The 56,901-nt window shown below is 64.8% G+C and carries 53 protein-coding genes, 1 pseudogene and 1 riboswitch (2 of these 55 cut by a window edge); of the genes and pseudogenes, 27 read left to right on the forward strand and 27 right to left on the reverse strand.

Annotation, left to right across the window (positions count from 1 at the left end; all coding sequences use genetic code 11):
* From HUW10_RS07625 to HUW10_RS07640, 4 genes are all read right to left on the reverse strand, one after another.
* Positions 1-496, reverse strand: partial view of an acetate uptake transporter gene (locus HUW10_RS07625; protein ID WP_174502944.1) — the 5' portion only. The gene continues 56 nt to the left of window position 1, outside the view; 496 of the gene's 552 nt are visible here — the first part of the coding sequence; the start codon lies at positions 494-496; the stop codon falls past the left edge of the window.
* A 143-nt stretch (positions 497-639) separates the two neighbouring features.
* Positions 640-1,263 carry an ankyrin repeat domain-containing protein gene (locus tag HUW10_RS07630; protein WP_174502945.1) on the reverse strand — a complete coding sequence of 208 codons (624 nt, stop codon included), beginning with the start codon at positions 1,261-1,263 and terminating at the stop codon, positions 640-642.
* A 216-nt stretch (positions 1,264-1,479) separates the two neighbouring features.
* Positions 1,480-1,959 (reverse strand): TspO/MBR family protein, encoded by a 480-nt coding sequence (locus HUW10_RS07635; RefSeq protein ID WP_236656285.1) that lies wholly within the window; start codon positions 1,957-1,959, stop codon positions 1,480-1,482.
* 120 nt (positions 1,960-2,079) lie between these two features.
* Positions 2,080-2,457 (reverse strand): winged helix-turn-helix domain-containing protein, encoded by a 378-nt coding sequence (locus HUW10_RS07640; protein ID WP_174502947.1) that lies wholly within the window; start codon positions 2,455-2,457, stop codon positions 2,080-2,082.
* A 114-nt stretch (positions 2,458-2,571) separates the two neighbouring features.
* On the opposite strand from HUW10_RS07640, the gene HUW10_RS07645 reads away from it, so the two are divergent.
* From HUW10_RS07645 to HUW10_RS07655, 3 genes are read left to right on the forward strand one after another with little or no spacing between them, the layout of a single operon-like run.
* On the forward strand, positions 2,572-3,486 hold the full coding sequence (locus HUW10_RS07645; RefSeq protein ID WP_174502948.1) for an extracellular solute-binding protein: 915 nt from the start codon (positions 2,572-2,574) through the stop codon (positions 3,484-3,486).
* A 35-nt stretch (positions 3,487-3,521) separates the two neighbouring features.
* On the forward strand, positions 3,522-4,235 hold the full coding sequence (locus HUW10_RS07650) for an ABC transporter permease subunit (RefSeq protein ID WP_174502949.1): 714 nt from the start codon (positions 3,522-3,524) through the stop codon (positions 4,233-4,235).
* 11 nt (positions 4,236-4,246) lie between these two features.
* Positions 4,247-4,804 (forward strand): YbhB/YbcL family Raf kinase inhibitor-like protein, encoded by a 558-nt coding sequence (locus HUW10_RS07655; RefSeq protein ID WP_174502950.1) that lies wholly within the window; start codon positions 4,247-4,249, stop codon positions 4,802-4,804.
* Between the two features lie 19 nt (positions 4,805-4,823).
* Here the strand turns inward: HUW10_RS07655 and HUW10_RS07660 are convergent, their stop codons facing one another.
* From HUW10_RS07660 to HUW10_RS07680, 5 genes are all read right to left on the reverse strand, one after another.
* A complete protein-coding gene (locus HUW10_RS07660; RefSeq protein WP_174502951.1) occupies positions 4,824-6,614 on the reverse strand; it encodes an acyl-CoA dehydrogenase C-terminal domain-containing protein in 1,791 nt (596 codons plus the stop codon).
* A 22-nt stretch (positions 6,615-6,636) separates the two neighbouring features.
* Positions 6,637-8,997: a 3-hydroxyacyl-CoA dehydrogenase/enoyl-CoA hydratase family protein gene (locus HUW10_RS07665; protein ID WP_174502952.1), complete on the reverse strand. Its 2,361-nt coding sequence runs from the start codon at positions 8,995-8,997 to the stop codon at positions 6,637-6,639.
* Positions 8,997-10,133: a thiolase family protein gene (locus HUW10_RS07670; protein WP_174502953.1), complete on the reverse strand. Its 1,137-nt coding sequence runs from the start codon at positions 10,131-10,133 to the stop codon at positions 8,997-8,999. The genes HUW10_RS07665 and HUW10_RS07670 overlap by 1 nt, the downstream gene beginning before the upstream one ends.
* Positions 10,134-10,157: 24 nt before the next feature.
* Positions 10,158-10,592 carry a MerR family DNA-binding transcriptional regulator gene (locus HUW10_RS07675; RefSeq protein ID WP_174502954.1) on the reverse strand — a complete coding sequence of 145 codons (435 nt, stop codon included), beginning with the start codon at positions 10,590-10,592 and terminating at the stop codon, positions 10,158-10,160.
* 554 nt (positions 10,593-11,146) lie between these two features.
* Entirely contained in the window at positions 11,147-11,350 is a 204-nt protein-coding gene (locus tag HUW10_RS07680; protein ID WP_007421600.1) for a cold-shock protein, read from the reverse strand.
* Positions 11,351-11,663: 313 nt separating this feature from the next.
* Here HUW10_RS07680 and fghA point away from each other — a divergent pair, with 313 nt between their 5' ends.
* The gene (fghA, locus tag HUW10_RS07685) at positions 11,664-12,515 is read left to right on the forward strand and encodes an S-formylglutathione hydrolase (RefSeq protein WP_174502955.1); all 852 of its coding nucleotides are present in this window, start codon (positions 11,664-11,666) and stop codon (positions 12,513-12,515) included.
* 25 nt (positions 12,516-12,540) lie between these two features.
* Here fghA and dnaA read toward each other — a convergent pair whose 3' ends face one another.
* From dnaA to HUW10_RS07705, 4 genes are all read right to left on the reverse strand, one after another.
* On the reverse strand, positions 12,541-13,986 hold the full coding sequence (gene dnaA / locus HUW10_RS07690; RefSeq protein WP_174502956.1) for a chromosomal replication initiator protein DnaA: 1,446 nt from the start codon (positions 13,984-13,986) through the stop codon (positions 12,541-12,543).
* A gap of 573 nt (positions 13,987-14,559) precedes the next feature.
* Positions 14,560-14,832, reverse strand: coding sequence for a 30S ribosomal protein S20 (gene rpsT / locus HUW10_RS07695; protein WP_174502957.1), 273 nt, complete (start codon positions 14,830-14,832; stop codon positions 14,560-14,562).
* Between the two features lie 237 nt (positions 14,833-15,069).
* Complete coding sequence (metZ, locus tag HUW10_RS07700) at positions 15,070-16,254, reverse strand: O-succinylhomoserine sulfhydrylase (protein WP_174502958.1); 1,185 nt, start codon at positions 16,252-16,254, stop codon at positions 15,070-15,072.
* A 93-nt stretch (positions 16,255-16,347) separates the two neighbouring features.
* The gene (locus tag HUW10_RS07705; protein WP_174502959.1) at positions 16,348-17,013 is read right to left on the reverse strand and encodes a DsbA family protein; all 666 of its coding nucleotides are present in this window, start codon (positions 17,011-17,013) and stop codon (positions 16,348-16,350) included.
* Between the two features lie 101 nt (positions 17,014-17,114).
* Here HUW10_RS07705 and HUW10_RS07710 point away from each other — a divergent pair, with 101 nt between their 5' ends.
* The 8 genes from HUW10_RS07710 (at position 17,115) to HUW10_RS07745 (ending at position 26,851) form a co-directional block, all read left to right on the forward strand.
* Positions 17,115-17,717 carry a TetR/AcrR family transcriptional regulator gene (locus HUW10_RS07710; protein ID WP_174502960.1) on the forward strand — a complete coding sequence of 201 codons (603 nt, stop codon included), beginning with the start codon at positions 17,115-17,117 and terminating at the stop codon, positions 17,715-17,717.
* A gap of 88 nt (positions 17,718-17,805) precedes the next feature.
* Positions 17,806-18,504: a glutathione S-transferase family protein gene (locus HUW10_RS07715; protein ID WP_174502961.1), complete on the forward strand. Its 699-nt coding sequence runs from the start codon at positions 17,806-17,808 to the stop codon at positions 18,502-18,504.
* Between the two features lie 14 nt (positions 18,505-18,518).
* Positions 18,519-19,202, forward strand: coding sequence for a haloacid dehalogenase type II (locus tag HUW10_RS07720; RefSeq protein ID WP_174502962.1), 684 nt, complete (start codon positions 18,519-18,521; stop codon positions 19,200-19,202).
* A gap of 33 nt (positions 19,203-19,235) precedes the next feature.
* A riboswitch (cobalamin riboswitch) is annotated at positions 19,236-19,445 on the forward strand.
* A gap of 105 nt (positions 19,446-19,550) precedes the next feature.
* Entirely contained in the window at positions 19,551-21,548 is a 1,998-nt protein-coding gene (locus HUW10_RS07725) for a TonB-dependent siderophore receptor (protein WP_174502963.1), read from the forward strand.
* Positions 21,549-21,956: 408 nt separating this feature from the next.
* A complete protein-coding gene (locus tag HUW10_RS07730; RefSeq protein WP_174502964.1) occupies positions 21,957-23,192 on the forward strand; it encodes a branched-chain amino acid ABC transporter substrate-binding protein in 1,236 nt (411 codons plus the stop codon).
* 10 nt (positions 23,193-23,202) lie between these two features.
* On the forward strand, positions 23,203-24,132 hold the full coding sequence (locus HUW10_RS07735) for a branched-chain amino acid ABC transporter permease (RefSeq protein ID WP_174502965.1): 930 nt from the start codon (positions 23,203-23,205) through the stop codon (positions 24,130-24,132).
* Positions 24,133-24,138: 6 nt separating this feature from the next.
* Positions 24,139-26,121, forward strand: a complete 1,983-nt coding sequence (locus HUW10_RS07740; protein ID WP_174502966.1) for an ABC transporter permease subunit — start codon at positions 24,139-24,141, stop codon at positions 26,119-26,121.
* Positions 26,114-26,851, forward strand: a complete 738-nt coding sequence (locus tag HUW10_RS07745) for an ABC transporter ATP-binding protein (RefSeq protein ID WP_174502967.1) — start codon at positions 26,114-26,116, stop codon at positions 26,849-26,851. Before HUW10_RS07740 ends, HUW10_RS07745 begins: the two co-directional genes overlap by 8 nt.
* Positions 26,852-26,963: 112 nt before the next feature.
* Here HUW10_RS07745 and HUW10_RS07750 read toward each other — a convergent pair whose 3' ends face one another.
* From HUW10_RS07750 to HUW10_RS07770, 5 genes are all read right to left on the reverse strand, one after another.
* Complete coding sequence (locus HUW10_RS07750; protein WP_174502968.1) at positions 26,964-28,253, reverse strand: Nramp family divalent metal transporter; 1,290 nt, start codon at positions 28,251-28,253, stop codon at positions 26,964-26,966.
* A gap of 198 nt (positions 28,254-28,451) precedes the next feature.
* On the reverse strand, positions 28,452-29,252 hold the full coding sequence (locus HUW10_RS07755) for a CarD family transcriptional regulator (protein ID WP_174502969.1): 801 nt from the start codon (positions 29,250-29,252) through the stop codon (positions 28,452-28,454).
* A gap of 121 nt (positions 29,253-29,373) precedes the next feature.
* On the reverse strand, positions 29,374-29,706 hold the full coding sequence (fdxA, locus tag HUW10_RS07760; protein WP_174502970.1) for a ferredoxin FdxA: 333 nt from the start codon (positions 29,704-29,706) through the stop codon (positions 29,374-29,376).
* A gap of 78 nt (positions 29,707-29,784) precedes the next feature.
* Positions 29,785-30,081, reverse strand: coding sequence for an RNA-binding S4 domain-containing protein (locus HUW10_RS07765; protein WP_174502971.1), 297 nt, complete (start codon positions 30,079-30,081; stop codon positions 29,785-29,787).
* Positions 30,068-32,581, reverse strand: coding sequence for a helicase-related protein (locus tag HUW10_RS07770; protein ID WP_174502972.1), 2,514 nt, complete (start codon positions 32,579-32,581; stop codon positions 30,068-30,070). The genes HUW10_RS07765 and HUW10_RS07770 overlap by 14 nt, the downstream gene beginning before the upstream one ends.
* A gap of 137 nt (positions 32,582-32,718) precedes the next feature.
* On the opposite strand from HUW10_RS07770, the gene htpG reads away from it, so the two are divergent.
* Entirely contained in the window at positions 32,719-34,539 is a 1,821-nt protein-coding gene (gene htpG / locus HUW10_RS07775) for a molecular chaperone HtpG (protein ID WP_174502973.1), read from the forward strand.
* 39 nt (positions 34,540-34,578) lie between these two features.
* Here htpG and HUW10_RS07780 read toward each other — a convergent pair whose 3' ends face one another.
* Positions 34,579-35,610: a dipeptidase gene (locus tag HUW10_RS07780; protein ID WP_174502974.1), complete on the reverse strand. Its 1,032-nt coding sequence runs from the start codon at positions 35,608-35,610 to the stop codon at positions 34,579-34,581.
* Positions 35,611-35,658: 48 nt separating this feature from the next.
* Positions 35,659-36,156 carry a zinc-ribbon domain-containing protein gene (locus HUW10_RS07785; RefSeq protein ID WP_236656286.1) on the reverse strand — a complete coding sequence of 166 codons (498 nt, stop codon included), beginning with the start codon at positions 36,154-36,156 and terminating at the stop codon, positions 35,659-35,661.
* Between the two features lie 85 nt (positions 36,157-36,241).
* Here HUW10_RS07785 and ftsE point away from each other — a divergent pair, with 85 nt between their 5' ends.
* From ftsE to HUW10_RS07815, 6 genes are all read left to right on the forward strand, one after another.
* Positions 36,242-36,913, forward strand: coding sequence for a cell division ATP-binding protein FtsE (gene ftsE, locus HUW10_RS07790; protein WP_174502975.1), 672 nt, complete (start codon positions 36,242-36,244; stop codon positions 36,911-36,913).
* Positions 36,906-37,832, forward strand: coding sequence for an ABC transporter permease (locus HUW10_RS07795; RefSeq protein WP_174502976.1), 927 nt, complete (start codon positions 36,906-36,908; stop codon positions 37,830-37,832). Before ftsE ends, HUW10_RS07795 begins: the two co-directional genes overlap by 8 nt.
* Positions 37,829-38,485, forward strand: a complete 657-nt coding sequence (locus HUW10_RS07800) for a YdcF family protein (RefSeq protein WP_174502977.1) — start codon at positions 37,829-37,831, stop codon at positions 38,483-38,485. The genes HUW10_RS07795 and HUW10_RS07800 overlap by 4 nt, the downstream gene beginning before the upstream one ends.
* Positions 38,485-39,183, forward strand: coding sequence for a 1-acyl-sn-glycerol-3-phosphate acyltransferase (locus HUW10_RS07805; protein WP_174502978.1), 699 nt, complete (start codon positions 38,485-38,487; stop codon positions 39,181-39,183). Before HUW10_RS07800 ends, HUW10_RS07805 begins: the two co-directional genes overlap by 1 nt.
* A 216-nt stretch (positions 39,184-39,399) precedes the next feature.
* Complete coding sequence (locus tag HUW10_RS07810; protein ID WP_174502979.1) at positions 39,400-39,993, forward strand: DedA family protein; 594 nt, start codon at positions 39,400-39,402, stop codon at positions 39,991-39,993.
* Entirely contained in the window at positions 39,990-41,099 is a 1,110-nt protein-coding gene (locus HUW10_RS07815) for a D-alanine--D-alanine ligase (RefSeq protein WP_174502980.1), read from the forward strand. The genes HUW10_RS07810 and HUW10_RS07815 overlap by 4 nt, the downstream gene beginning before the upstream one ends.
* 42 nt (positions 41,100-41,141) lie before the next feature.
* Here HUW10_RS07815 and HUW10_RS07820 read toward each other — a convergent pair.
* Together HUW10_RS07820 and HUW10_RS07825 are read right to left on the reverse strand one after the other, a co-directional pair.
* Positions 41,142-41,896 (reverse strand): annotated as a pseudogene (locus HUW10_RS07820) (IS5 family transposase).
* A 210-nt stretch (positions 41,897-42,106) separates the two neighbouring features.
* Positions 42,107-43,621 carry a class I SAM-dependent methyltransferase gene (locus tag HUW10_RS07825; RefSeq protein ID WP_236656287.1) on the reverse strand — a complete coding sequence of 505 codons (1,515 nt, stop codon included), beginning with the start codon at positions 43,619-43,621 and terminating at the stop codon, positions 42,107-42,109.
* Positions 43,622-44,045: 424 nt separating this feature from the next.
* Here HUW10_RS07825 and HUW10_RS07830 point away from each other — a divergent pair, with 424 nt between their 5' ends.
* Positions 44,046-44,984: a LysR family transcriptional regulator gene (locus HUW10_RS07830; RefSeq protein ID WP_174502982.1), complete on the forward strand. Its 939-nt coding sequence runs from the start codon at positions 44,046-44,048 to the stop codon at positions 44,982-44,984.
* A gap of 35 nt (positions 44,985-45,019) precedes the next feature.
* Here the strand turns inward: HUW10_RS07830 and HUW10_RS07835 are convergent, their stop codons facing one another.
* Both HUW10_RS07835 and HUW10_RS07840 read right to left on the reverse strand, forming a co-directional pair.
* Positions 45,020-45,217 carry a hypothetical protein gene (locus HUW10_RS07835; protein WP_236656288.1) on the reverse strand — a complete coding sequence of 66 codons (198 nt, stop codon included), beginning with the start codon at positions 45,215-45,217 and terminating at the stop codon, positions 45,020-45,022.
* A 190-nt stretch (positions 45,218-45,407) separates the two neighbouring features.
* Positions 45,408-45,995: a regulatory protein RecX gene (locus HUW10_RS07840; protein ID WP_174502983.1), complete on the reverse strand. Its 588-nt coding sequence runs from the start codon at positions 45,993-45,995 to the stop codon at positions 45,408-45,410.
* A 96-nt stretch (positions 45,996-46,091) separates the two neighbouring features.
* Between HUW10_RS07840 and HUW10_RS07845 the strand changes: the two genes are divergently transcribed.
* The gene (locus tag HUW10_RS07845; RefSeq protein WP_174502984.1) at positions 46,092-47,075 is read left to right on the forward strand and encodes a malate dehydrogenase; all 984 of its coding nucleotides are present in this window, start codon (positions 46,092-46,094) and stop codon (positions 47,073-47,075) included.
* Positions 47,076-47,221: 146 nt separating this feature from the next.
* Here HUW10_RS07845 and HUW10_RS07850 read toward each other — a convergent pair whose 3' ends face one another.
* The 3 genes from HUW10_RS07850 to HUW10_RS07860 are packed head-to-tail and all read right to left on the reverse strand — an operon-like array spanning position 47,222 to position 50,047.
* Positions 47,222-47,983 (reverse strand): NAD kinase, encoded by a 762-nt coding sequence (locus HUW10_RS07850; RefSeq protein WP_174502985.1) that lies wholly within the window; start codon positions 47,981-47,983, stop codon positions 47,222-47,224.
* Positions 47,980-48,831, reverse strand: a complete 852-nt coding sequence (locus HUW10_RS07855; RefSeq protein WP_174502986.1) for a carbon-nitrogen hydrolase family protein — start codon at positions 48,829-48,831, stop codon at positions 47,980-47,982. Before HUW10_RS07855 ends, HUW10_RS07850 begins: the two co-directional genes overlap by 4 nt.
* Before the next feature lie 40 nt (positions 48,832-48,871).
* Positions 48,872-50,047, reverse strand: coding sequence for an aminotransferase (locus HUW10_RS07860; protein WP_174502987.1), 1,176 nt, complete (start codon positions 50,045-50,047; stop codon positions 48,872-48,874).
* A gap of 289 nt (positions 50,048-50,336) precedes the next feature.
* Between HUW10_RS07860 and HUW10_RS07865 the strand changes: the two genes are divergently transcribed.
* From HUW10_RS07865 to HUW10_RS07890, 6 genes are all read left to right on the forward strand, one after another.
* Positions 50,337-50,675 (forward strand): P-II family nitrogen regulator, encoded by a 339-nt coding sequence (locus tag HUW10_RS07865; RefSeq protein WP_012040513.1) that lies wholly within the window; start codon positions 50,337-50,339, stop codon positions 50,673-50,675.
* An 86-nt stretch (positions 50,676-50,761) separates the two neighbouring features.
* Entirely contained in the window at positions 50,762-52,195 is a 1,434-nt protein-coding gene (gene glnA, locus HUW10_RS07870; RefSeq protein WP_174502988.1) for a type I glutamate--ammonia ligase, read from the forward strand.
* Positions 52,196-52,578: 383 nt separating this feature from the next.
* Positions 52,579-53,757, forward strand: coding sequence for an acetate/propionate family kinase (locus HUW10_RS07875; protein WP_174502989.1), 1,179 nt, complete (start codon positions 52,579-52,581; stop codon positions 53,755-53,757).
* A gap of 142 nt (positions 53,758-53,899) precedes the next feature.
* A complete protein-coding gene (locus HUW10_RS07880; RefSeq protein WP_174502990.1) occupies positions 53,900-55,876 on the forward strand; it encodes a phospholipase C in 1,977 nt (658 codons plus the stop codon).
* Between the two features lie 146 nt (positions 55,877-56,022).
* Positions 56,023-56,412: a DUF302 domain-containing protein gene (locus tag HUW10_RS07885; RefSeq protein ID WP_174502991.1), complete on the forward strand. Its 390-nt coding sequence runs from the start codon at positions 56,023-56,025 to the stop codon at positions 56,410-56,412.
* A gap of 18 nt (positions 56,413-56,430) precedes the next feature.
* Positions 56,431-56,901: the 5' portion of a sulfite exporter TauE/SafE family protein gene (locus HUW10_RS07890; RefSeq protein ID WP_174502992.1), read on the forward strand. The gene runs 285 nt beyond the window's last position; only the first 471 of its 756 coding nucleotides appear in the window; its start codon is at positions 56,431-56,433; its stop codon lies beyond the right edge, outside the window.

The raw sequence follows: 56,901 nt of genomic DNA on the forward strand, positions 1-56,901 counted from the left end.
CAGCGGCGCCCAGATAGAACGCGAGCACCGCCGTGATGAGGCCGAGATATCCACCGAACTGGCCAAGCGCGGGAGCCCCGAGAAGGTCATTGAGGCCAAGCAGCACGAAGGTTGCAACCAGGAAGCCGAAGATCAGCTGCAGCGCCTTGTTCAGGGCAAAGGTGCCGATGAACATGACAAAGCTGAAGGCACCCCAGACCAGCAGATACCAGCCGACCATGGGACCCGGCACACCTTTGGCGAAGAATTCGACGAACAGGCCAAAGGACCACCAGAAGGCGCCGTACGAGGTGAACGCCACAAATCCAAAAGTGTTGCCAACTTTCATCTCGCCCAACCCGGCAACGAGCTGTGCCGTGCCGCCGAAAGCGAATGCCATGGCGAGAACCATGCCAAGACCAGCCCCGGGCAGCAGTCCGGCGTTGATCATCGACAGCAGCCATGTGGTGAGCGCGAAACCGAACAGTCCCAGTGGTGCCGGGTTGAAGGTGTTCATGTCATCTCCCTTAGAATTTTTCAGCTGATCATTGGTTGACGGAGGCATCCGCCATCGAGCGTCGCTCCATATTCCAATTACCAGCTTTTCACGTTCAGGCAAACGAACCGCACCCGGATCAAACTCCGGTGCACCGGGACGGATCAGTCACCATGCCCGAAGCCGAGGAAGCCGGCATTCGGATCGGGCCGGCCGGCATCATGCGCGACCTGCCCGGCTGGATATGCCGGACGGCCCGCAGCCTTGACCATCATTGAGGATTTCGGGATTCCATGAACCTTGGAACGGGTCGGCGCCTTGGTCGCAGGCTGCGCAAAAGACGGCCCTGTCGCGATCGTCGAGGCGGGCACCTCTTCTGCCCGCGCCGACAGCAGCATGAAGGTTATGCGGTTTCGGTTCAGCTCAACCGAAAGTTCGATCGGCGTCTCACCCAGCGCATTGCGGGCCGCAAGATTGGCGCCGCGACTCACCGCAGCACGCGCTTGGGCGTAGTCGCCGTGATTGATCGCCTTGAACAGCAGCGTGGTCGGATCGCCGCCCGCATCGGTGACCGGGCCGGCCGAAATATTGCCGGCCGAAGAGGCGCCTGGCAGTCCGGGCGGGGCTTCGGTTGGCGCTTCATGGCGTGGCTGGGGAATGCCGCCGATTGGCCCCAGGCCATTGCCCGGACCGGCACCGGCCATTTGGGCATTCGCAGGAACGATGCTGATGATGCTGCCAAGCAGGGTCGCAAGTCCGAGACAACGCAGCTTTGATCGAAAGGTCATGGCAGGCAAGGTTCCCTGGCGGACAGTCCGCCTGTCTGGTTGAGGGCACGGACGATACAGTTGACACTCCGATCGCCCCTGTATCGGCTCAGATGTTCCGCGTCCGCCGTCTCTGGCTGGAATACCGACGCGGATAAATGGACTTCGTCATTGGCGTGACCCGCAATCTGTCCAGGCCCGACATCAAGCGACGCAACTCGTCCAGATAATACCCGATCAGCGATTCAGAAACCAGAAGCCCGCGTTGAGATAGGTCGCGAACAGGCACCACGCGAGATAAGGCACCATCATCGCCGCGGCGAGACGGCTGATGGGCCGGAAGGCGGCAATCGTCGCAACGACCAGTGCATCGAGCGCGCATATGACGACCAGGGCGACATCCGGCCGGTGAAGGCCGAAAAAGACCGGCGACCAGAGAGCATTGGCGGCGAGTTGCCATCCCCAGAGGCTGAGCGCGCGGCGCTGCCGTGTCGGGATGTCCGGGCTGCGCCAGACAACCCACGCCGCGATCGCCATGTCGAGGTAAAGCACCGTCCAGGCAGGGCCGAATACCCAATCCGGCGGCGTGCCCGGCGGATGCGGCAACACGCCATACCAGCTTTGGATGTTCGGAACGGTCACCGATCCGCCGACAGCGCCCGCCAGGAGCGCCAGCGCAAGAAAGCCCAGCAGCGCCCGGATCTGGGCGCTGGACATGCGGTGCCGTTCGGGGCGCTCTGGCAAACGGAAGACACATACTCCTTCAGACATCAAATTAGGCAAAACAGGTGCTGGTGAAAAGGGACGGATTCCGGATTTCCGGACCGGCCACCATGCTCAAACGTCGGGTGCCTTGGCGCCTCGTGCATCGGCCAGGACATCCAACGCCGATGCGCCACCACGCCGCGACATTGCCTCCAGTTGTCGATAGGCTGCAAGCACCGCCACGCCAAGGTCGGTCAATTGCGCGCCGCCACCCGCGACCCCGCCCTTCGCCGCATGGATCAGCGGGGCGCGGAACGTGGCGTTCATCGATTCGGCGAGTTGCCAGGCCCGCTTGTAGCTCATGCCCATACGCCGGCCGGCTGCCGCGATCGAGCCCGTCTCCTGGATGAACGCGAGCAAGTCGGCACGGCCAGGCCCAAGCAAAAGATCCCTACCCTGCACAACGCGAATGCGTAAGCTGAGCGGGGGAATTCCGGTTTCGGTCTCCATCCCTCCGGTTCAAACACAAAACATCATCGATTTCGATATGACGAATTGACGATATCGCCAATTGAACATATCGATTGCCCGAAGGTGGCACGGTCCGCACAAGGAGACTCCCCAATGATATTGTCCAGAAGAGCGTTCGCGAGGCTCGCAGGCGCTGTCGCACTCGCCCCCATGACGGCGGAGGCTGCCGGCAAGTCCGCCACGATCGCGTATGCGGGCTCGATGGGCCTTTTGATGGACCGCGGCCTGGGCCCCGCATTCCAGACCCAGTCCGGTGACCAGTTCCGCGGCATCGGACGGGGCGCGTTCGGCCTCGCGCATCTCATCGCGGCGAAAACGCTCCAGGTGGACGCGTTCATCTCGATCACGCGCGGCCCGATCGAGATCTTGCAGACAGCGGGGCTGGTCAGCCACGCCGTTCCGGTGGCGAGCACCGCGATGGTGTTGGCATGGTCGCCCCATTCGCGCTTCCACAAGGATTTCGAGGCCGCGGATGCCGGCGCGCACTGGTTCGACATCCTCGAAAAACCCGGTCTGCGCTTCGGCCGCACCGACCCGCGCACCGATCCGCAAGGCCGCAACGTGCTGTTCACGTTCGATCTTGCCCAGCGTTACTACCAGAAGCCGGACCTGATCCGGCGCGTGCTCGGCACGCCGGTGAACCCTGCGCAGATCTTCCCCGAACCCTCCTTGCTCTCGCGGATCGACAGCGGCGCGGTCGACGCCACGATCGGCTATGAAAGTGCAGTGAAGTCGCTCAAGCTGCCGTTTCTTGCCCTGCCCCGACAGATCAATCTCAGCGATCCATCGATGGTGGCAGAATGGTATTCCCGCGCCGCGGTCACGCTCAGGGTGAAGGGCCACAGGCAGACCTTGCACACGCAGCCGCTCGTCTTCTATGCCTGCGTGCCGCGCAACGCCCGGAATCCCGAGGCGGGACGGGCTTTCGTTTCACTGCTGCAAAGCCGCAAGGGACAGGAACTGTTCGCACGATACGGCTACAATCCGCCACTGGGCGGACCGGTCTGACCGGAGCGCTTCCCGGAACCCTGCTGCGCGGCTTCGTGCTGCTGCTGCTGGCGGCGCCATTCGTCGGCCTTTTCATGATGACCGACTGGCGCCATTTCGGCCTCTCCGGGGCCGATGGCAGGTCTCTGATCGTCTCGCTGTCTTATGGGCTCGCGGCTCTGGCCGTCATAGCACTGCTCGGCACGCCGCTGGCCCACTGGCTTGCCGCCGGCAAGGGACGGGCGCGAGATGCCGCGCAACTGTTCCTGCTGCTGCCACTGCTGACCCCGCCGCTCGCCCTCGGCATCCTGCTCGCCGCGTTCTACGGCCCGATCGGTCCGGTGGGCACCCTGCTCGAACGCTTCGGCGGGATCATCACCAACAATCCCCCGGCGCTGCTGATCGCGGGGATCTATGCCGGCCTGCCGACCTTTGTCGTCGCGGCGCGCGGCGCGTTCGCCGAAATTCCCGCCGAACTCGCCGAATCGGCTCTTACCCTCGGCGTGTCCCGCCGACAGATCTTCCGCCATATCACCCTGCCGATGGCGCGCGACGGGCTTGGCGCCGCCCTGGCGCTGGCCTGGGTGCGCGGGGTGGGCGAACTCGGCATCGTGCTGATCTTCGCCTATTTTCCGCAGGGCATGCCCGTGCGCCTTTGGGTGGATCTTGAAGACGGCGGGCTTTCCGCCACGTTCCCGCTGCTCTGGGTGTTCCTGTTCGCCGCCCTGCCATTGCCGCTCTGGCTGCTCCGGCGAGGCTCGAAACGCTGAGGATGACGCTGATGAAACGGCCGGTTCTGCTTGCACTTGCGCTGATGGCCCTGACCAAAACCGCGCGCGCCGACGGATTTTCACTGCACACGACGGCGTTTCGCGATGGCGGGACCATTCCGGCCGCCCAGGTCTTCAACCGCCTCGGCTGTACGGGTAACGATATCAGCCCCGCCCTCGCCTGGAGCGGCGCGCCGGCGGGCACACGCAGCTATGCCGTCACGCTGTTCGATCCCGATGCCCGGCGAGGCAAGGGTTATTGGCACTGGATCGTGGCGAACATTCCGGCGCGCGTCACGTCATTGCCAGAGGGTTCCGGGAGCCGGCGCAACGCGCTGCCGCGCGGCACCGTTCAAGGCAACGGCAGCGGCAACATCCATGGCTACCAGGGCCCCTGCCCGCCCGTCGGCGACCCGCCGCATCACTACCATCTAACGGTCTATGCGTTGCGAATCGCCCGGCTGCCGGCAGCGGCGCTGGCGTCCCATGCTGCGCTCCGCCGGGCGCTGGCGCAGGATGCGCTGGCCAGCGCCACGATCACGGGGCTTTACGGCCGCCCGGCCAGGTGACCGGGCGGCTTCAAACCAATCAGAACGCGGCGTCCTCAAATTCCATCATGGTCGCAGCGCCCGACCGGATCGCGGCGAGCAGCGCGCCGGTCTGCGGCAGAAGACGCTCCATGAAGAATTTCGCGGTCTGCACCTTGGCACGGTAGAACTGCGCGCCCTCGCCGTCATCCCCGGCCTTGGGGGCAGCCACCGCAACCATGCGGGCCCAGACGAAGGCGAGCGACGTAAGGCCGAACAGGCGGAGATAGTCGACCGACGCCGCCCCCACCTCGTCGCGATTGGTCATCGCACCTTCCATGATCACGCCGGTCGCTTCCTGCACATGCTCCAGCGCCTGCGACAGCGCGGGCAGGAACTCGGCGAGCGCGTCGTTATCCTGATGCGCCTCGATGAATTCGAGGACCGGATCGAGGAAGCGGGTGAGCAGCCTGCCGCCATCCTGCGGCAGCTTGCGGCCGACGAGGTCGAGCGCCTGGATGCCGTTGGTGCCCTCGTAGAGCATCGCGATCCGCGCATCGCGCACATACTGCTCGATGCCATGGTCGCGGATATAACCATGGCCGCCATAGGTCTGCACCGCGAGCGAGGCGATCTCGAAGCCGAGATCGGTGAACATCGCCTTGACCACCGGCGTCATCAACGAGGCGAAATCGTCGGCCACCTGCTTCGCGTCGTCGTCATCCGATTTCTCGAGGATTTCCAGCTCCCGCGCGACCCAGCCGGCCAACGCCCGGCAGCCCTCGATATAGGCGCGGCTGGTCAGCAACATCCGCCGCACATCGGGGTGAACGAGGATCGGGTCCGCCTGCTTCTCCGGCGCCTTGGTGCCGGTGAGCGAGCGGCCCTGGATGCGCTCGCGCGCATAGGCCACGGCGTTCTGATACGCGACCTCGGCGATGCCGAGCCCCTGGATGCCGACGGAGAGGCGCTCGGTGTTCATCATCTTGAACATCGCAGCGAGGCCCCTGTGCGGCTCGCCGACCAGCCAGCCGGTCGCGCCGTCGAAGCTCATCGCGCAGGTGGCGGAGCCGTTCAGCCCCATCTTGTGCTCGATCGCGGTGCACTGCATGCCGTTGCGCGGGCCGAGCGTGCCATCCTCGCGCGGCAGGAACTTGGGCACCAGGAACATCGAGATGCCCTTCACCCCGGCCGGCGCGTCCGGCAGGCGGGCGAGAACGAGATGGACGATGTTTTCCGCAAGATCGTGCTCGCCGGCGCTGATGAAGATCTTGTTGCCAGTGATGCTGTAGCTGCCATCATCCTTCGGCACCGCCTTGGTGCGGAGCATGCCGAGATCGGTGCCGCAATGCGGCTCGGTCAGGCACATCGTGCCGGTCCATTTCCCGGAGACGATGTTGGGCAGCCACGCCTTCTTCTGCTCTTCCGACCCCGAATGCTTCAGCGCGACATAGGCGCCGTGGCTCAGCCCGGGGTAGAGGCCGAAGGCGACATTGGCGGAGCAGAACATCTCCTCGACCATCATCGCCGCGGTCAGCGGCATGCCCTGCCCGCCATAATCCGGATCGGAGGAAATCGAGGTCCAGCCGCCCTCGCAGAAGGTGCGGTAGGCCTCGCGATAGCCGCTCGGCGTGCGAACCACGCCGTTTTCATAGGTGCAGCCCTCGCGATCGCCCACCTGGTTCAGCGGGAACAGCACCTCCTCGCTGATCTTCGCGGCCTCCTCCAGCACGCTGTCGATCAGTTCGGGGGTGAAATCCGCATTGCCGGGCAGCTCGGCGATGGTGGTGCTGTCATAGAGCTCGTGCAGGACGAAGCGCATGTCCTTGAGCGGAGCCTTGTAGACGGGCATGTCGTATCTCCCTTGTCTCGGTTCAGTTGCGCAGGGGTTTGCCGGTATCCAGGATATGCTTGATCCGCGCCTGGCTTTCCTTGGTGCGGAACAGGGCCATGAAGGCCTCGCGTTCAAAGTCCTTCACCGCGGCGACCGGCACCTGATCGATCATGTCGGTATCGCCGCCGGTGAGCACGCGCGCAAGATGGGACGATACTGTCACGTCATGCGGCGTCGCGACGCCCTTCTTGCGGAATTCCTCAACCGCCATGCCGAGGGCGACGCGTCCGGACGCACCCGGCAATTGCAGCGTTTCCGGCTCGGCCGGCGCATATCCCGCCACCATGGCGAGCGCCCGGGCCTTGGCATCGGCCAGCACGCGCTCGCGGTTCATGGTGATGCCGTCGCCGGGGCGGAGAAATTTCAGCTCCTTCGCCTCGGCGGCGGAGGTCGCCACCTTCGCGGTCGATACCATCTCGAAGACCTTCGCGACGGCGGGCATCGGACCGCGCGGCGCATCCTTCGCGGTCTGCCAGCGCGCCAGCATGGTGGCACAGCCGCCCCAGCCCGGAACCAGGCCAACACCGACCTCGACAAGCCCCATATAGGTTTCGGCATGGGCCTGAACGGCGTCGCAATGCAGCAGGATCTCGCAGCCGCCGCCCAGCGCCCGGCCGGATGGCGCGCCGACCACCGGGAACGGTGCATCGCGCAGCGCCTGCATCGCCTTCTGCCCCTCCTTCACCGTCCCCTCGATCTTGCCCCACATCCGGAGGTTGGCGGCGAACATGGCGAGGCCGAGATTGGCGCCGACCGAGAAATTCTCCTTGCCAGGCCCGGCGCGCAGGTTCTCGCTGTAGATCACCAGCGCCTTGTGGGATTTCTGCACCAGCGCGATGGTCTTGCCGAGCAGTGCCAGAATGTCGCCATCGATCGAGTTCATGATCGAATGGAACTCGAAGCAGAGCACGCCGTCGCCAATGTCCCACACCGAGGCGGATTTGTTCGTGAGCACCGGCTTGCGGCCGCGCTTCGCATCCTCGAGCAGCAGAACGCCGGGGGCGCGCCCGATCGGCCGGTAGCTGCCATCGGGCATGAAGCGCAGCAGGGCGGCGCCGTCCTCGCGGTAGAACGCGCCCTTGCCGAGTTTGGCGAGCAGCGGCGGGGTCGTCTCGTCGAGATCGGCGAGATGCGATGCAACCCAGTCGGCGCCAAGCCGGTCGATCAGTTCGAACGGACCGTATTTCCACGTGTAGCCCAGCCGCATCGCGGCATCGACGGCGGCGATGTCGTCACCGATCTCGGGGATCAGCGAGGCCGCATAGGCCAGCACGCGGCCGAGCACGCCCCAGGCATAGCGCCCGTATTTCGACTTCGCACCGACGAGTTGCTTGAGATCCTTCTTCGCGTCCTTGACCTCGGCGATGTCGGGGCGGATGGAGGGCCGCCATTCCAGCCGGCCCTGCGCCGCCGCGGCGAGCGAAAGGGTCTCCTTCACGCGATCCTTGCCGCGCCCGCTGGAGCGGTAAAAGCCGCCCTTCCCTTTCTTGCCGGTATAGCCCTCGGCAATCATCGTCCCGAGGAATGGCGCCTCGCGGTTCATCCTGTGGAAGGCGTCGGTCTTCGGCAGCAGGCGGGCGAGCGAGGCATTGACATGCGGACCGAGATCGATGCCGACCAGATCCATCAGCCCGAACACGCCGGTCGAGGGAAAGCCCATCGGCTTGCCCATGATCGCATCCGCTTCCTCGATCTCGATTCCCATCTCCATCGCGAGGATGAGCGCAGTCTGGATCCAGTAGGTGCCGATGCGGTTGGCGATGAAGCCCGGTGTGTCGCGGCAGGGAATCACCGACTTGCCGAGCACGATATCGCAGAATTCGGTAATGCGGGCGATGGCGTCCGCGCTGGTTGCCGGACCAGTGACCAGTTCGAGGAGCCGCATGTAGCGCGGCGGATTGAAGAAATGGGTGATGACGAAATCCGGCCGGAGACTTTCCGGCATGTCCGTCATCAGTTCCGCAAGCGGGATGGTGGAGGTGTTGGACGAGATCACCGAACCTGGCTTTCGCACCTCCGCGAGGCGCCGATAGAGCGCCTGCTTGATGTCGAGCCGTTCGATCACGGCCTCGACGATCCAGTCGCATTCGGCAAGGGCGGCGAAATCGTCCTCGGTATTGCCGGGCACGATCAGCCGCGCGGCGCGGGAGGACATCAACGGCGCCGGCTGTGTGGTCTTCAGCCGCTCGATCGCCCGCCTCGCGATGGCGTTGCGGTCATCCCCTTCCTTCGGCACGATGTCGAGCAGGCGGACCTTGATGCCGGCATTGGCGATCTGGGCGGCAATCGCTGCCCCCATCACGCCGGCGCCGATGACGGCGACGGATTGGATCGCGCCCATCAGAGCGCCTCCAGAACCGTCGCGATGCCCTGGCCGCCGCCGATGCACTGGGTCGCGAGCGCGAATTTGCCGCCTTCGCGCCGGAGCAGTTGCGCCGCCTTGCCGGTAATGCGGGCGCCCGTCGCCCCGAGCGGATGGCCGAGCGCGATGGCGCCGCCATCGAGATTGACGCGCGCCGGATCGAGGCCGAGTTCACCGATGCAGGCGAGCGCCTGAGAGGCAAAGGCCTCGTTGAGTTCAACGACGTCGAGCGCGGAAGCCTCGATGCCGGCGCGGGCGAGCGCCTTGCGCGAGGCCGCGACCGGGCCCATGCCCATGATGTCCGGCGCGCAGCCGGCCACCGCGACCGAGCGGATCCGCGCGAGCGGCGCAAGCCCGTGCTTGGCGGCGTAATCCTCCGAGCAGACCAGCACGGCCGAAGCGCCATCGGTCAGCGGCGAGGAGGTTCCGGCAGTGACGCTACCCTCGGCATCGAAGGCAGGCTTCAGCCCCGCCAAACCCTCACGCGAGGCATCGTGGCGGATGCAGCCATCCTCGGACACCGTTGCGCCGGCCAGCGAAATCGGCACGATCTCGTCCGCGAGCTTCCCCGCTTTCTGCGCCGCCGCCGCCTTGACGTGGCTGGCGAGGGCGAATTCCTCCTGCGCATCGCGCGAGATATGCCAGCGCTTGGCCACGTTCTCGGCCGTCTCGCCCATGCCCATGTAAGCGGCCGGCATCTTGCCATACAGGGTTGGCGACGGCATCGGGTTGAACCCGCCCATCGGCACCCGTGTCATGCTCTCGATGCCGGCGGCGATGAACGCCTCTCCCGCGCCCATCGCGATGGCGCCCGCCGCCATGTGGATCGAATACATCGATGAGCCGCAAAACCGGTTGACCGTAGCGCCGGCAACACTGATCGGCAGGTCCGCCATCAACCCGATCAGGCGGGCCACGTTCAGCCCCTGCTCCGCCTCGGGAAAGGCGCAGCCGACGATCAGGTCCTCGATATCCCCCACCGCGACACCGCTGCGCGCCACGAGTTCCCGGACGACGGCCGCGGCCATCTCGTCGGGCCGGACCCGCGCAAGCCCCCCTTTTCGTGCAAGGGCGAATGGCGAACGTGCATAGGCGGCGATGACGGCGCTGGGCATTGATCTCGGACTCCTGTGCGAGGCTTATTTGGTCGACAGTTTCAGGGCATTTTCCGACTGCCGCTCGATATCGGCCAGCTCGGCCAGGCTCTGCTCGAGTGCCGCGCGCTGTTCCTGAAGCTTGGCGATGCGCTTGCGCACGGCCGCGAGAAGCTGACGCAACTGCGCGTGCTGTGTCGGATCGACGTCGTAGAGATCGAGGTAGTCCTTGATCTCGCGTAACGAAAAACCAAGCCGCTTGCCGCGCAGAATCAGCATCAGCCGGGCACGGTCACGCGAGGTGTAGACCCGGGTGGTTCCAGCGCGGCTGGGATTTACCAACCCCTTGTCTTCGTAGAAGCGGATGGTGCGCGCCGTCACGCCAAGCTGACGGGCCAACTGGCTGACCGAGTAAAGCGCATCCCCCTGCTGGCCGGCGGCCTCGTCCTCACGTTGATGACGTTCATGCAACGCGGCCATAGCCGGTCCAGTGGTAGTTCGTGAGGTCATTGATCGTCCTGTCGAATGATGAACGGCGGTCGCGGACAATACCATGAATGACCCGTTTCCATCTTTAACGATAACCGAATAATCATTACGTATAGGGCATGCTCTATACGATGTCGAGCAATTGTAAGCTGCTCACAAGCAAAAAAACGCCCTCATCCCGGTAAAATTTCGGCCATTCGTGCTACACAGCGCACGATACGATCGCAGAATGAACAATCAGATCACGAAAATGTCAGAATGGCCGGTCGCATGAAAGTTGGCAGCAATTGGCAGGAGAACTGACCATCACATGCATTGCCATCTTGCCGTGAGCGCACGATTCGGTATTGCGCCGCACCAAGCCGCCGCCTTTCTCCGGCCACCCCGCATGACCGGACAATGCGCCTGAGCGGCATGCATGCATTCGGGAGGCCCGACCTGCGGGCGTCGGGCGAGGCCTGCGGAACCCCGGAAAGGATGGGGCGCTCAACAAAAAAACGGGGCCCCGGAGGGCCCCGTCTCATAACCAAACCAGAACGGTAGGTTCAGACCGCCTTGAGGTTGGTAGCGGCTGCCTTGCCGCGTTCCTGAGTGACCTCGTAGGAAATCTTCTGGCCTTCATTGAGGCCCCGCATGCCGGCCGCCTGAACCGCCGTGATGTGAACAAAAACATCCTTGCCGCCATCCTGCGGCACGATAAAGCCGAAGCCCTTCGTGGTGTTAAACCACTTGACAGTGCCGATCGCCATTGTCGCGTCGTCGCTCCTAAGACAGACCCACCGTGCGACCGCCGCACGGCTCCAGAGGGACAACCGGGTTTTGGACGTCTTGGCCGTACGGAAACCCGTCTCGTGCAACAAGGCAAGCCAAAGTCGATTGCACGATTAATGACGCAGAAACCACCGGAACTGTCAACGCGAATAAATTCTCCGACGCCGGTTTTAAGCAAGATTTCGCAAAACAGCCGTTCAAATTCGATAAAACGCATAAGAGCCGCCTGCGATTGCCTTTCCGCACGCAGCGCGGAATAGTCTGGCGAACAAATCACGGGGGGATCGATACATGACGAACGCCACTGTTTTCGAGACGATTTCGATACAGAAATGTTTTGGCGGCGTGCAAGGCGTCTATCGGCACCAGGCAAAGGCGACCGGATGTTCGATGCGTTTCGCCGTTTTCATGCCGCCTCAGGCTCAAATCGGGAAGGTTCCGGCACTTTATTACCTGGCTGGCCTGACATGCACGGAAGAAAATTTCACGGTGAAGGCTGGCGCGCAGCGCGTTGCCGCGGAGCTTGGAATCGCCCTGATCGCGCCGGACACTTCGCCGCGCGGCCTTGGCTATCCGGGCGAGTCGGACGCCTATGATTTTGGTGTCGGCGCCGGGTTTTATGTCGACGCCACCGAGACGCCATGGCGGAATGGCTACAGGATGTATTCCTACATCGCGGACGAGCTGCCGGCATTGATCAACGCCGCATTTCCGGTCGATGCCGCTCGGGTCGGCATTTTCGGCCATTCGATGGGCGGCCATGGCGCCCTCACGATCGCACTCAAGAACCCGGAGCGCTATCGGTCCGTTTCAGCATTCGCGCCGATCGTATCGCCGATGCGTTGCCCCTGGGGAGAAAAGGCGCTGACCGGATATCTAGGAGCCGACCGCAAGGCCTGGCGCGATTACGATGCAACCGCGCTGATCGAGGACCGCGGCTGGGGCGGCCCGGCCATCCTGGTTGACCAGGGCACGGCGGATCCATTTCTTGAACGCGAACTCAAACCTGAATTGCTGCGGGAGGCCTGCTCGGCAAGGGGTGTAGCGCTCGAACTCCGCATGCAAGACGGGTACGACCATTCGTATTTCTTTATTTCGACTTTCGTCGAGGATCATCTCAGACATCACGCCCGTCATCTCTGACGGGTGCTGGCTGCCGGGCCTCTGATCAGACGGTCAGTATCCTGCGGAGCAATTCGACGTCCTCGGCGAAATCGGGGTCAGCGTCGATCAGTTCGGTAACCTTCGCCACCGCATGCATCACCGTTGTGTGGTCACGGTTGCCGAACTTCCGGCCGATCTCCGGGAGGCTGCGACTGGTCAGCTGCTTGGCAAGATACATCGCGATCTGCCGCGGGCGGGCGATGTTCCGCGCCCGGCGCGCCGACGACATTTCGCTGATCCTTATATTGTAGTGCTCGGCGACCTGTTTCTGGATTTCCTCAATCGTGATCTTGCGGTCGTAGGCGCGCAGGAGATCGTGCAGCACCTCGTGCGCGGTTTCCAGGGTGACCTGACGCTCGAACAGATTGGCATGCGCGATCAGCCGGTTCAGCGCGCCCTCGAGTTCCCGGACATTCGCGGTAATCTTTTGCGCAAGGAACTCCATCACCCGGCCGGGCACATTCACCCCCGCGCGGGCAGCCTTCGCCTCGAGGATGGCCAGCCGGAGTTCGTAGGTTGTCGCATGGACATCGGCGACCATGCCGCAGCCAAGCCGGGTGCGGAGCCGATCCTCGATCCCGGACAGGTCGGAAGGCGACTTGTCGGCGGAGACGATGATCTGCTTCCCGGAATCGACCAGCGCGTTGAAAGTATGGAAAAATTCTTCCTGCGTTCCGTCCTTGCCGATCAGGAATTGCAGATCGTCCACCATCAGGACATCGACGCTGCGCAACTCGTTCTTGAACTCGATCGTCGATTGCCGCCTGAGGGCACTGACGAATTTGTGCATGAACTTCTCGGCCGACATGTAAGCGACCGTCACGTTGTCCGAGCGCTGGGAGAGTTCCCATGCGATCGCGTGCATCAGATGGGTCTTGCCGAGCCCGACGCCGCCATACAGGAACAGCGGGTTGAAACCGGGCGTGGCATGTCCATCCGCAACCCGCCTCGCGCAGGCATACGCAAACTCGTTCGGCTTGCCGACCACGAACGTATCGAAAGTGAACCGGGGATCGAGCGGCGCGCTCATGTCCTGCCGGTCCTCGATCTCGCGGCGGGCGGCGGGCGGCTTTGCGGCCGCGCCCTTCACCTCGGCCTCGGCCAGATCGGGCGCGCGCTCGCTCATTCCCACCGGCTTCGTGCGGATATCGACGCGGCGCACCGCGGGATTTTCGGCCTGCCAGAAGGACGTCAGCAAACTGCCATATTCCTTGTTGACCCAGTCGCGCAGGAAGCGCGTGGGCAGCATGACGGTCACCTCATCGCCATCAAGCCCATGCAGAACGGCCTGACGTAGCCAGTTGCGATACTCGACCTCGCCGATCTCTTCCTGCAGGCGTCCCCGGACACGACTCCACTGGCTGGCCAGTTCATCCTGGCCAGCATCGCCGCGCGAACGCCCCGAAGACCGGGCTTCGCCCCCCTGATCCTGCCAAACCTGCGTGCTCAAGTGCCGCTCCCGTCCTGACTTCATCCCTGCACGACCGCATGACCGGCCTGCTATTCGGCCGCAAGAACCCGTATCCGCAATCAATGGTTGAACAAACCATCAAACGGATCAGTCATCGTCATCCATTCGTCATCCTGTGACCTGAAACTAGGCCAAACCCAGCGCCCTGCGCAAGACCCTATCGATTTGATTTTCTGCTGATATAATGTGCATCTTTAAATAATTGCCCATTAAATCAGGAGATTGATGAAGCCATTTGAAATCTGGCCGCATCACTCCCCGATAAAATCGCCAAAACGTCTTGCAATTAACGGTTGCAGTATACGTTGACGCGCTGTTGCGAAATACGATCAGCTAAACAATTCTGATCCGGGCGACAAACGCGTCCGAAAACGACAATTGGTAGACGAGATCAGCGACTTGTTTCATTCGCTGAGCGCATCACCGATTGCCGTTTAAGAGGAACAAGCTTGACTGGGCGAACTAGCCCAGCCAAAGCAATGGCTTGGTTTAAAGCCAATCAAGCGCTGACGATGTGAATTCGTCCGAAACAGACGAAACCCAGGCCCAGCCTCAGACGGGAGCAGAGAGCGCCTTCACGCGCGCCGACAGCCGGGACAGTTTCCGGGACACCGTGTTGGCCTTCAGAACGCCCTTCGTCACCGCACGCTGCAGTTCCGGCTGAGCGACCACGAACGCCGCACGCGCTTCCGCGTGATTACCCGACGCAAGTGCTTCCTCAACCTTCCGGACGAAGCTGTGCACGCGTGACCGGCGAGCCTTGTTGCGCGCAGTGCGAACAATGGTCTGACGGATGCGCTTCTGTGCCGATGCAATATTGGCCATGGACGAAAGATCTCTTCCAGTAAACGGAGCAAAAACCAACAGGCCGCAGCGCATGGTTGCTGCGGCCCGAAATCACGCATGTTGATATCCCCGGTCGGGTTGGGCGTCAAGCAGGGAAACCGCGCAATCCAGCGTCCGCATTCCGCGTGGCCCGATCACGAGGCGGCGGCAGAAACGCCTGCCCCAGCGGGAGCTGGTGAATAGACCGTTATCCGAACCTGCCGCCTCCATAACGACTTATGCCAGCGCGGCGAACGCCCGATCGAGATCGTCGATCAGGTCGGCGACATCCTCGAGCCCGACGGAGAAACGGATCGTCCCCCCGCCAATCCCGAGACGAGCGCGCTCTTCCGCAGGGATTCGAGAGTGGGTCGTGGTTTCCGGATGTGTGACCATCGATTTGGAATCGCCCAGATTATTTGAAATCGCGATCAGATCGAGCGCGTTCATGAAGCGGAATGCCGCTTCCTTGCCGCCCTCAAGCTCGAAGGTCACGAGCGTCCCCCCGGCGCTCATCTGCCGCTTCGCCAGATCAACCTGTGGATGGTCGGCCCGGAACGGATAGAGCGCCCGCCGCACATGACGCTGGCTTGCGAGGTGATCCGCGATGGTCGCCGCCGATCCTGACGCCTGGCCGACGCGAAGCGCCATCGTTTCAAGCCCCTTGAGGATGACCCAGGCGTTGAACGGCGAAATCGCGGGACCGGTATTGCGGGTGAAGGGCTGAAGCGTGTTCTCGATCCAGGCCTTGCTGCCCAGCACGGCACCACCCAGCACACGGCCCTGGCCATCCATGTGCTTGGTGGCCGAGTAGACAACGACATCGGCGCCGAATTCGAGCGGCCGTTGCAGCAGCGGCGTGGCAAACACGTTGTCCACCACCACAATGGCGCCGGCCTTGTGGGCAAGGTCGGCAACGGCGCGCAGATCGATGATCTCAAGCATCGGATTGGACGGTGTTTCGAGCAGGACCAGCGCCGCACCCGGCGCCAGTGCCGCTTCCCAGGCCGCGAGATCGCCTCCATCGACGAACACGCTCTCAATGCCGTAGCGCGGCAGCAGGGTCGAGACGATCCACGAACAGGAGCCGAACAGCGCCCGCGAAGCGACAACCCGGTCCCCGGCCTTCAGATGGGCGAGCAACGCGGCATTGACCGCGGCCATGCCCGTGGCGGTCGCGCGGCAGGCCTCAGCCCCCTCGATCGCGGCAAGCCTTGCCTCAAGCATGCTCACGGTCGGGTTGCCGAAGCGGGAATACTGATAGTGGGCAATCTCGCCTTTGAACGTGGCTTCCGCCTGTTCTGCGCTATCATAGACGAACCCGGAGGTCAGATAGAGCGCTTCGGCGTTCTCTGCGAAATTGGACCGGATCTGGCCTGCATGAACCAGAGTGGTCGCGGGGCGATAATGTCGTTCTTTCATGATCCGTCTATATCCTCCCCGCGTCGGACGGCAAGCCACAAGCCGGCATCCCCCATGCACTGCACGCGACGAAGGTCAGGCCTGGGACAGAGTTCAGATGGCGCGCCGTGCGCCTCCCGCGGGCAATTCCCTTTGCAGCCAGCGATCCAGCATCGGAATGATCCGCTTTGCCGGCCGAAACCCCTCAGTGACGACCACATACCGCCGATCCCGCCCCCTGGCGGCGACCAGGGTCGGGACGCCGGCGATGCCGGATTTCTGTGTCAGCGCGAAATCCTGCCGTGTCTCCACGCCAAGTTCGTCGGAACAGAGCATTTCCCGGAACGACTCCATGCGAAACCCCTGGCGCGCCGCGATTCCGGCCAGCACCACCGGATCCGTCACATCCTCGTTGCAGAGATAAAAAGAACGTTGGATGCTGGCCAGAAGAGTGAGCGCGTCCTCCGCCGAGCGGCGGCGTGCCGCGACGATGGCACGGCACGCCGGCTCCGTATCGTAGACGAAGGCTGAGCGGTCGAAGAATGCGTCATCGAAGGATTGCCCGGATGCTTTCCGCACCCGTTCCCAGTGCGCGGAAGTCAGGCTTTTCGCAGCGGCATCCATGGGGACACGCATTCCCGGCAGAAGGCCACCGACAACGATGCGGATGCCCAGACGGCGAGAATATCGTGCGCGGATCGCATCGATAACCGGCGCGAACCCCCAACACCATGCGCACATAGGATCAATAAAGTAGACGAGGTCGGCTTCATATACCATATGTCACATTATGTGTATCACCCAGCAGCGTCACATGGGTTGTTTTATAATGATCGGTTTATTATAATGGAAACGAAAATGCAATCGAGCTCAAGTGTAACATGCCACGCCCACGCCTCCTGACTGACGATGACGTTCTCGACCGCGCCATTCCGGTCTTCAGACAAAATGGCTACGCGGGAACCTCGCTCAGGGATCTTACCGAAGCGACGGGTCTCAGCGCGGCGGCGCTGTATCACCGGTATGGCGACAAGGACGGCCTGTTCCGCGCAGCGCTCGAGCGGTATGCCGATGACGGGTTGACCCCCGTTCTCGAACAGCTCGCCGAACGCACTGACCCGATCGCCTCGATCGCTGATTTTCTCGGCCTGATCCGAGATCATTCGCGGGACGATCCGCTGCATCTCGGATGCCTCCTGGTGAACACGGCGATGGATGGCGGCCCGCTGTCCCCGGAGGCCCGGACGATCGTCGGGACGCGCCTCGCCGGGGTTCAGCAGTTTTTCCACGAGCGGCTTGAACATGCGAATTCTGCCGGACTTTTGCCGGCCGGCATGAATACCGCGACGCAAGCCGAGTTGCTGCTGGGGACCGTCGTCGCGTTGCGCACCTTCGCGCGGCTCGACCCTGATCCTGGCCGTCTTGACCGCCTGGTCGAGGATGCAGTGAGCCGGCTCAGGAGACCCGCGCCCGCGGCTGCATGAACAGCAGACACCACCCAAAAAAGCCCGCCGACAGTAACCGCCGGACCTGCGGTGTTTGCTGTGCGGCCTGCCGTCAAGGAGACCCTGAATGCGTGAACCCCTGAAACTTTACGATCTCGCCGGCGCCGACGAGCGCGTGCGCTTCAGCCCCAATTGCTGGCGCACCCGTTTCGCGCTGGCGCACAAGGGTCTGCCTTGCGAGACCGTGGTCTGGCGGTTCATGGAGAAAGACGCCATCGCGTTTTCCGGCCAGGGCAAGGTTCCCGTGCTGGTCGACGGCACCCGGAACATTCACGACAGCTGGGCCATCGCGCTTTACCTCGAGGATACCTATCCCGACCGTCCCAGCCTGTTCGGCGGCGCGGTCGGCCGCAGCCTCGTCCGCTTCGTCAACCAGTGGACCAGCGAAGCGGTGCATCCCGCAATCGCGAAAGTGGTGCTGCCGGACCTTGTGGACATCCTGCACGAGGGTGACCGCGACTATTTCCGCTCGACCCGCGAGGCCGCGTTCGGCACCACGGTCGGGGCGCTGCGGGCCGCACGCGAGGAAAATCTCGCCACGCTCCGCGCCACCTTGCGCCCGCTGCGCAGCACGCTGGCGGATCAGCAATTCCTTGCCGGCGACGCGCCGAACTATGCCGACCATGTCGCCTTCAGCGCTTTCCTCTGGGCGCATGCCTCGACCCCGGTAAAGATCCTCGCCGAGGATGACACGCTGCACGCCTGGTGCGACCGCATGTTCGACGCTTATGACGGGCTGGCCCGCGTCCTGCCGGCCGCCGCCTGAACGGGAGGATTTCGATGTCCGCAATCCAGGGTGTCCGCGCCTGCGTGTTCGATGCCTACGGCACGCTGTTCGATTTCGGCTCCGCTGTCGCCCGCTGCCCGGATGTGCCGGAAGACCGCCGCGCGGCGCTGGTGACACTCTGGCGGGACAAGCAGCTGCAATACACGTGGCTGCGCAGCCTGCAGAACCTCTATACCGATTTCGAAACCGTCACCGCCGACGCGCTCGATTTCGCGCTGGAGGCGACCAGCCTCGCCGACCCGAAGCGGCGCGAGGCGTTGCTCGCACTCTACCGCATCGTCTCGGCCTATCCCGAGGTGAAGGCAACGCTGGGCGCCCTCAAGGCAAAGGGCATCGCCACCGCAATTCTCTCGAACGGCACCCCTGCGATGCTCGCCGCCGCCATCGCCCATGCCGGGATCGGCGACGTGCTCGACCATGTGCTGTCGGTCGAGGCGGTGGGCGTGTTCAAGACCGATCAGCGTGTCTACCAGATGGTGCCGGCGCGCCTTGGGGTGGAACGCAAGGAGGTCTGCTTCGTCTCCTCCAATGGCTGGGATGCGTATGGCGCCTCGGCCTTCGGCTTCCGCGTCGCCTGGTGCAACCGCGCGAAACAGCCGGCGGAGCGGCTGCCCGGCGCGCCCGATGCCGTTCTCAGCGATCTCTCCGCCCTGCCCGGCCTGCTCGGCCTCGACTGAACCAGCGCTTGCGCCGCCAGCCCCGGTGGCGCTACAGCTTGATCAGGAATCGGTGGCCCGCAAGGGCTGAAACGGGAACGCAGAAGGGTGGTTTGTCGCCCCGTCTGCGGCTGCCCCCGCAACTGTGAGCGGTGAGGCGCGTTCATCCGGGCCATTGCGAGGGGGCACAGACCCGCCCGCGAGAAGGCCGAGCGCGCTGTTGACCCGCGAGCCAGGAGACCGGCCAGTTCCGAGACCATGCGCGCGCGTCCGGGCGGGGTGAACCGGGAGCGAAGGGTGAAGTCCCGTAGCCTTCGGTCGCCCTTATGGCAGCGCCCGCCCCGCCGGGTGCCGGACCGGAGTTTTTCCATGCGCGACTCCGCGCGATATCGTTTTTTCGTTCCCCTCGCCTTGTGCGGGGCTGTTGCCAATGCACACGCCCAAAACGCGCAGCTGCCCGCCGGCACCGTGCCGATCGAGACGGTTACCGCCTCCTATGTGCGGACGCCCATTGCGGATACCCCGGCATCGGTCACGGTCATCACCGCGGCCGCGCTGCGCCAGCGCGGCGTGACCACCCTCGTCCAGGCGCTCGACACGGTTCCCGGCCTGAACGTGGTGCAACTGGGTGGGCCTGGCGCCCAGACCTCGGTCTTCATCGACGGCACCAATTCCGAAGACGTGCTGGTGCTGCGCGACGGCGTGCCGGTGAATGATCCCTCGGTGGCCAACGGCGCGTTCAATTTCGGCAATGCCGGCATCGGCGATATCGCGCGGATCGTGGTGGTCCGCGGCCCGATGTCCAGCCTCTACGGCTCGGGCGCGATCGGCGGCGTCATCAACCTGATCAGCAAGCGTGGCCATGGCGCACCGCATGTCGATTACGACATCGCCGGGGGCTTTCCCGGCCAGGGCGAAGGCAGCGTTACCCTCTCCGGCCAGAGCGGCAAATTCGATTATGCGATCACAGGTTCGCTCATCGAGCAGGCCGGGTTCGACGCGACGGCGCGGCGGCTTGCCGTCTATGCCGCGCATCGCGACCCGTTCCGCTACAAGCTCGGCGCCGTCAATCTCGGCTACACACCCATCGCCGGCACGCGGATCTCGCTGATCGTCCGCGCCCGGCAGACCGGCACCCAGTATCCCGATCTCGGATATCCGATCTTCGACGACCCCTATGAAAACAGCTACGATTCGAATGTTTTCGTCCGCTTCGGCGTGAAATCGCACCTGTTCGACAACCGGCTGACCACCGAACTCGACATCGCCCATATCCAGGACGACCGCCGCTACCTCACCCTGCTCGATCCCGCCGACCCCAACCAGTTCGCCGGCGACAGCGGCTATCGCGGCGACCGCACGGTGATCCAGTGGAACAACGTGATCCGCCTGCCGAATTTTGGCCCGATGACAGACCCGACGCTCGTCGCCGGCATCGAGACCACGCATGATACGGCGATCGAGAACTACAATGCGAGCTTTGGCGGCTTTCCCTACCTCTCCAGCCTCGCCGCCTCGCAATCCATCACCGCGGGGCATGTCGGCGCGCAGGCAACCATCGCACGTCGCCTGTCAGTCCAGGGCGCCATCCGAGGTGACTCGGTCAGCGGCTACGGCACCGTGGTGACGGAGCGCGGCGGTCTCGTGCTGGCCCTGCCCGAAATCGATACGCGGCTGAAGGCCTCGGCGGGCAGCGGCTTTCTTGCCCCCTCGCTCTACGACCTGCACGGCATCGACAGCTACGGCTATCACGGCAACCCGAACCTCCACCCCGAACACTCGGTTGGATATCGGTTCGGCTTCGAAACCGTGCTGCCGGCCTTCGGCATGCCCGACGCAGTGACGCTGCAGATGAGCTATTTCCACCAGGATATCGCTAACCTGTTCCAGTATACTTCCCTGCCTGATGGCACCAGCACGGAGGAGAACGTCGCTCGCGCCCGGATTCACGGCATCGAGGCTGGCATCGGCTTCGCGCCGACCCGCTGGCTCTCCGGCCGGATCGACTATACGCGCACCATCGCCCGCGATGTCGCGACCCGGACGGCCCTTCTGCGCCGGCCGGATAACGCCGGATCGCTTACCCTCTCGATCCACCCGATCCCGGCGCTGTCGATCGAGCCCGCCATCCGCTATGTCGGCCGCTTCTCGGATTACCTCTACGCCAATTCCGGCTATCCGACTGGCACCGGCCTAGCCCGGCCCGGCACGATCGCCAATCTGGCGGTCAACTACCGCGTCAGCCGGGCCCTCACTCTTTTCGCGATCGGCCGCAACCTGACCAACTCCCCCTTCGAGCCGGCAAACGGTGTGCAAATCCCCGGCCAGAATTTCCTGTTCGGCCTGAGAGGCACGATCGGCGGATGATGTGACAGCTCGGTTCAGGCGGCAGCATAAGACATATTCGTGAAAGACATATGTTGCGATGCACAAAAAACTTGAAACGGGCACCGGAACGGACATATAGTGCATCGCAGCAAACAACACGTTGTTTGCTTTCTTGGACGTTTCCTCCCTAAACTTGGCGGCCTTATGGCCGCCATTTTTTTTGGCCGATCTGCCCACACCCATCCAGAACACTTTCCGATCCTTCCGGATCGGATGCATCGCTCTATCATATCGATAAAAAACATCCTTATCCGATCAGATGGCTCCATCTGATCGGATAAGGGCGCTCTGGCGTGATCCCATCCGGAAAAAACCGCTTGCCTTCGCTTTGGAGCCGGTTACTCTGTGCATGGCAGATATATCACAAAAGCAAGAAGGATGGGACAAATGGCACTTTCAAGGCGCAATGCTCTGCGGGGCGCGGCAGGCACGGTTCTCCTCGCCTCGGCAAGTCCCATCGCCCGGGCGGGCGACAAGGTCTATCACATCGGGATCACCCTGCCGCTGACCGGCGCCGACGCCGAGGCCGCGCATCTGATCCTTCACGGCGCGCAACTCGCGATCAAGCTCGCCAACCAGAGCGGTGAACTCGGCGACATCCGGCTCGAACCGATGGTGCTGAACAACGCGACCGCGACCGCCGGCCAGTACGACCCCGCGCAGGCCGCCACCAACGCCCGCAAGCTGGCCGGCACGCACACCGTTCTCGCCAATGTCGGGCCCGAGATGAGCGGCTCCGGCAAGGCGATGGCGCCAATCCTCTCGATGGCGAATCTGGCCACCATCACCCCCTCCTCCACCGCCCCCGACATCACCAGCCCGACCTATGCCGGCGAGTTCGATCCGGGCGGCAAGCCGATCTATTTCCGCACCGTGACGACCGATGCCTATCAGGGCCCGAACATGGCGAATTTCTATGCAGAGGTCCTCAAGGCAAAGAGCGTCTACATCCTCGATGACAGCGGCGCCTATGGCGTCGGCCTCGCCAACGCCTTCGAGGCGCAGGCGAAGAAGAAGGGCATCAAGGTCCTCGGCCGCGACAGGCTGGATCCCAAGGCCGCGGACTATTCCGCCGTGCTGACCAAGATCGCCGCGACCAAGACTGCCTCGCTCTATTATGGCGGCACGATGCAGGCGGGTGTGAAGCTGGTGAAGCAGAGCTACCAGATCATTCCGCACGTCATCAAAGGCGGCGGCGACGGCATATTGAGCCCCGAGATGATGACGGCCGCCGGCTTCCCCGCCGCCGAGGGCTGGTATGGCACCAACGCCTCGCCGCATGTGGTGGACGACCCCAAGCTCGCAAACTGGGTCGCGCTCTATACGAAAACCTACGGCGTGGCACCTGATGACTACGCGATCACCGGCTATGACGCAGCCCTCGTCGCCATCGCCGGCATCAAGACGGTGCAGAAGGCCGGCAAGCCGCTCACCGCCGCAAATGTGCGCGACGCGATCGCGACCGTGCATGTCAACGGCTTGCAGGGGCCGATCAGCTTCGACAAGTATGGCGACATGACCAGCCATGTCGTCGCCGTGTTCCAGTTCCACCATGACAAATCCGCCCCGCTCGGGGACCTGAACAAGCAGATGCGATACGTCGGCGTGGCGCCGCAGAACTGACGCGGCGGCCATGACCGGAACGGCGGTTTTTTTCCAGCAGCTCGTGAACGGGCTGAGCCTGGGGGCGATGTATTCGTTGCTCGCCCTCGGGTTCACGCTCGTCTACGGTATCCTGGAGCTGATCAATTTCGCGCATTTCAACGTGTTCATGGTGGGGGCGTTCGTCGGCCTCATCGTGCTGCAATGGTTCGGCCTGCAGGGCCAGTCGGTGGTGCTGCACGGCGCCCCGCTGGTGCTGTCGCTGCTCGCAGCCCTCGCGGTGACAATGGTGGCCTCCGGGGTGCTCGGCGTCGTGATCGAGCGCTACACCCTGCGGCCAATGCGCAACGTGCGCGGGCCGATGGCGATGATCACCACGATCGGCGTCTCCTATATCCTGTTCAACCTCGTGCTGCTGCTCACCAACGCGCAGGCGCTGAACTACCCCGACCCGATGCCGAGCATCGACTATCATCTCGGTGGGGTGACGATCCGCCTCAAGGCGGTGATCATCTGGATCGTCGCGGCGGTGCTGATGTGGGGGCTCAACCTGTTCGTCAGGCGCTCTCGCCTTGGCAAGGCGATGCGCGCCGTCGCCCAGGACGCCGAAGCCGCGCGGATGATGGGCATCGAGGTCGATCAGGTGGTGATGATCGCCTTCTTCGCCGGCTCCGCCCTGGCCGGCGCCGCCGGGATGATCTTCGGCCTCTACTACAATTTCACCCAGTACAGCATCGGCTACACGGCGGGGCTGCGCGCCTTCACCGCTGCCGTGCTCGGCGGCATCGGCAACGTGCCGGGGGCGATGGTGGGCGGCCTCCTCATCGGCCTGATCGAGACGATCAGCAGCCAGTACATCGCCACGAAATGGGCCGATGTGATCATCTTCTCGATCCTGATCCTCACGCTGGTCTTCCGCCCGGCCGGCCTGCTGGGCGCGCAGTCGCCCAACCGCTCGTAGGCGGCGATGAAGCGCCTCGCCCTGCTTTCGCCCCGCCAGCGCCAGGCGCTGTTCGCAGCCCTGCTGATGGTGCTCCTGCTGCTGCCCTTCCTTGGCATCGGCCAGGCGAATATCGACGTCGCGGCGAATAGCTGCGCCTATGCGGCGCTGGCGCTCGGCCTCAACATCGTGGTCGGCTTCACCGGCCTGCTCGATCTCGGCTATGCCGCCTTCTTCGCCATCGGCGCCTATGCCTATGGCATCCTGAACTCGTTCCAGCTCCACCCGCACTGGAGTGCCGCCTGGGCGCCGCTCGCCGCGATCGGCTTCGTCGCGAAGCTCGGCGCGGGGGCGGCGGCAACGGTGCATTTCACCTTTCCCTTCTGGCTGATGCTGCCGGCCTCTGCCGTCATCGCCGCCTGTTTCGGCATGGCGTTCGGCGCGCCGACGCTGCGGCTGAAGGGCGACTATCTGGCCATCGTCACCCTCGGCTTCGGCGAGATCGTGCCGATCGTGGCGCGCAACTGGTCCTCGCTCACCAACGGCGCCGAAGGGCTGAACGGCGTCGGCCCGCCGGTGCTGCTCGGCTACCGCTTCGGCATCAACGCGACACCTTATTACTATGTCGGCATCGGCCTCGTGCTGCTGCTGCTGTTCATCTCGCTGCGCCTGAAACCCTCGCGGATCGGCCGAGCCTGGATGGCAGTGCGCGAGGACGAGATCGCCGCCGGCGCGATGGGCGTGCATACCACGCGGCTGAAACTGCTCGCCTTCGCCATGGGCGCCGGGTTCGCCGGCATGACCGGCACGTTCTACATCGCCAAGCTGCAGACCGCGACGCCGGACATGTTCGATCTGCCGGTCTCGATCATGGTGCTGGTGATGATCGTGCTCGGCGGGCTGGCCAGCGTCTGGGGCGCCATTCTCGGCGCGGTGCTGCTCGAATTGCTGCAGGCCTGGTTCCTGCCCGCCCTGTCTGGCTGGGTGCAGGGGCTCGGCAACGCGATCCACTCGCCCTTCCTGCAGAATCTCCAGCTCACCTCGGCCTCGGAACTGATCTTCGGCATCATCCTCGTGACCATGATGCTCTACCGACGGGACGGGCTCGTTCCGGTCGGCCGGAACGAGGTGCGGCTGAGCTACGAGCAGCAGGACGCCGCCGTCTCCCGCGGTGCGGCCCCGGCCGTGGCCAGGCTGCGCGCCGGGCTCGCCGAGGCCGCCACCGACGCGCGGCCCGCCGTGCTCGAAATCCGCGACCTTACAGTGAAATTCGGCGGATTGACCGCGCTGAAATCGATCTCGCTCGATGTCCCGGCGGGCAGCATCGTCGCCGTGATCGGACCGAATGGCTCGGGCAAATCCACCCTGTTCAACAGCATCACCGGCCTCGTGAAACCCTCCGCCGGCGTGGTGCGATTCGCCGGACGCGATCTGCTGGGCCTGCGGCCGGACCAGGTGCTGCGCGCCGGCGTCGCCCGCACGTTCCAGAACATCCGCCTGTTCCCCAACCTCACGGTGATGGAAAATGTGCTGATCGGCCAGCACAGCCATCTCTCCGCCGGCGCCGCCGGGGCTGTCCTCGGCCTGCCCCGTGTGCGCGCCGAAGAGCGTGAGGCGCGGCAATTCGTGCTCGAATTGCTGGCGATGTTCGGCAACCGCCTGGTGCCGCGGATCGACCAGGGCGTGGCGCAGCTCTCCTACGCCAATCGCCGCCGTGTCGAAATCGCCCGCGCCCTCGCCTCGCGCCCGCGCCTGCTGATGCTCGACGAACCCACGGCGGGGATGAACCCGGCGGAAAGCCTCGAACTCGCCGAACAGATCGCCGCCTTCCGCGATTTCGGCCTCACGATCCTGCTGGTGGAGCACAAGCTCGATGTTGTCACCCGCCTGGCCGACAACGTGATCGTCCTCGACCATGGCGAGAAGCTCGCCGAGGGACGCGCCGAGGAGGTGCGGCGGAACGAGGCGGTGATCGAGGCCTATATCGGCCGGGGTGCGGTCGATGCCTGAGGAAACCCTGCTCGAATTCGCCGGCGTGCACACCCATTATGGCGACCTGCACGTGCTCAAGGGCGTCGATTACACGGTCGCACGAGACGACATCGTGGTGCTGCTCGGCGGCAATGCCAGCGGCAAGTCGACCACGATGAAGACGATCATGGGCACCGTCACCCCCTCGCAAGGCGAAGTGCGCTTCCGCGGCACGCCGATCAACCGGCTCAGCACCTCCGAGCGGGTCAAGCGCGGCATCGCCCCGGTGCTCGAAGCCCGGCGGCTGTTTCCGCGCATGACGGTCTACGAGAATCTCGAAATGGGCGCCTATACGCGCAAGCGCGGCCCAGATTTCGACGAGGATCTCGAACGCGTCTACGAGCTGTTCCCCCGCGTGAAGGAACGCCGCCACCAGCTCGCCGGCACGCTCTCCGGCGGCGAGCAGCAGATGGTCGCGATCGGCCGCGCGCTGATGGCTCGCCCGGCGCTGATCTGCATGGACGAACCCTCGATGGGCCTCTCGCCGCGCTTCGTCGAGATCGTGTTCGGCATCATCCAGACCATCAACCGCCAGGGTGTGGCGATCTTCATGGTCGAGCAGAACGCCCACATGGCGTTGCAGATCGCCAGCCGCGGCTACGTGCTGCAGACCGGCCGCGTCGTGCTCTCAGGCCCCGCCGCCGACCTCGCCGCCAACCCGGCGATCCGCGAGGCCTATCTCGGCGAGCTGCAGGTGGAAGACAACTAGCCCGGCAGCAGCACGTTAGAGCACTTTCCGATCCATCAGGATCGGATGTAGTGCTCTATCATATTGATAAGTCGAGCATCTTTATCCGATCAGATGGTTCCATCTGATCGGATTATGCTCTAACGCCGAAGATCTGCAGGAGCAGAACAACATTGAGCCCGAGGATCACGATGGCGCCGCCGATCGCGGCTATGGCCGTGATCCCGCGCACCGCGAGCGCGCCCATCAGCGCGCGCCTCGTGGAAAACCACAGCAATGCCAGCATCGGCACCGGCAGCGCCAGGCTCAGCACCACCTGGCTGAGCACCAGCGCCCGCGTCGGGTTCACGCCGAGGCCGATCACCACGAAGCCGGGGATCATGGTCAGCGCCCGGCGAAGCCAGATCGGGATCGAAAACCCGACAAACCCCTGCATCACCATCTGCCCCGCTAGCGTGCCCACCACGGAAGACGACACGCCGGAAGCCAGCAGCGAGATCAGGAAGATCACGGCGGCGCCGGCCCCGAGCAGCGGCGAAAGCGTGCGATAGGCCGCGCCGATCTCGGCGATCCCCTGATGCGCCGGGTGGAAGGCGCCGGCAGCCATCGCCACCATCGCCATGTTGACCAGCCCGGCCACCCCGAGCGCCGCGAGCACCTCGATATTGGAATAGCGCACCAGCCGCCGGCGCTGCGCCGCATCCTGCGGCGCGACCCGCGCACCAGACAGGCCGGAATGCAGGAACAGCGCGTGAGGCATCACCGTGGCGCCGACGATGCCGACCGCGATCGTCAGCGCCTCGGCATCCGGCAGGGACGGCAGCACCGTGTGCAGCGCCGCCTGCCGCCAATGCACCGGCACGATCAACAGCTCGGCGAGATAGCAGAGCGCGATGACGCCCACGAGCGCGCCGATCGCCAGTTCCATCGGCCGAAAACCGCGCCGATCGAGGAGCAGGATGCCGTAGGTCACGATCCCGGTAATCGCCATGCCCGCCATCAGCGGCAGATGCGCCAGCAGCGCGATGCCGATGGCACCGCCGAGGAACTCGGCAAGGTCGGTTGCCATGGCGGCGATCTCGCTGACGATCCACATCGGAATGGTCAGCGCCGGCGGCAGAGTGTCGCGGCAGAGTTCGGCGAGGTTCCGCCCGGTGACGATCCCGAGCCGGGCGGACAGGCCCTGGAACAGCATCGCGATCAAGCTGGCGAGCAGCACCACCCAGAGCAGGTCATAGCCGTAGCGTGCGCCGGCCTGGATATTCGTCGCGAAATTGCCGGGGTCCATATAGGCGATCGAGGCAACGACCGCGGGCCCGGCAAAGATCAGCGGGTTGCGCCACCCGGCACGCCCGGCCAGCCGGTCCGCGACGGCGCGTGCCGTCCGTTCGCTCAGCCCTGGCCGGGAAGCAAGGTCGCTCACTGCAATCGAAGCCCACCCATGAAAATGTAGCCTAGGCTATATATGCGGCCGCAATCAAATTTTGAAGATGCCCGATCGCGCGAGCACCCGAACGCAAAATGCCGGCTGGAGGCGAACCCCCGGCCGGCATCGTGTCATCGTTTTCAGGATATTGGTCTGGATCACGCGCGGGCTGCCGTCGGAGCCCGCCGATGCGCCTCATTCGGTCTTGAGGAAGTCGAGCAACTTGTCGATGGCTTCCTGCTTGCCCAGCCCCTCGAGCGCACCATACTCCGCGGCGAGACGGTCGAGCGCCTGCTCGAAAATCTGGCGTTCGGAGAAGCTCTGGTCCGGCTGGCCGGCGTTGCGATGCAGGTCGCGCACCACCTCGGCAATCGCCATCGGATCGCCAGAATTGATCTTCGCCTCGTATTCCTGCGCCCGGCGCGACCACATGGTGCGCTTGACCCGGGCACGGCCCTTGAGGGCGGCGAGCACCTCGTCGAATTGCTTGCGGCTGGAGAGCTTGCGCAGGCCCGCCGTGCGCGCCTTGTTCACCGGAACGCGCAGCGTCATGCGGTTCTCGTCGAAGGTGATGTGGATCAGTTCAAGCTTCTGACCAGCAATCTCCTCGGCGGCGATGCGCTCCACCTTGCCGACCCCATGGGTGGGGTAGACAACGTGATCGCCGGGCTTGAAGGTCTCGGCCTTGGCGATCGCGCGCTGCGGCAGCACGGGACGCGGACCCGGCGGAGGCAGGGCATCGCGTTCGGCTTCGGTGGCTTCAGGTTCAGTCTGGGCGGCATTCGGGCTGGGCATATCGGGCTGTGAGTCCTTCTCGGTCTTGGCCATAGGGGCGTCGACGGCGGTTCTGGCGGCGCGGCGGGGCGGCGCCTTCTCCGGGCGCAATTCAGGTGGTGCCGCAGCCGGTTTGCTGGCCGCCTTCACGCGGACTGCCTTGGCACTGCTGCTGACGTCCGCACCGGCGGATGCCGGATCGGTAGAAGCGGGTCGTTTCATGCTGAACCTCGAAAGCAAAGCGATCGAGGGCGCGTACCGCGCCACTCAAAGGCCGGACGAACACCGGTTCAGCATGGATACCACAAATTTCAGGCCCGGTGAACGCCCGGCCGGGGAACGCTCAATCCTTGTGTGGTTCCGACGATAGCAACTCTGCCTTGCCGGGCCGGTCCTTCCACGCGTCGGCATCCGCCGGCGGGGTGCCTTTCCTGGTGATGTTCGGCCAGACGGTCGCGAGTTCGCGGTTCTTCTCGATCCAGGCAGATGCCTTGGAGTCGGAATCCGGGACGATCGCCTCGGCCGGGCATTCCGGCTCGCATACACCGCAGTCGATGCATTCGTCCGGGTGGATCACCAGCATGTTCTCGCCCGCGTAGAAACAGTCGACCGGACAGACCTCGACGCAGTCCATATACTTGCACTTGATGCAGTTTTCGGTGACCACATAGGTCATCGGGCACTCCTGGGCATGGGATGGATCGAGGGGCGATATGCCCCCAACAGCCGGCCAGCGCAAGGCGGCAGCCTTGCATCAGTCCTCTGCAACAATCTCGTAGAGCCCGCGCGCCTCGGCGGCCGGACCGCGCCGGGCCGCAAGCGTGACCACACGCACGACATGAACGCCCTGCGGCAGGGAGAGGGTCAGCACATCCCCCGGGCGCAGCTTTGCATGCGGCTTTTCGGTGACCTGGCGGTTGATCCTCACCCCTCCCGCGGCGACGAGCCGCGCCGCAACGCCGCGGGTTTTGACGAAGCGCGCATGGAACAGGAACTTGTCGAGTCGCTGCCACGAGGCATCCTCGCCGCCCGCAGGCTCAGGAGGCGACACGCCGCAGCGCGGCCAGAACCGCAAAAGGATGATCAGGGTTCGGCGGCGGCACCGGGCGCGCTGCCTTGCGCGGCGGTGGAGGTGGACCGCGTCTGGGGCGCCGGAGTTCGATCATCGGCGGGCGCGGCGGGCCGAACATGTCCGGTTCCATCGCCTCGCCGGGGATGAGCCGCAGCCCGAGGCCGCGCAGCACCGCGGGCAGATCCTCATGGCCCACGCCCAGCCGCGAGGCGAGCATCTGCGGCGCCGGCGCCGGACGGCGGCGCGCCGCATGGCGCAACTCGCCCGAGAGGCGCTCGGCGATATCGAGCCGGATCGCGCGCGGACCAGCCACCACCCAGCCGAGATAAGCAGCGAGCCCGGCCGGCCAGTCCGGCGCCGGAAGCGAGACGAGGCCGGGCGGCGGCAGATCGGGCAGCGTCCGGCGGTGCCATGCCGACCAGAGGATCGCGCGCAGCGCCGCCGCCCGCGGCTTCAGCAGCGCCGGCATGTAGAGAGCGAAGGCGCCATCCCGCACGCCGATCCGGCGCAGCTTCGCCCGCAACTCGCCTCCCGCACCGCCCGAAGCCAGCACGCCGGCCTGCTCGGCCAGCCGGTGCAGCACGCCGCGCAGCGCCGGATCCGTCTCGGCCGCCTTCGCCGCGCCGAAGAGCGGCGCCAGCCCCTCGGCGATCACGCCATCGACGAAGCGGGCCAGCCGCGCGCGCACCGTCTCGCGCTGCGATCCATCGAGAAACTCGCTGTCGATCACCTCGACCGCCGGCGCCAGCAGCGTGGCGCCGCGCCGCAGCCGGGCGATCGGCGTTCCCTGCCAGGCAATCGCGCCAGCCGGCCCCAATGCAAAATCGGTATCTGCCGCAGCCTCCAGCCGGGCGACGCGGCGCGGCATCTCGCTGGCCAGGGCGCGCCGCGCCGCCCGCAGCACGATCCGCTTGTCCACCCCGCCCACCGAGGCGTCCGGCTCGAAGCGGAACCCCTCGATCCGCCCGACCGGATGCCCCTCGACCACCACATCGCCCGCCCGCGTCACGGCGGACAGCAGTTCGGCGGTCTCGGACTGTTCCAGCCGCCGGGTCAGCCGCGCCGCCCGGCGATCGACGAAACGGGCCATCAGTTTCTCGTGCAGCGCGTCCGAAAGCAGGTCCTCCGCCTCGCGCGCGCGGCCCTGCCAGTGTGCGGCGTCGCGCACCCAATCGGCGCGGGCGGCGATGTAGGCCCAGATCCGGACCTCGGTCAGCCGCTGCATCAGTGTGTCGATATCGCCGTCGGTGCGGCCGAGCCCGCCGATCTGCCCGGCAACCCAGTCCTGCGGCAATACGCCCTCGCGCAGCAGATGGGTGAAGACCCGGGCGCAGAGCCGCGTGTGATGATCGGTGGCGAGCTTGCGGAAATCCGGGATCTGGCACGCTTCCCAGAGCAGCCGCACGGCGCGGCGGCCGCGCGCGGCCTCGCGGATCGCCGGGTCATGCGTCAGCGCCGACAGCACCAGCACGTCCGACGCATCGTTGCCGCGCACGAGACCGGCTCGGTCGGGCGGTGCGAGCAGGCTGCCCAGCAGCGCATCCGGCGAGGCGAAATCAAGGTCCGCGTTCCGCCAGGCGAGCTGTTCCAGCGGCTCGAAGGCATGCGCCTCGACCGCGCCGACCAGTTCCTCGGTCAGCGGCGGGCAGGTGCCGGTGGAGCCGAACGTGCCGTCGCGCATCCCCCGCCCGGCACGGCCGGCGATCTGCGCCACCTCGCTCGCGGTCAGCAGGCGCGGGCGATGCCCGTCGAATTTCGACAGGCCGGCAAAGGCGACATGGTCGACATCCATGTTCAGCCCCATGCCGATCGCATCGGTCGCGACCAGGAAATCGACTTCCTTTTCCTGATACAGCGCCACCTGCGCGTTGCGCGTGCGCGGCGAGAGCCGGCCCATGACCACCGCGCAGCCGCCGCGCCGGGTGCGCACCGCCTCGGCGATCGCGTAAACCTCGGCCGCCGAGAAGGCGACGATGGCCGAGCGTGGCGGCAGGCGGGACAGCTTCGCCGGGCCTGCATGCGACAACTGCGACAGCCGCGGCCGCGTCTCGATCTCGGCCTCGGGCACGAGCCGGCGGAGCAGGCGGCGGATCGTCTCGGCGCCGAGGAACATGGTCTCCACCATGCCGCGTGCGTGCAGCAGCCGGTCGGTGAAGACATGGCCGCGATCGGGATCGGCGCAGAGCTGGATCTCGTCAACTGCGACGAATTCCACTTTCCGGTCCAGCGGCATCGCCTCGACGGTGCAACTGAACCAGCGCGCCTCGGCCGGCACGATCTTTTCCTCGCCGGTGATCAGCGCGACGTGCCGCGCCCCCTTCACGGCGACCATCCGGTCGTAATTCTCGCGCGCGAGCAGGCGAAGCGGAAAGCCGATGATGCCGGAGGAATGGGCCAGCAGCCGTTCGATGGCGAGATGGGTCTTGCCCGTGTTGGTCGGGCCAAGCACCGCCTTCACACGCGGGGCGAATCCGGACATGCCCCGAGTGTGGCGCTTCCACCGCCAAATGCAAGGCACGACGACATGCCCGGCGATTGCAGAAGCGCTGCGCCTCCCCTATCTCGCAGGGCGCAATCCGACCCACCCGCAAGGGTTTTTGCCAAGAGGGACTTCTGATGAACACCGCAACCGCGACCGACCGTCCGTTCGACGCCGAAGTGGGCCGCCTGCTCGATCTGGTGGTTCATTCGCTCTATTCCGAACGCGAGATCTTCCTCCGCGAACTCGTCGCCAACGCCGCCGACGCGATCGACCGGCGCCGCTTCCTCGCCCTGTCGGACGAGAGCCTGGCGCTGCCCGAGGGCGCCGCCATCCGCATCAGCATCGACAAGCCGGCGCGCACCATCACCATCGCCGATGACGGCATCGGCATGACCGGGGAAGATCTGGCGAGCCATCTCGGCACCATCGCCCGCTCCGGCACCAGGGCCTTCACCGCGTCCCTCGCCGAGGCCAAGCCCGAGGACCGGCCCAACCTGATCGGCCAGTTCGGCGTCGGCTTCTACTCCGCCTTCATGATCGCCGACCGCGTCGAGGTGACCTCCCGCCGCGCCGGCACCGACGCCGCGCACAAATGGTCGTCCGACGGCACCGGCGGTTACCGCATCGAGGCCGCCACGCGCGAAATCCCGGGCACCGACATCGTGCTGCACGTCAAGTCCGACGCCGACGAGTTCCTCGAACCGGTCCGCCTCGAGACGATCCTGCGCAAATGGGCCGACCATGTTTCCGTGCCGGTCGAGATCGAGCGCGACGGCAAGTTCCAGAAGGCAAACGAGGGCACCGCGCTCTGGCGCAAGCGCAAGGCCGACATCGAGGAGAAGGACTACACCGATTTCTACCGCCATCTCGGCCACATGTTCGACGAGCCGTGGGCGACCATCCACTGGAGTGCGGAGGGCACGGTCGAGTTCTCCGCCCTGCTCTTCATCCCCGGCCGCTCGCCCTTCCCGGTGACCGAGGATGACCGCGAATCCCATGTCCGCCTGCATGTGAGGCGGATGTTCATCACCGACGACGCGAAGCTCCTCCCCACCTGGCTGCGCTTCGTCGAGGGCGTGGTCGATACCGAGGACCTGCCGCTCAACGTCTCGCGCGAGATGCTGCAATCCACCCCGGTCCTCGCCCGCATCCGCAAGGCGCTGGTCAACCGCGTGCTGGGCGAGCTGAAAACCCGCGCGAAGGAGGCCGAGACCTATCGTGGCTTCATCGAGCAGCACGGCCCGATGCTGAAGGAAGGCATCTACGACGACGCCGACCACCGGAACGACATCGCCGCCCTCGCCCGCTTCCGCAGCACCCACGGCGAGGAGCTGACCTCGCTCGACGATTATGTCGCGCGCATGAAAGACGGGCAGAAGGACATCTACTACATCACCGGCGAGGACCCCGCGCGCCTCGCCGCCTCGCCGCAGATCGAGGGCTTGCGGGCGAAGGGCTACGAGGTGCTGCTGCTCTCCGACCAGATCGATTTCTTCTGGCCCGAACGGCTCGGCACCTATGAGGGGCACAAGCTCGTCCATGCCGGCCAGGCCCGCGAGATGTTCGACGTCGCCGAGACGCCGGAGCCGCTGAAGGCGCTGATCGACGCGCTCAAATCCGCCCTTGGCGAGCAGGTCGGCGAGGTCCGCGCCTCGACTCGGCTCACCGACAGCCCCGCCGCCCTCGCCGCCGGCGAGGCGCAGCCCGACCTCGCCTTGCAACGCCTGCTGCGCCGCGCCGGCCGACCGAGCTTCGCGCCGCCGCCGGCTCTTGAACTCAACCCCGCGCACCGGCTGATCGAGAGGCTCGTCGCCCGTGCCGCCGCCGGCGAGGCGATGGACGACTGGGCGGCCCTGCTGCTCGACCTCGCCCGCATCCAGGATGGCGAATCCCCGGTCGATCCCGCCCGCTTCGCCCGCCTGGTGGCGGACAGGATGACCGGCACACCCGGCTGAGGCATAGCGGCGCCGGTCTGCCTGGGCCGGCGCCCTCCCCTACCGATCCAGCGCCACAACTCCGGCGGGCGCTTCCCGCCGCACCCGTTCCGCCTCGCGCAGCAGGCGGAGAAAATTGCCGCCCCAGATCTTCTCCAGCGCCGGACGGTCGTAGCCGCGGCGCACCAGTTCCGCCGTCAGCGCCGGGGTTTCCGCCGCGTTCATGTAGCCGGCAACGCCGCCGCCACCATCGAAATCGGTGCCGATACCGACATGCTCGACCCCGATCCGGCGTACGACATAGTCGACATGATCGGCGATCGCCTCCACCCCGATCTCGGAGGGTTTCGCGCCGCGCTTGAGAAACGCCGAAACCATGGTGATCTGGATCAGCCCGCCGGTTGCGGCGAGCAGGTCGAGCTGCTCGTCGTCGAGATTGCGCGGATGGTCGCAGAGCGTCCGCACGCAGGAATGGGTGGCGATCACCGGGGTGCGCGAGAGCCGCGCGGCCTGCATCATCGTCAATTTCGCGGTGTGGCTGACATCGACGAGAATGCCAAGCTCGTTCATCCGCGCGACAGCAGCCCGCCCAAGTTCCGAAAGCCCGCCATGCAGCACCGCGGTATCGCCGAGCTCGGCGCGCGGAATCGCGGCATCGGCAAGGTCGTTATGGCCGTTATGGGTCATCGTCATGTAGCGCACACCGCGCGCCGCAAATTCATCGAGGGTCGTGAGGTCCCCACCGAGGGCGGCACCATTTTCCACCACAGGGATCACAGCGAACCTGCCGTCCCGATACGCAGCCTCGATAGAATCAGCCGTCACGGCGAGGCTTGTGCCGGGCTGGCGGCCCATGGCCGCAATCGTGTCGAGCATCGCCAGCGCCCGCGTCTTCGACGCGGTGCTGCAAGCCGGGGTTCGGCGCCCCTGCGGGACATAGGCGGCGAAGCAGACCGCCCCGACCCCGCCGCGCAGCGCCTTTGGCAGATCGACGCAACGCGGCCCGTTATGCATGAAATCCGCCCCCTCGGGCCACGGGATATCGACATGCGTGTCGATGACGAGAAGATCGGCGTGATCGTGATGTGTCATGTCCTAACCCTCACCGGAGGCAGGCCATGCGGTCAAGAGCAAGACCGCTCAACCGAGACCGAACAGCCCGTAGAGGCGCAGCATCGGCGGCCAGGCCCGGCCGATGGGAGCATGCAGTGCAAACAACAGGGCGATCAACACCAGCAACACGCCGCCAGAAACGATCCACTGCACCCGTTCGGACGGCCAGAGTTCAACCGATGCGGCAGAGATTTTCCTGGGCTCCACGACCAGGGGGGGATCGGAAACCGGGAGCGGCGAGGGTTCGGGAATCGGCGAGGGTTCCACCACCGGCTCAGCCGCCGGCTCGGCCAGGGCTTTCGCTGCCGCGTCGGGCGCTCCAGTATCGGAAGATCCAGTGTCGGGCGATCCTGTGTCGGCCTCTGCTTCCGCCTCTGCCTCGGCCGCAACGGCGTCCGGCGTGAGATCCCAGACATGCAAGCATGCGGCGCAACGCACGGCTGCTGGCAATCGCGCCGCCATCTCGTCCGGCAGAACGTAAACAGCCTCGCAATTCGGGCATGCGGCGCGCATGACGCGTTTCATGGCAGTTTCGCTCCACCCGCGCAACAGCCGCCATACGGGCCCGATGCCGGTTGATCGTGGCCGGGAGCCGGGGCATTGAAGAGCAATGATCCGCTTCACCCATGTCCGGCTGCGCTATGGCAAATCTCCGGCCACGGACTCCGTTGCGCTCGACGATATCGACTTCGAGATCCCGGAAGGTGGGTTCCGGTGGCTGACCGGCCCTTCGGGCGCCGGCAAGACCAGCCTGCTCAAACTCATGTATCTCGCGCTGCACCCGAGCGAGGGGCGGATCGACCTGTTCGGCACCCCCACCTCGCGGCTCGACCGGCGGGGGACTGCCTTGCTGCGGCGGCGGATCGGCGTCGTTTATCAGGATTTCCGGCTGCTCCAGCATCTCACCGCGTTCGACAACGTCGCCCTGCCGCTACGCCTCGCAAGGCGCAAGGAGGCGCAGGTCCGCGCCGATGTCACCGAACTGCTCCGCTGGGTCGGCCTGTCCGGCCGGCTCGATCACCGGCCGGACGAGATGTCCGGCGGCGAGCAGCAGCGCGTCGCGATCGCGCGCGCGGTGATCGCCAAGCCCTCCCTGCTCGTTGCCGACGAACCTACCGGGAATCTCGATGACGATCAGGCGGAGCGGCTGATGCATCTCATTCGCTCGCTGAACCGTCTCGGCACCACGGTCATCGTGGCGACCCACAATCTGGGCCTGGTTGCCCGCCACCCGGCGCCGATGATCGAACTGCAGGACGGAAGGATGACATGGCATGGCTAGGCACCGCCACGCCTCGCGCGCCGACCGGATCGGCCTGCGCGCCGCGATGGCGGACCGGCTGCTGCCCTTCGTGGTGGCGGCGATGTCCTTCCTCGCGGCGTTGGCGCTTGCCGGCAGCATTGCCGCCGGCACGCTCGCCACCCACTGGCTCAGCGGCGCGCAGAACCTCCTGACGGTCGAGGTCGGCTCTCCTGCGGCCCCCGCCGCCAGCGGGAACACCTCGCGGATCGATGCCGTGCTGCAGCAGATGAAAGCCATGCCCGGGTTGGCCGACGCGCGCCGGCTTTCCGATTCGGAATTGGCGGATGTGCTGAAACCCTGGCTCGGCTCGGCTGCAACCGGAGCCAGCCTGCCGATTGCGCTGCCAGCGGTAATCGTCGTCCATGCAGGTGCGGGATCGGTCGACACCGCAACGCTCGCGACCGCCCTCGACAAGACCGCGCCGGGAACGCTCGTCGATTCCGGATCGCGGTGGGCAGGCCGGATCGCGGAACTGACCGATAGTATCCGCGCCTCTGCGGCGGCGGTCCTTGTGATCGTGGCGCTGGTCGCGGCCTCGGTGGTCGCGGTCGCGGTGCGGGCGGGCCTTGCCCAACGGCGGGAAGCGATCGAGATCATCCATGGGCTCGGTGCGCTGGATTCCGACATCGCCAACCAGTTCGCAGGGCGCGCCATGCGTCTCGCCGGGCTGGGCGGGCTGATCGGCGGACTTGCCGCGCCGCCCGTGCTGGCCTGGGTCGGCCATCTTGCCGCCGGCCTCATGATCGCCCCGACATCCGCGTCCGGCGGGCTTTCGCTGATCGCGGGACTGCCGCCGTTGCTGGTGGCGACGCCGCCGATCTTCACTCTTGCCGCCGCGGCGATCGGCTGGATCGCAGCACAGGTAACCGTCCGCGGCTGGCTTCGGCAACTGACGTGAAGCCGGCCGATGACATCGGGATCGGGCGGCACCGCAGGCCGGCACGCCGGCGGTCCGGCCGCCTGCGCTGGGCGCTTGGCATCGTGCTGGCGTTGCTGCTGGTCTGGATGGGCAGCTTCGGCTGGTTCCTCAATCTGATCGCCACCGAACACGCGCAAAACCCGATGCCGCACGCGGACGGCATCGTCGTGCTCACCGGTGGCGCCGAAAGGGTGAAGGCCGGGCTGGAACTGCTCATGGCCGGCGCGGCGCCGCGGCTGCTGATCTCCGGCGCCGGCGAAGGAACGTTTCTGGGCGACTTCACGGTCAGGGACGGGATCGATGCGAACGCCAAGGCCGCCGACATCGACATCGGCCACTCAGCCGCCAGCACAAAGGGCAATGCGCGCGAAACCGCGGCCTGGGCGAAGCGGTATCATATCGCCTCGCTCATCGTCGTCACGGCCGATTATCACATGCCGCGCGCAATGATCGACCTTCACCGCGCCATGCCGGACGTCAGGCTTGTGCCCGAACCCGTCCGTCCGCCCGCGATGACCCATCCCAGCCAGCCGCACATTCTGAAAATCCTGATGGCCGAGTTCATCAAGTATATCGCCGTGCGGCTGCATCTGGACGGCATCGCGGCACATCGAATCGAGGCGCATGGCTGATGTTTCTGCTGGGATCGCTCTTGTTTCATGCCTTCATATTGGTTTCCGGCCTCACCGCCGGATTGTGGGCAAACCTTTTGCTGCGCATCGCCCCCGAAAAGGTTCTGCCGTTCGGCCAGGCCTGGGCGCGCCTCGCGCTGCGGGCGCTGCGGGCACTCTGCGGAATCGCGATCGTGTATGAGGGGCTGGAAAACATCCCTGAAGGCCCGGTAATCCTTGCCGCCCAGCACCAGTCGGCGCTCGACACCATGATCTGGTTCACCCGACTGCCCAAACCCGCCTACGTGATGAAGCAGGAGCTCAGCCGGATCCCGATTCTGGGGCCGCTTCTGGTTCCCTCCGGCCAGATCCCGCTCGACCGATCCGGCGGGGCAAAGGCACTACGAGACCTGACCGAACGGGTTCGCGCCGCGGCCGCCAGCGGTCGGCAGATCATCATTTTCCCCGAAGGCACCCGCGTGGCTCCGGGCGAGCGGGCCCGATTGCAGCCCGGCATCGTCGCGATCGCCAAGGCAACCGGCTTGCCCGTCCTTCCGGTCTCGACGGATTCTGGCCGTGTGTGGGGCCGCAACTCGATCCGCAAGTATCCTGGCACCGTACATGTCGAGGTGCACCCGCCCCTGCCGACGGGCCTTGACCGCACGGCGATGCTTCAATCTCTGGAAACCATTTTTTATGGTGAGACGCACTGTGGATAACTCTGTGCGCAATTATCGGATGTCTCTGAAAAACGCTGTGAGTAGATTTTCATAAATATATGTTTTATAACAATTTTCTTCTTATGTTCCGATTGAGCGCCGGATATGGTCACTGATGGGGATAAGCAAACTGGCCAGGGTTTCGATGCTCCCGCCACAGTGGAAGCCAAAAGCCGGAATTGGTAAATTTCGCCGTTTCGCTTATGTGGTCTCGTTATGTGGTTGACGGACTTCAGTACGCTGCTCGGCTCTGCTGCGGGCAGCCCCCCGCTCGAGATCACGACGATCATTCTCGGCACCTTCATTCTTGAGGATGCCGCGACATTGCTTGCCGCAATGCAGGTTGCCGCCGGCGCCGTGTCGCTGCCGATCGCGCTTGGCTCGCTTTATGCCGGCATCGTGCTCGGCGATATCGGGCTCTACTGGCTTGGCCGTCTCTCCGGCCGCCATCCCTGGGCGCACCGGCTGGTGCCTCAGCGCCGGCGGGATATCGGGCGGGATTGGGTCAGCGTGCGGATCATCCCCGTGGTCGTGGTCAGCCGCTTTATCCCCGGCCTGCGGCTGCCCACCTACACGACTTGCGGATTCCTCCGCGCACCATTCCTGGCCTTTGTCGCGGCGGCAATCCTCGCGACGCTCGCGTGGACGAGCCTGCTGTTCTTTGTCAGCCTGAAGCTTGGGGCGCTAATGGTGCATTATCTCGGCCCCTGGCGCTGGGTTGGACTGGCGGTTTTCGTGGTGATCCTGATCATGGTAGGCAGGGTTGCGGCACGGTGGCATGCTGACCGCATCGGAAAGGACGCCCTATGAGCGATGTCTCCCCAGCGTCGAGCGTTTCGGCGGGGCCGGCCGGGCGACGGGATGCCAGTCCCGTCTCGTTCTTCGAATTCTGGCCCGGTTTCATCTTCTATGCCCCCGTTGCGTTGTTCTGGCTGTTTCAGGCGATTCGTCACCGCAGCGTGACGCTCCCCGCGCTGACCAATCCCCGCATCGAGGCAGGCGGGATTTGCGGCGAGTCGAAGAACGACATTCTCGACCTGTGCGGCCCCGAGGCGCGGCGCTGGATCGCTCCCTATGTCGGGATCACGACGCCGGCGCATCATGGCGGTGACGTGGCGATGGCCGAAGCCGCCATGCGGGAGGCAGGCCTCGCCTATCCCGTGGTGGTCAAACCGGACATGAGCTGCAATGGCGCAGGCGTTCGCCTCGTTGAGAACGACGCCGCCCTGGCCGCCTATCTCGCCGAATTTCCCCGGGCGACACGCCTTCAGATCCAGGCGCTGGTGCCGCATGAGGGCGAGGCGGGACTATTCTACATCCGCGAGCCGGGCGCGGCACGCGGGCGGATCACATCGATCACGCTCAAATATGCGCCCGTGGTCATCGGCGACGGCCGGTCGCGCATCCGCGACCTGATCGGCGCGGACGCAAGGCTGAACGCGGTTGCTGATCTGCTGCTCGGCAAGCTCGGAACCGGCGCATCGCGCATACCCGAGGCGGGGGAACGGGTGCGGCTGGTTTTCGTGGGCAATCATTGCCGAGGATCGACCTTCAAGGATGGCCGGCATCTGATCACCCCCGAACTCACCGAGCGCATCGAGACGATCGCGCGCGACATTCCCGATTTCCATTTCGGCCGGTTCGACCTGCGCTACACATCAGCAAGCGCGCTGCGCAGAGGCGAGGGCTTCTCGATTATCGAGGTCAACGGCGCTGGCTCCGAGGCGACCCATATCTGGGACCCGCAAACCACGATCAGGGAAGCCTACCGGGCGCAGTTCTTTCATTACGGTGCCGCATTCAGGATCGGGGCGGCGATGCGTGCGAAGGGTGTGCCGCGTTACGGCACGCTGCGCCTGCTTCGGGCGTGGCGACGGCAGAAGGCCCTCATGGCGCTCTATCCGACCAACGATTGATCTGATTGTACGCGATGAACTCCCTCAGGCTAGGTTCTGGACTCAACTGATCCATGATGTGACGGCGAGGACGAGGCAAATACCAGCGAGGAAATTTCGTGCGGTTTTGTCATATCGTGTGGCGATGGCGCGCCAGTCCTTGAGCCTGCAGAAGGCGCGTTCGATGAGATTGCGCTTTCTGTAGGCGACGGGGTCGAAGGGCGGAATGGCGCGGCGGTTGGGCATGGGCGAGATCACCGGCCTGGTGCCTTGGCGGGTGAGGAAGGTGCTAAGATCATCAGCGTCGTAGGCCTTGTCGGCGATCAGCTCTTCTGGTGGCGGTATTGTAGGCAGAAGCGCCCTCGCGCCGCTGATGTCGGAGGCCTGTCCTGGCGTCAGGAGGAGTGCGGCGATGCGCCCCTGCTCATCTGCGACGGCGTGGATCTTGGTCGTCCGTCCACCCCTCGACCGGCCGATGGCCTGGCTTTGCGCCCCCCTTTACCGCCCGCGGCCGCGCGGTGTGCCCGAACCGAGGTGCTGTCCACCATGGCGATGCGCGGCGGATCCGCGCAGGCGACAAGCGCCGCGAAGATCTCCTGCCAGAGGCCACGCTGGCTCCAGCGGTTGAACCGGTTGAACACCGTGGTTCGTGGCCCATAGGCCTCAGGAAGCGTTCGCCATCGCAAGCCCTCGCGAAAGCGATGCAGGATGCCGCTCAGCACCCGGCGGTCATCAACCCGAGGCTTGCCGCCAAGCTTCGGCAGCAATGGTTCGATCGCAGCCCATTGCGTGTCGTTCAGCCAGAAAAGTTCCGCCATGTTCCAAGTCCTCCGAACAGACTTGAATCAGACGCCCCGTAGTCATGGCAATAGGTACAGAACCTAGAGCATCATCCGACCAGTTGGAATCATCTGATCGGATAAAGATACTCTAATTATCAATGTGATAGAGCACGACATCCGATCCGTCAGCATCGGAACGTGCTCTAGCGGAGCGACACGATTCGCAGGCAGCCAAGCCGCCGGCAATCAACAGGGAATACCCAGGGCCTCCAGGGTCGAACGGCTTTCGCGGAGAAAACTCTCCATCCCGGTCGCCAGGGCCACGCACATCTCAGGCCTGTCGCCCATCGCCTCCGCCGCCCAGCGTTCGATGGTGTCACGATCGGGCGGTGGCAGGATCGTCCCTTCGGCCGCCGTTTCCCGCCGCTCCTGTTGACGCAACACCGCGAGCGCTCCAGCCGCCGGCAGGTTGAACCCCCCGCCCTGTGCCGGCACCGCGAAAGCGACAGTTTCAGTCATCGCGGTGCCTGCCACCTGGGTGGCAAACATCATGCCATTCAGTGCCCGCGCGGATGCAGTCATCGGCCGGCCGGGCGCGGGAAGGAGCACAGCCTGTCCGGTTCCCACCAGCAGGGCGACGAGTTCGGCGGGATTGTCGGATGCCGGCGAGGCGCCGTTCGGTCGGGCCAGGCTCAAGAGTTCCTCGACCGACGCGCCCCCTTGCGCGAGACGAGCAAAGACCGGCTCGTAGAATGCCGGGTTCATGGATAGTTCGCCCGTCGGCGAGGGGATGCCGAGGCGACGTTGGGAATATGGCAGGGCAAGGCCGAGCGTCAGGCCGCGCAAGATGCTGTCGCGTGGGACCATCGCGACCCGTCTTCCGCCACGAACATAAATATCATGACGCAACGGCCGGCCGAGAGTGACATCCTTGATGAGTTCGGTCATCGCCGAATCGCCGAATTGCCGGGCGACTTCCAGCGCTGCCGGAGGTAGCGTCACCTCGGCGATACTATCCAGGATACGGGAGGACCCGACATAGCTCAGCCCGACATCCGAGAATGCCGCCGCAACGTCAGCGTGGAAGCAGGGGCGCCAGTCGGCATTCATGAACTCATGGGCCAGATACGCCGCAGGCTTGTCTGCCAGCATCTGCAGCATGGCACGCGTCCGCTCATCCGTTGCCTCGCCAAGCGGGCCGAAAAGATGGCGAACAACCCCGAAACCGCGTTCGACCTGGCGGTCCGCCCGATCGGCAAGCCTCAGTCCCGCTTCCCGCACCAGGCGCTGCAGTCCGACCACGCCGCCCCAGCCGGGAAGCAGATTGTAGCTGACATGGCACAAACCGCCGGGCACCAGCCGACGCTCAAGCAAACGCAGGATGCCGGCGCGGACAGCATCGCTGACCCAGGTCCAGACGCCATGAAGGCTGACCGCATCGACAGCGGGAAGGTCCGTATCATCGAAATCGGCGAGGTCTGCCTCGATGAACCGGCAATTCCGAATTCCGGCCCGCGCCGCCATTTCACGCGCGTCAGCAACATGCGCGCGATTGAAATCGATGCCGGTTACGGTCCAGCCAGGGTTGGCAACGGCCATGACCAGCGCCGTGAAACCACGGCCGGAGCCGATATCGAGGAAATGAAACGGTTCGTCCGGACCCGGCATGCGTGCATCCTGGCCCGTCAGAAGCGCCACGAGCGCCGTCAGCCGCGGAGACTGCTCGACGTAATAGCCGCTGGAATAGGTGATGTCGGTCACATATCCGTTACTCAGATTCATGCTCCCGAATCGCTTTTTGTAACCGCAATCATAATATCTACATCCTTCATCCAGACATGAAACGCTATCCAAACCAGAAACAGGCAGCAATATTTTTGCCTGAGCCGCACCACGACATATCCGCTGCCAAGAACTGTTCCCGCCCAACGATGATATAGGGCAAACTTCAGCGCGGCGGCCGTTGCGATTACACAATGTCCAGTATGATGCCGCACGGGGCGGGATGCTGTATGCATGCCCCCTGTGTCTCCGCGAAACCATCAAGTCGTACGACTGTGTTGAAACGCTGAAAATGAGGGGCTTCCATGACATGATGTAAATATTCATGTCGCCCGGCAGCCGGTATGGCCGGGGTTCAACGATTTCCGTGGCAAATCCGCCAGGACCCGAGCAGAGGCCCCCTATGGACCAGCTTTCCCTTATCAACACCTTTATCCGGGTCGCCGAACGCGGGTCGTTTTCTGCCGTTGCGCGTGATTTCAACACTTCGCAGCCCGTCATCTCACGCCAGATCGCCGCTCTCGAAGACCAGTTGGGCGTCAGGCTGATCCAGCGCACGACCCGACGACTCTCGCTGACCGAGGACGGCCAGATCTATCTTGAGCATGCGAAAGCGGTTGCCGACGCCGTCGATGCCGCGACCGCGAGCGTGGGCAGCGCGCGGAAGACACCGACCGGGCAGGTGCGCCTCGGCGTTCCCACGGCTGTCGGCCTCTATCTCGCGGCAAGGCTGCCCGAATTCTTCGCCCGCAATCCCGAAATCTCGCTCGACCTCAAGATGCGCGACGGCGCGTTCGACCTGATCGAGGAGGGACTGGATCTTGTGATTTCGGTGGTCGAGGCAACGCAGGCGAGCGTGATCACCCGCGTTCTGGGCACGGCCGCCTCCGTTCTCGTCGCCTCACCGGCCTATGTCGCCGCGCGCGGCGCGCCGGACACACCGCAAGACCTGCTGCGGCACGAATGCATCGTCTACACCCGGCCCGGCGCCGAGAGGGAATGGCGGTTTGCGCGCGATGGAATCGAGGAAACGGTGAGCGTGCAGGGCCGGTTCCACGTTGATTCGAGCGAGGCCGTGCGCCGCGCCGCACGGGCGGGGCTTGGAATAGCGCTCCTGCCGCGACTTACTACGATCGACGACGTCGTCGCCGGGCGGCTGGTTACCCTGCTCGACACTTTCGTGCCGATGAACGTGAAGATCCACGCAATCCTGCCATCCCGCCGCTATATTCCGGCGCGCACGAGGGCCATTCTCGATTTCCTGCAGGAAGAACTGGAGAAGACCCCCTTCCTGCAATCAACAGCGGGGATGGCGGGCGTTCATGCGCCGATCTTCGACTGAAGCGGCCACGCCGGATGGCGGTGTGGCGGTTTCCCTCAGCGGGCGACCATCTCACGCTCCCGGTCAGACCTGATGAGGCTCAGCTGAACCGGCCCATAGGTGCTGCTAAGGGCGAGGGACGGCTCGCCAGGGAGTATGGGCGTGGCACGCGCGAGGCGAACGCCGCCCAGTGCCGACCCGAAACCGGCCAGCAATGCCACCGTCAATGATGCAACGGCAATGAATTTCTGCACAATCACTCTCCAGATACGAAGGCGGGCCGGCACGAGAATGTCTCCGCCCGACCATGTTGCATTGCGATATGGCCCGGAAGCTGCCCGATAACCATGCCGAATTTCACATTTCTTTCATGAAGCTGCGGGATGAATGGGGGGACTCGCGCGTCCGCCCTATCCAGACCCGCCAGTGCAGGCAACCGCGAACTCAGGTCTGGCGCAGCACTGACAGCGCGGCGTCCGCCTCGTCCGGATCGAGATCGACCGCACGCTCGGCGATATCGCGGGCGAAGCCGCCGCGCGCGAGGGCTGCAAGGGCGCGCACCCGTTCGCCGGGACCGAAGGGCGGCAGGCGCCGGCGGCGCAGATAGGCGCAAGCCGCGGCGAGGTCGCGCGCCGGATCCTCCGGCACCACGCTCTCGGCAAGAGCCGAATCCACTCCTTTCCCAGCAAGATGGGCCAGCGTCGCCCGGCGTGACTTACCCTGGCGGGTCAAGCGGCGCGCCCTTCCATCGGCAAACGCCGCATCGTCGACGGCCCCGACCGCGGAGAGCGCGTCCACCACCGCCGGAACCGCAACCCGCGCTTTGCGGAGCGCGGCCGCGATTGTTTCGGCCTCAAGCCCGGCGCCTTCGGCGGCCCGCGCCCAGCGGTCGATCCTGCGGTTCAGAACGCGGGCGAGTCCTGCCTGCGTTGCCGCGAAACGGGCAAGATGGGCAAGGGCGCTTTCGCGCAGCGTGGCCTCATCCGGTGGCTTCGGCAGTGGCCTTGTCGCATTGCGGGTGGCTTTGGACATATCTGCATCCTGCCATGCGGGGGTGGCAGACCGGAAGACTGCTTGACCGTCGGCGCCTGCGGGAGATAGTGCGGCGCACCAGCAAGGAGTGAACCAATGGCCAAGTCCCCCGTCCGCATCGCCGTCACCGGCGCCGCCGGCCAGATTGCCTACGCGCTTGTTTTCCGCATTGCCAGCGGCGCGCTGCTCGGTCCCGACCAGCCGGTCATCCTCCACCTGCTCGACCTGCCGCAGATGCAGGGCGCGCTCGGCGGCGTGATGATGGAACTCGACGATTGCGCGTTCCCGCTCCTCGCCGGGATGGTCGCGACCGACGACCCCAAGGTTGCCTTCAAGGATATCGACATTGCCTTCCTCGTCGGTGCGCGGCCGCGCAGCAAGGGGATGGAGCGCAAGGACCTGCTCGGCGCCAATGCCGAGATCTTCACCGTCCAGGGCCGCGCGCTCAACGAGGCGGCGAAGCGCTCCGTTCGCGTCCTCGTGGTCGGCAATCCGGCGAATACCAACGCCTATATCGCGATGAAATCCGCACCGGACCTCTCGCCGGACTGCTTCTCGGCGATGATCCGGCTCGACCACAATCGCGCCGCCTCGATGCTCGCCGCCAAGGCGGGCGTGAATGTCGGGGATGTCGGCAAGCTGATCGTCTGGGGCAACCATTCGCCGACGATGTATCCGGACTACCGGTTCGCCGAGGCGGGTGGCCGCAAGCTCGCCGAAATCGTCAACGACGAGGCGTGGAATCGCGATGTGTTCATTCCCACCATCGGCAAGCGTGGCGCTGCCGTGATCGAGGCGCGCGGCGCTTCCTCCGCTGCCTCGGCCGCGAATGCCGCGATCGATCAGGTGCGTGACTGGGTCGTCGGCTCCAACGGCCGTTGGGTGTCGATGGCGATCGCGTCGGACGGCAGCTATGGCGTTCCCGAAGGCATCATGTTCGGTGTGCCCGTGACCACGCAGAACGGTGTCGTGACCCGCATCCAGAATCTCGAGATCGATGCCTTCGCCCAGTCGCGGCTCGACATCACGCTGAACGAACTCAAGGAAGAGCGCGAGGCGATCGCGCACCTGCTGGGCTGATTGTGGCTGGAACACTTTCTGGTCCTTTTGGATCGGAAAGTGCTCCATCATATTGATAAAAAATCATCTTTATCCGACCATACAATTCCATCTGATCGGACAACACTCAAGGGCCCCGGCGCGTGCCGGGGCCTTCCCGCGCAGGCTCAGACGGTGAACTGCTCGCGAATGATCCGTTCCGACAGGGCCCGATCGGGGTCGGACAGGATGCGGGCACGAACCGATCGATCCTCGCTCGCCGCCACCGAAATCACCCGCCGGACCTCGGTGAAGTCGGCAACGGCCGCCACCGGCCGTTTTTCGGATTCGAGGATCTCGAACAGGATTTCACTATCCGAGGGCAGCAGCGCACCGCGCCAGCGCCGCGGCCGGAACGCCGAGATCGGCGTCAGCGGCAAGAGGTTGGCCGAAAGCGGCACGATCGGTCCGTGCGCCGAAAGGTTGTAGGCTGTCGATCCCGCGGGGGTCGATACCAGCACGCCGTCACAGATCAACTCGGCGAGACGCACTCTGCCATCGATCGTGATCCGGATTTTCGCTGCCTGCCGCAATTGCCGCAGCAGACTCACCTCGTTGAACGCGAGCGCCTCTTCGACAGCCCCTGTCGAGGTGATCGCATGCATGCGAAGCGGGTGGATATCGTTGCATTGGGCGCGGGCGATGCGCGCCGGCAGGTCGGCCTCGGCGAAGTCGTTCATGAGGAAGCCGACCGAGCCACAATTCATGCCATATACCGGAAGCTCGCGTTCCAGCATGCTGTGCATCGTCTCCAGCATCAGCCCGTCGCCGCCGAGGGCAACGACGACTTCGGCTTGATCAGGGGCCGCATCGCCGTAGAGTGCGACCAGCCGCTCGCGCGCAGCGAGGGCCTGGTCGGTTGACGCGGCCGCGAAATGAATGCGGGTCAAGCGAGCTTGCGATGCTGGAGAACCGGCATGTCGCGCCGCACCCGTGCCGTCCGGGTGGGGTCGATGCGTGCCGTGGCGAAGCCCGGCCCATCGGAAACGCGGCTGACGACACCGCCCCACGGATCGGCGATCAACGCGTTGCCGTAGGTGAAGCGCGTCTCGCCGCGTCCATCGCGATGCGGCCCGACGCAGGCCGCCGCAGCGATCCAGCACTGGGTCTCGATCGCGCGGGCACGCAGCAACACCTCCCAGTGATCCTTCCCGGTTTGCAGGGTGAAGGCGGAGGGGACCATGATCAGGTCGGCACCGGCGCGGCGCAAGGCGAGGTAGAGTTCGGGAAAGCGCATGTCATAGCAGATCGACAGCCCCACCGTCAGACCGCCGATCCGGCAGGTCACGACGGCATCGCCGGCGCCATAGGTCGCACTTTCGCGGTAGCCGAGCCCATCCGGCGTGGTGATGTCGAACAGGTGGATCTTGCGATAGCGCGCGATCTCCCGCCCATCGGGGTCGAAGACGAGCGTGGTGTTGTAGAGCCGGTCGTCCCCCTGTTCCCCGATCGACCCGCCATGCACATGAAGGCGGTGCCGCCGGGCGGTCTCGCGCAGGAATTCATAGGCCGGCCCGCCGGCGGCATCCGATCCGGAAGGCGGCAACGCCTCGGCGGCCTGCATCTTTGCCGCCCGGTCGCCGCCGAGACAGCTCCAGACCTCCGGCAACGACACGAGGCCGGGCCGGTCAGCGGCGACGGCGGCATCGATCAACCCCTGTGCCTGGGCGATGTTGGCGGCCTTGTCGGCGCCCGGCGACATTTGAATGACGGAGAGTCGAAGCGTATCTTCCTGCATGGGCGTATCGTGCGCCAGGTGCAGTGAGCAGGCAAGCGGACTATTCGGCCGCCCGCCGCGCGGCAAAATGGGCAGAGAGACGCTCCACGGCCTCGTCCAGAACCGCCTCGCGCTTGCAGAAGGCAAAGCGCGCATAATGGCGGGGCGCTTCGCCGGGGTAGAATGCGGAGACAGGAATGGCCGCCACCTTCGCGTGTTCGGTGATGTGCCGGCAGAAATCCGCATCGTCGCCGTTGAAGCCGAGGGGCGCGAAGTCGGCCGTCACGAAATAGGAGCCATGGCTCGGGAGCACGCCGAAGCCGATCCGCCGCAACCCGTCCGACAGCCGGTCGCGCTTCGCCGCGAGATCCGAGGCGAGCGACGCGAAATAGGCATCGTCCTTGGCGAGCCCGACCGCCACCGCGCGTTGCAGGTTGGGCGGCGTGGTGAAGGTAAGGTTCTGGTGCGCCCGCGCAATCACCCCCGCGAGCCGCGCCGGCGCCGTGACGTAGCCAATCTTCCAGCCGGTCAGGCTGAACGTCTTGCCCGCACTGCCGATGCGCACGCAACGCTCCCGCAGGCCCGGCAGGCTCATCAGCGGGATGTGCTTCAACCCATCGAAAATCAGATGCTCATACACCTCGTCGCAAACCGCATAACAGTCATGCTTCACCAAAAGATCAGCGATGAATTCCAGCTCATCGCGGGTGAAGACCTTGCCGGTCGGGTTCATCGGCGAGTTGAGCAGCAGCAGCTTGGTCTTGGGGCCGAAGGCTGCCGCCAGTTCGGCGCGCGGCAGCGCCCAGTCGGGCGGATTGAGCCGCACCAGCCTCGCGGTAGCGCCCACGAGCTGCACCACCGGCAGGTAGGTATCGTAGAGAGGTTCGATCAACACGACCTCATCGCCCGGATTGAGCAGGGCAAGCAGGCTGGCGGTGATCGCCTCGGTCGCACCCGAGGTCACGACCACCTCCCGCGCCGGGTCGGCGTCGATCCCGTAAAAGCGTCGGTTCGCGGCGGCCACCGCCTCGCGCAATTCGACGACGCCGGTGAGCGGGGGATACTGGTTCCGTCCGTCCCTCAGGGCCGAGGCTGCCGCCTCGATCACGTCGGACGGGCCATCCGTATCGGGAAAGCCCTGGCCGAGATTGATCGCCCCGTGCTCCACGGCCAGGGCGGACATCACCGTGAAGATGGTCGTGCCGATATTGTCGAGCAGTTGGTTTGGCGATTTCACGCGGGTCTCTCCAGAATGACGGATTTCGCACTATCGCGGCGCGGGGCCGAAGGGCAAGGGGTTTTGCGGGGCAGGCTTGATTTGCAGGCAATAACTGCCGTTTATTTAGGCATGGATCATGCCGCCCTTGTAGGCAATGGACGCGGCATTGTTTTTATCCACGACTGGCATGATGCATGCACCATTGGCATGATATCTGCAAAGCAGGTTTTGCCGGCCGGTGCGCGCACCAGCTCGCCGCGATCAACCGTAACAAGGAGGTGCCCGTCTCGGATCGGGCGTGAACCGGATGAAGAAAATCGAAGCGATCATAAAGCCGTTCAAGCTTGACGAGGTCAAGGAAGCCTTGCACGAGGTCGGGCTTCAGGGCATCACCGTCATGGAGGCGAAGGGATTTGGACGCCAGAAAGGCCATACCGAACTCTATCGCGGTGCTGAATATGTTGTTGATTTTCTGCCGAAGGTGAAGATCGAGGTGATCTGCGAGGATGCCGTTGCCGAGCGCGCGATCGAAGCCATCACCAACGCCGCGCGTACCGGGCGGATCGGTGACGGCAAGATCTTCGTTTCCACGATCGAGGAAGTTATCCGTATCCGCACCGGTGAAAAGGGCGAAGCGGCGATCTGACCCTCTGTTTCAATCCATCCCTCAAACCCAACGAGAGCGGGTCCGCATGGGGCGGGCCCGCACAATGACCAGCAGTGAGGACGACAATGGCGAAGAAGCCCGCCGGTAGCGGCGATGCGATCAGCAAGGTGATGGCCATGATGAAGGAGAACGGGGTCGAATATGTCGACCTGCGGTTCACCGATCCGCGCGGCAAGTGGCACCACACCGCCCAGCACATCTCCACCATGGGCGAGGACGCCTTCCGCGACGGCATCATGTTCGATGGCTCGTCCATCGCCGGCTGGAAGGTCATCAACGAGAGCGACATGATCCTGATGCCGGATCCGGAAACCGCGGTGATGGATCCCTTCGCCGCGAAGCCGAGCCTGGTCATCTTCTGCGACATTCTCGAACCCTCGACCGGCCTTCCCTATTCGCGCGACCCGCGTTCAACCGCGAAAAAGGTGGAAGCCTACGTGCGGGCATCCGGCGTCGGCGATTCCATCCTGTTCGGCGCCGAAGCCGAATTCTTCATTTTCGATTCCGTCCGCTTCGGCACCGGCGGCAATTTCGGCACCTACCAGCTCGACAGCATCGAAGGCCCCGGCTCCTCGATGAAGGACTACCCGGAAGGCAATATGGGCCATCGCCCGGTGGTGAAGGGTGGCTATTTCCCGGTTCCCCCGGTCGACTCCGAGAGCGATCTGCGCGCCGAAATGCTCTCGACCATGGGCGAGATGGGCCTGCCGATCGAGAAGCACCACCACGAGGTGGCGCAGAGCCAGCACGAACTCGGCACGAAGTTCGGCACGCTGGTGCAGATGGCCGACCAGATGCAGATCTACAAATACTGCGTCCACAACGTCGCTCACAGCTACGGCAAGACCGCGACGTTCATGCCGAAGCCGATCTATGGCGACAACGGCTCGGGCATGCACACCCATCAGTCGATCTGGAAGAACGGCAAGCCGCTCTTCGCCGGCAATGGTTATGCCGATCTCTCCGAGCTCTGCCTGTACTACATCGGCGGCATCATCAAGCACGCCAAGGCGCTGAACGCCTTCACCAACCCGAGCACGAACAGCTACAAGCGACTGATTCCGGGCTTCGAGGCGCCGGTGCTGCTGGCCTACTCGTCGCGCAACCGCTCGGCCTCGTGCCGCATCCCCTACACCACCAACCCGAAGGCCAAGCGCGTCGAGGTCCGCTTCCCCGACCCGACCGCGAACCCCTATCTCGCCTTCGCGGCGATGGCGATGGCCGGGCTCGACGGCATCAAGAACAAGATCCATCCGGGCGACCCGATGGACAAGAACCTCTACGACCTGCCCCCCGAAGAACTTCAGGGTATTCCGACCGTCTGCGGCTCGCTCCGCGAGGCGCTGGAATCCCTTGCCGCCGATCATGACTTCCTGCTCGCCGGCGATGTCTTCAGCAAGGAACAGATCGAGAGCTACATCGCGCTGAAGTGGGAAGAGGTCTACCGCTTCGAGCACACGCCGCATCCGGTCGAGTTCGAGATGTATTACTCGGCCTGATCGACAACGACTGCACGTATCCAGAAGCCGGTCCGCACCTGCGGGCCGGCTTTTTCTTTGCCTGCATCCCGACCATGTATCGGCAGGCACACGTCCACATCCCGCGGAAGCCGGGCTCCCGCAGGGCGACAGCTGTTTCCCTATGTTCAGGTGAGGCTCTATTCTGTTGCGGCCACGTCCAGCAGAGTTGACGGACAGCCAGGCATCATCGCTAGAGCATCATCCGATCAGATGGAATCATCTGATCGGATAAAGATGCTCGACTTATCAATATGATAGAGCACTACATCCGATTAGATAAAGATGTTCGGTTTATCAATATGATAGAGCGCTACATCCGATCCAAAAGGATCAGAAAGTGCTCTGACGGGAGAGATACGCGGATGGGCACAGCAGTCCTGGTTCTCAACGCCGGTTCATCGAGCATCAAATTCGGCATGTTCGAGATCGAAAACGGCCTGTCGCGGCGTGCCCATGGCACCATCGAGCGGATCGGCGAGGCACCGCATTTCCAGGGATTCGACGCAGCCGGCCAGCTTGTGACCGAGCGCCGATGGGACGACGCGGCCACCATGACGCATGAAGACCTGCTGAAGCCATTGCTGGAATGGGCCGATACGCACCTCGCCGGCGACCGGCTTGCCGGCGTCGGCCACCGCATCGTGCATGGCGGCCGGGAGTTCGCCGCCCCCGTCAGGCTGGACGAGACCGTTGTCGCGGCGCTCGATACGCTCGTGCCGCTGGCGCCGCTGCACCAGCCTCATAATCTCGCACCTGTGCGCGCCATTGCGTGCCTGCGGCCTGGCCTTGCGCAAATCGGCTGCTTCGATACCGGCTTTCACTGCACGATGGGCGATGTCGCAACGCGCCTGCCCCTCCCCGCGCGCTACCACGAAGCCGGCGTGCGCCGATATGGGTTTCACGGTATTTCGTATGAATACATCGCCGGGGCGCTTGCCGCGGCAGCGCCTGCCCGCGCCGCCGGCAAGGTGATCGCCGCGCATCTCGGCAACGGGGCCAGCGCCTGCGCGATGCTGGAAGGCCGGTCGGTCGAGACCAGCATGGGTTTCACCGCGCTGGACGGGCTGATGATGGGAACCCGCCCCGGCACGATCGATCCTGGCGTGGTGCTTTACATGGCCGAGCAGGAAGGGCTTGCCCCAGCCGCGATCAGTCATTGCTTGTATCACGAATGCGGGCTGTTGGGCGTCTCGGGCGAGGCGTCCGACATGCGCACGCTGCTGGCGAGTTCACACCCCGACTCCCGTCTCGCGGTGGAGTTGTTCTGCCATCGCGCCGCCCGCGAGATCGCTGCGCTGACCATCGCTCTTGGCGGTCTCGAAACGCTTGTCTTTACTGCCGGCATCGGGGAGCACGCGCCGGAAATCCGCGCGAAGATCTGTACCCGACTGGGCCATTTCGGCATCATCATCGATGATGCCGCGAACCGGCGTCATGCGCCGGTCATTTCGGCGGCCTCCTCACCGGTCGAGGTGCGCGTGATCGCCACTGACGAGGAAGCCATGATCGCGCGCCATGCCGCAGCCCTGCTGCGTGGCTGACCAGCTCGATTGCCACCAAAACGTCATCCAACGCCGAACGCCTCTGGTCTAGAGCGTTCCGCGGCGGCTGCGGCCTGACGGGCGCGGCCGATTCATCCGTGGATCCGCGCGATACGCGGCCTGGCAACAAAGGAGTTCCTGAATGAAACGCGCATTCCTTCTGGCCTGCTCGGCGCTTGTCGCCGTCAGCGCCGCGGCCTTCGCCGCGAATGGCCAGGAAGTCGTCACCCAGCCTGCCGCTCATGGCATTGTCAGCACGATGATGGACAAGCCGCAGCCGGTGCTGAGCGACGCGGAAATGACCGCTCTGGTCCGCCGCAAGATCAAGTATGTGTTCGTGCTGTATCAGGAGAACCGCTCGTTCGACTCCTATTTCGGCACCTTCCCCGGCGCTGACGGGCTCTATTCGCAGCCGGCCGCGAAAACCCGCGGCTTCGTGCAGACGCTGATCAACACCGATGGCAGTGCTGCCACCATCTCGCCCTTCCGCATCGGGCCCAAGCAATATGCGTGGGACACTGACGACATCGACCATTCGCACGGCCGCATCGTTGCCAAGATGGACGTCACCGCCGGCAAGCCGCTGATGGACAAGTTCGCCGTCACCGAGGAGAAAAAATATTCGCCGACCGGCAATCCCTCGCTGAAGGCGAAGCAGTTCGGCGAACTCGCGATGGCCTACGAGGATTGCGACACGGTGCCCTTCCTCTGGCGCTACGCCGACCGGTTCGTGCTGTTCGACCATGTCTTTCAGGACATTGCCGGCCCCTCGACGCCCGGCAACCTGTCGATCTTCGCCGCGCAGACCGGCCTGACCCAGTGGGCGCTACACCCGAGCGAGGCGACCGGAACCTACAAGGGCGGACCGACGGCCACGAATGCTGCCGGCGGCAAGATTTCCGAGGCAGGCGCCGGCGTGCCGGTCGTCACCGATGATGATCCGCTCTGGGGCTCACCGCTCGATCCGCACAAAGCGGTGCCGGTCAATCCGCACGACTTCGCCAGCCCGCACGGCACGCATGTGCAGATCAACCAGACCTATGCCTCGCTGGCGCTGACCACCGCAGGAAAGGCCATCAAGGGCGAAACCGCGCGCGACACCGCTCCGGATACCGATCTGGCGGACGTCCGGCAGGATGTTGCCTATCTCTCGGCACATGGCCAGAAGCCGGTCGGCTGGGGATGGTACGAAGAAGGCTATGGCAAGGATGCCGGCGACAAGCATGCCGGCCCCACCGACGCCCAGGGCATGCATGCAGCCTACATCACCCATCATAACGGCCCGCAATATTTCGGATACGTCGCCAACAACCCGGCCGAGCGCGATCACCTGCACGGCGCATCGGCGTTCTATACTGCGCTGCGGACCTCAACCCTGCCGGCTTCGGGCGGCGTCTTCTATCTCAAGGGCGGCTTCCGCAACGACATGGGCCTGACCCCGGACAACCCTGACGCCAAGGCCCGCAAGAACTTCGTCGGCGACGATGATCATCCCGCCTATTCGGATGCCCAGATCAGCGAGGCGTTTGTCGCCCGTGCGGTCAACGCGATCGCCAGCAGCAAATACTGGAAGCACGCGGCGATCATCATCACCTGGGACGACTCCGAAGGAGATTACGACCATGTGCCGCCGCCGGTGGTCATCGAAGGGCCGGATCACAAGCCGCTCACCTTCGGCCCGCGCGTGCCGCTCATCGTCATTTCGCCCTATGCGCGGGTTCATCAGATCTCGCACGCGGTGGGCAGCCAGGCATCGGTCGTGAAGTTCGTCGACAAGGTGTTCGGCCTGACGCCGCTCGCCCGCCTGCCGGACGAGATGAAAGGTCGCCGCCTTGGCCAGAAGGAATTCGGCGAGGCCAATGTCGGTCCGGCAGACGCGATCACACCCGACACCTCTGACCTGATGAGCGCGTTCGACCCGGCACGGCTCGAAGGCAAGGCTCGTGCATTGCCGCCGGGTTACGCGATCATCCCCGCCCACGATCTCAAGACCCTGCCGCAATTCGGCGGCAACGGGTGCAAAGTGGATGGCATCGTGCCGACTGATATCGCCAAGGGAATCCATACAAAAATCCCGGCCGACTTCAATCCGCTGCCCAAGACCAATCCGTCCGCCTGAGCGCAAACTTTATCGCCAGGTTTTGTATTTGGAGCATCATCCGATCGGGCATCATCGTCCGATCGGATGAATTTTATGGACGGCTTGCCATATGACGAGTCACGGGGTGATAGTCTGGTTCCTTACCTTGGCCGGGGAGCCCCCTGATGAGCTATCACATCTCCAAAGTCACCGATCTCGGGTTCGATGACGCCGTTGCCGCGACGGTCGCAGCGCTGCGCGCCGAAGGCTTCGGTGTTCTTACCGACATCGACGTGGCGGCGACCATGCAGGTGAAACTCGGCACACCATTCCGGCCCTATCGGATTCTCGGCGCATGCAACCCCCGCATGGCGCACGAGGCGCTGAAACTTGAAGACAAGGTCGGCACCATGCTGCCCTGCAATGTCATCGTCCAGCAGCACGATGACGGTTCGGTCGAAGTTTCGGCGATCGACCCGGTGACCTCGATGCAAGGGATCGAGAACCCAGAGCTTGGCCGACTGGCCGGCACCGTGCGCGAGATGCTGCGCAGCGTGGTGAATCACATCGCCTGAATCCGGCATACACACATCGTGAGCTTTGACCTGCCCCGCCTGGGGATCGTGATCTTCACCTTCTTCTTTGCCGGCATCGTCAAGGGAATTCTCGGTCTCGGCATGCCGGTCATTACGATGGGGGTTCTGGGCGCCATAATCAGCCCAGCAGAGGCCGCATCGCTGCTGCTGGTGCCATCCTTCGTAACGAATATCTGGCAGTTTCTGAGCCATCGCGGCGCCGGGAAGGCGATCGCACGGTTCTGGCCGATGATGGCCGGCATCCTCATCGGCGCACCGCTCGGCGCCGGACTGATCACCGGTCATGACGCACGGCCCGCCGTCGTCGCCCTCGGCATCGTTCTCATGGTCTATGCGCTGCTGGGATTAATGCATCCCCGGCTGCGCCTGCCGCCCGGCGCTGAGCCGTGGGCAGGGCCGCTGGCCGGCCTCGGCGCCGGCTTGCTCGCCGGCGCGACCGGGGTATTCGCCATTCCCACCATTCCGTAT

The organism is Acidiphilium sp. C61 (assembly GCF_905116885.1).
Taxonomy (GTDB): Bacteria; Pseudomonadota; Alphaproteobacteria; order Acetobacterales; family Acetobacteraceae; genus Acidiphilium.

Excerpts from the sequence above, each read along its gene's own strand:
- HUW10_RS07745 (WP_174502967.1), top strand. The coding sequence starts at position 26,114 with ATGCCTGAGGAAACCCTGCTCGAATTCGCCGGCGTGCACACCCATTAT.
- HUW10_RS07780 (WP_174502974.1), bottom strand. The coding sequence starts at position 35,610 with ATGACACATCACGATCACGCCGATCTTCTCGTCATCGACACGCATGTC.
- HUW10_RS07735 (WP_174502965.1), top strand. The coding sequence starts at position 23,203 with ATGACCGGAACGGCGGTTTTTTTCCAGCAGCTCGTGAACGGGCTGAGC.
- HUW10_RS07770 (WP_174502972.1), bottom strand. The coding sequence starts at position 32,581 with ATGTCCGGATTCGCCCCGCGTGTGAAGGCGGTGCTTGGCCCGACCAAC.
- HUW10_RS07795 (WP_174502976.1), top strand. The coding sequence starts at position 36,906 with ATGGCTAGGCACCGCCACGCCTCGCGCGCCGACCGGATCGGCCTGCGC.
- HUW10_RS07655 (WP_174502950.1), top strand. The coding sequence starts at position 4,247 with ATGAAACGGCCGGTTCTGCTTGCACTTGCGCTGATGGCCCTGACCAAA.
- HUW10_RS07640 (WP_174502947.1), bottom strand. The coding sequence starts at position 2,457 with ATGGAGACCGAAACCGGAATTCCCCCGCTCAGCTTACGCATTCGCGTT.
- HUW10_RS07725 (WP_174502963.1), top strand. The coding sequence starts at position 19,551 with ATGCGCGACTCCGCGCGATATCGTTTTTTCGTTCCCCTCGCCTTGTGC.
- HUW10_RS07670 (WP_174502953.1), bottom strand. The coding sequence starts at position 10,133 with ATGCCCAGCGCCGTCATCGCCGCCTATGCACGTTCGCCATTCGCCCTT.
- HUW10_RS07675 (WP_174502954.1), bottom strand. The coding sequence starts at position 10,592 with ATGGCCGCGTTGCATGAACGTCATCAACGTGAGGACGAGGCCGCCGGC.
- HUW10_RS07705 (WP_174502959.1), bottom strand. The coding sequence starts at position 17,013 with ATGGTATATGAAGCCGACCTCGTCTACTTTATTGATCCTATGTGCGCA.
- HUW10_RS07740 (WP_174502966.1), top strand. The coding sequence starts at position 24,139 with ATGAAGCGCCTCGCCCTGCTTTCGCCCCGCCAGCGCCAGGCGCTGTTC.
- HUW10_RS07805 (WP_174502978.1), top strand. The coding sequence starts at position 38,485 with ATGTTTCTGCTGGGATCGCTCTTGTTTCATGCCTTCATATTGGTTTCC.
- HUW10_RS07855 (WP_174502986.1), bottom strand. The coding sequence starts at position 48,831 with ATGCAGGAAGATACGCTTCGACTCTCCGTCATTCAAATGTCGCCGGGC.
- HUW10_RS07880 (WP_174502990.1), top strand. The coding sequence starts at position 53,900 with ATGAAACGCGCATTCCTTCTGGCCTGCTCGGCGCTTGTCGCCGTCAGC.
- HUW10_RS07660 (WP_174502951.1), bottom strand. The coding sequence starts at position 6,614 with ATGCCCGTCTACAAGGCTCCGCTCAAGGACATGCGCTTCGTCCTGCAC.
- HUW10_RS07785 (WP_236656286.1), bottom strand. The coding sequence starts at position 36,156 with ATGAAACGCGTCATGCGCGCCGCATGCCCGAATTGCGAGGCTGTTTAC.
- HUW10_RS07635 (WP_236656285.1), bottom strand. The coding sequence starts at position 1,959 with ATGTCCAGCGCCCAGATCCGGGCGCTGCTGGGCTTTCTTGCGCTGGCG.
- HUW10_RS07755 (WP_174502969.1), bottom strand. The coding sequence starts at position 29,252 with ATGAAACGACCCGCTTCTACCGATCCGGCATCCGCCGGTGCGGACGTC.
- HUW10_RS07710 (WP_174502960.1), top strand. The coding sequence starts at position 17,115 with ATGCCACGCCCACGCCTCCTGACTGACGATGACGTTCTCGACCGCGCC.
- HUW10_RS07680 (WP_007421600.1), bottom strand. The coding sequence starts at position 11,350 with ATGGCGATCGGCACTGTCAAGTGGTTTAACACCACGAAGGGCTTCGGC.
- fghA (WP_174502955.1), top strand. The coding sequence starts at position 11,664 with ATGACGAACGCCACTGTTTTCGAGACGATTTCGATACAGAAATGTTTT.
- HUW10_RS07645 (WP_174502948.1), top strand. The coding sequence starts at position 2,572 with ATGATATTGTCCAGAAGAGCGTTCGCGAGGCTCGCAGGCGCTGTCGCA.
- HUW10_RS07865 (WP_012040513.1), top strand. The coding sequence starts at position 50,337 with ATGAAGAAAATCGAAGCGATCATAAAGCCGTTCAAGCTTGACGAGGTC.
- fdxA (WP_174502970.1), bottom strand. The coding sequence starts at position 29,706 with ATGACCTATGTGGTCACCGAAAACTGCATCAAGTGCAAGTATATGGAC.
- HUW10_RS07830 (WP_174502982.1), top strand. The coding sequence starts at position 44,046 with ATGGACCAGCTTTCCCTTATCAACACCTTTATCCGGGTCGCCGAACGC.
- HUW10_RS07875 (WP_174502989.1), top strand. The coding sequence starts at position 52,579 with ATGGGCACAGCAGTCCTGGTTCTCAACGCCGGTTCATCGAGCATCAAA.
- HUW10_RS07885 (WP_174502991.1), top strand. The coding sequence starts at position 56,023 with ATGAGCTATCACATCTCCAAAGTCACCGATCTCGGGTTCGATGACGCC.
- metZ (WP_174502958.1), bottom strand. The coding sequence starts at position 16,254 with ATGAAAGAACGACATTATCGCCCCGCGACCACTCTGGTTCATGCAGGC.
- glnA (WP_174502988.1), top strand. The coding sequence starts at position 50,762 with ATGGCGAAGAAGCCCGCCGGTAGCGGCGATGCGATCAGCAAGGTGATG.
- HUW10_RS07815 (WP_174502980.1), top strand. The coding sequence starts at position 39,990 with ATGAGCGATGTCTCCCCAGCGTCGAGCGTTTCGGCGGGGCCGGCCGGG.
- ftsE (WP_174502975.1), top strand. The coding sequence starts at position 36,242 with ATGATCCGCTTCACCCATGTCCGGCTGCGCTATGGCAAATCTCCGGCC.
- rpsT (WP_174502957.1), bottom strand. The coding sequence starts at position 14,832 with ATGGCCAATATTGCATCGGCACAGAAGCGCATCCGTCAGACCATTGTT.
- HUW10_RS07810 (WP_174502979.1), top strand. The coding sequence starts at position 39,400 with ATGTGGTTGACGGACTTCAGTACGCTGCTCGGCTCTGCTGCGGGCAGC.
- HUW10_RS07715 (WP_174502961.1), top strand. The coding sequence starts at position 17,806 with ATGCGTGAACCCCTGAAACTTTACGATCTCGCCGGCGCCGACGAGCGC.
- HUW10_RS07840 (WP_174502983.1), bottom strand. The coding sequence starts at position 45,995 with ATGTCCAAAGCCACCCGCAATGCGACAAGGCCACTGCCGAAGCCACCG.
- HUW10_RS07730 (WP_174502964.1), top strand. The coding sequence starts at position 21,957 with ATGGCACTTTCAAGGCGCAATGCTCTGCGGGGCGCGGCAGGCACGGTT.
- HUW10_RS07720 (WP_174502962.1), top strand. The coding sequence starts at position 18,519 with ATGTCCGCAATCCAGGGTGTCCGCGCCTGCGTGTTCGATGCCTACGGC.
- HUW10_RS07630 (WP_174502945.1), bottom strand. The coding sequence starts at position 1,263 with ATGACCTTTCGATCAAAGCTGCGTTGTCTCGGACTTGCGACCCTGCTT.
- HUW10_RS07845 (WP_174502984.1), top strand. The coding sequence starts at position 46,092 with ATGGCCAAGTCCCCCGTCCGCATCGCCGTCACCGGCGCCGCCGGCCAG.
- htpG (WP_174502973.1), top strand. The coding sequence starts at position 32,719 with ATGAACACCGCAACCGCGACCGACCGTCCGTTCGACGCCGAAGTGGGC.
- HUW10_RS07665 (WP_174502952.1), bottom strand. The coding sequence starts at position 8,997 with ATGGGCGCGATCCAATCCGTCGCCGTCATCGGCGCCGGCGTGATGGGG.